We start from the raw sequence: 53,837 nt of genomic DNA, 5'->3' as shown, positions 1-53,837 counted from the left end.
CGGTGATCTTCCGCAACACGCCGCAATGGTTCATCGCGATGGACAAGCCGATCGGCGAGGCCGGCGCGCCGGATGCTGCCGATCCGCAGCCGGTCGCGGGCGGCAACACCGATACGCTGCGCAACCGCGCGCTCAAGGCGATCAAGGAGACCGAATGGGTTCCCGCTGCCGGCGAGAACCGCATCACCGGCATGATCGCCAACCGGCCGGACTGGGTCGTCTCGCGCCAGCGTGCCTGGGGCGTGCCGATCACCGTCTTCGTCGAGAAGCAGACCAAGGCGATCCTTGTCGATGCCAAGGTCAACGCCGCGATCGCCGAGGCCTTCGAGGCGGAAGGAGCCGACGCCTGGTTCACCGATCTCGACGGCGCCCGCTTCCTCAAGCCCTTCGGCTACGATCCGGCGCAGTATGAGCGCGTCACCGACGTGCTCGACGTCTGGTTCGATTCCGGCTCGACCCATGCCTTCACCCTGGAGAAGCGCGCCGATCTGCGCGCCCGTCGCCGCGGCGACGGTGGCAAGGATCGCGTGATGTATCTCGAAGGCTCGGACCAGCATCGCGGCTGGTTCCATTCGAGCCTGCTGGAGAGCTGCGGCACGCGCGGCCGGGCGCCCTACGACATCGTCCTGACCCATGGCTTCTGCCTGGACGAGAAGGGCGAGAAGATGTCGAAGTCGAAGGGCAACGTCACCGCCCCGCAGGACATCATCAAGGACTCGGGCGCCGACATCCTGCGCCTCTGGGTCGCGGCGGCCGACTATTCCGACGACCTGCGCATCGGCAAGGAGATCCTCAAGACCTTCGTCGAGACCTATCGCAAGCTGCGCAACACCATGCGCTGGATGCTCGGCACGCTCGCGCATTTCAGCGAGGATGTCCGCGTCTCCGATCCGCAGACCATGCCGGAGCTGGAGCGGCTGATGCTGCACCGGCTGGCCGAGCTGGGCCCGCAGGTCGAGGAGGCCTATCGCACCTACGACTACAAGAAGGTCGTGTTCCTGCTCTCGCAGTTCATGAACACCGAGCTCTCGGCCTTCTATTTCGACGTGCGCAAGGACGCGCTCTATTGCGATCCGCTGTCGAGCCATGTCCGCAAGAGCGCGCTGACCGTTGTCGACCATCTCTTCCGGTGTCTCACAACCTGGCTCGCGCCGATCCTGGTCTTCACCGCCGAGGAAGCCTGGCTTGACCGCTATCCCGACCAGAAGGCGGGCGAGGGTTCGGTCCATCTCGAGCGCTTCGTCGCGGCACAGGCCGGCTGGCTCGATCCCGAATTGGCCGAACGGTGGTCGAAGATCCGGCGCGTGCGTCGCGTCGTCACCGGCGCGCTCGAGCTTGAGCGCGCGGCCAAGCGCCTCGGCTCTTCGTTGGAGGCTGCGCCGCAGGTCTTCGTCTCCGACAGCGATCTTTACGCGGCCCTGTCGGGCGCCGATCTCGCCGAGATCAGCATCACCTCCGGCATCCGCGTCGAGAGCGGGGAGGGGCCGGTCGAGGCCTTCCGCCTCGCCGATGTGCCGGGCGTCGCGGTCGTGCCGCATCGTGCGGCCGGCATCAAATGCGCCCGCTCCTGGAAGTATTTCGATCCGGCGAAGGCCGACAAGGCTTATCCCCAGGTAACGCCGCGCGATGCCAAGGCGCTCAAGGAGCTGGGAGTGCGCGCCTGATGACGTCCGCTCGCCGCCTTGGCCTTGCTACGGTGCTGATCGTCTTCATCGCCGATCAGCTCCTGAAATGCTGGCTGCTCTATGGCGTCGGGCTGGCCGAGAACGGGCCGTACGATCTCGCCTCCTTCCTGACGATCGTGCTGGCCTGGAATCGCGGCATCTCCTATGGGCTGTTCCAGCAGGGCACCGATCTCGGCCGCTGGTTCCTCGTCGTCATCTCCTTCGTCGCGGCCGTCTGGCTCTGGCGCTGGATGTGGCGCGAGCCGCGGCGTTTTTCCGTGTTCAGCCTGGCGCTGATCATCGGCGGAGCGCTTGGAAACGGGGTCGATCGCGCGGTCTATGGCGCGGTCGTCGACTTCGTGCATTTCCATTGGGGCAGTTTCAGCTGGTATATCTTCAACATCGCCGATGTCGCGATCGTTGTGGGGGTGCTCGGTCTGCTGTATGAGTCCTTCCGCCCGAGCACAGAAAAAACAGTTTAACGACGGTTTCGCCATTGTTTTGCCGTTCGTCTGGGTTTCAGACATGGCGGGATTGTCCGAAGGGAGATTTGACATGGCCGGACGCATTCGCGTGGCTCATCTGCTGATCGCCGGCGGGCTTGTGCTTGCCGCTTCGCCGGCCTTCGCGCAGGACGGCATGCTGTTCAAGAACCTGATGGAAGGCATCATGGGCAAGGGTGACGGCGGCGATATCGATTATCGCGCCCGCGCGCCGCTGGTCGTTCCGCCGAATTCGACGCTGCCGCGTCCGCAGGAGGCGGCCAGCGAGCGCAACGCCGCCTGGCCGAACGATCCGGATGTCCAGCGCCGCAAGGATGAGGCCAACGCACTGCCCTACGTGTCGGCGCTTGGCCTGCAGAACAATCCGATCATGTCGCCGCAGGAGATCCGCCGCGGCCGGACTGCGGCGCGCCAGCCGACGGGGCCGATGGTCTCGGAAGAGCAGAATATGTACAACAACCAGATCAAGCCGATCCGCATCGGCCGCGAGATGGCCGCGCGTCAGAACCAGGTCGATCAGGATACGCTCGCCTATGGCTCCGAGCCGCCGCGCCGCACCCTGACCGAGCCGCCGGTCGGCTATCGCCGTCCGGCTTCGACGGCCGCGATCGGCCCGGGCCAGCGCGGCCCGGTGGAAGACAAGCAGGCTGTCGGTGCGCGTGAATTCTCGACCGGGCGTGGCCCGGTGATGCAGTAGGCGGTACGGCATCGACGAAAGGCGCCCTGGCTCGGGCCTAATCGCCGCGCCCGATTGCCCCTTGCCGAAGCAGGGACGCCTGACCAAGTTGTCCAGAAGGGCGGGCGCGTCGCGCCCGCCCTTTTTTCGATCGAGGAGACGGCACCAGGTGAACATCCATGCGCAAGGGACCGACCTGGCGCAGCCGGTCGAATCGTTCCGGCTGGCCAACGGCCTCGATATCGTGGTGGTGAAGGACCGGCGCGCGCCGGTCGTCACCCACATGGTCTGGTATCGCAACGGCTCGGCCGACGATCCGGCCGGAAAGTCGGGCATCGCGCATTTCCTCGAGCACCTGATGTTCAAGGGCACGGAGCGCTGGCCGGCCGGCGAGTTCTCCAAGATCGTCGCCGGCTTCGGCGGCCAGGAGAACGCCTTCACCTCCTTCGACTACACCGCCTATTTCCAGCGCGTGCCGAAGGAACACCTGCGCGCGATGATGGATTACGAAGCCGACCGGATGACCGGCCTCTCCTTCGACGAGGGCGTGGTCGCGCCCGAGCGCGACGTGGTGCTGGAGGAACGGCGCATGCGCGTTGATTCCGATCCTGCCGCCCAGCTCGGCGAGGAATTCTCCGCGACTTTGTTCTTCCACCACCCTTACGGCACGCCGATCATCGGCTGGGAGCACGAGATCGAGCGCCTGAGCCGGGATGATGCCTTCGCCTATTACCAGCGCTTCTACACGCCGGAGAACGCGATCCTGGTCGTCGCCGGCGATACCGATGCCGCCGAGGTGCGCCGCCTCGCGGAGGAAACCTATGGCAGGATCGCAGCCCGCGGCGCAGCGCCTGTCCGCTCGCGCCCGATCGAGCCCGAGCCCCGCGCCTCGCGCCGCGTCCAGCTCAATGATCCGCGCGTGCAGCAGCCCTCGCTGCGCCGCGGCTGGCTGACCCCGACCTATACGGCCGGTGAGCGCGACGAGGTTCTGGCGCTCGAACTCGCAGCCGAGATCCTCGGCGGCGGCACGACCTCCCGGCTCTACCGCAAGCTCTGCGTCGAAGACGAGTTGGCTGCCGGCGCCAACGCCTATTTCATGGCCTCGATGGTCGACCGTGCCGCCTTCCAGATCTCTGCCAGCCCGCGCCCCGGCGTCGAGATGGCGGCGATGGAGGCCGGGCTCGATGCGGCACTCGCCGCCTTCCTGACTGACGGACCGACCGAGCTGGAACTGGCGCGAGCCCGCACGCGGCTGGTGGCGGAAACGGTCTTCGCGCGCGACAACCAGTCCTCGCTTGCCCGCATCTTCGGCTCGGCGCTGGCGGTGGGCGAGACCGTCGAGGATGTGCTCGCCTGGCCTCAGCGTATCGAGGCCGTCGGCCGCGAGGCGATCGTCGAGGCGGCGCGCCGTTACCTCAAACCTGATCGCAGCGTCACCGGCCTGCTGCTGCCGGCCTGACGCCGCCGTCTTATCGAACGGGCGGAGATCAGGTTCCGCCGACAGGAAGCGACATGAACGCCCCGATTCCGACGCCCAAGCTCAACACGGCCGGCCCCGCCATCGCCGTCCAGACGGTCCGTTCGCCCGGCGGCATCGAGGCCTGGCTGGTCGAGGAGCACAGCCTGCCGCTGATCGCGGTCGATTTCGCCTTCGATGGCGGGGCCAGCCGCGATCCCGAGAACGCCGCCGGCAGCGCCTATCTGATCTCCGGTCTGCTCGACGAGGGCGCCGGCGATCTCGATGCCGAGGCGTTCCAGGGCCGCATGGCCGACCATGCCATCAGCCTCGGCTTCGAAGCGCGCCGCGACGATTTCCACGGTTATCTGCAGACCCTCTCCACGCATCGCGACACGGCCTTCGATCTGCTCGGCCTGGCACTCAACAAGCCGCGCTTCGATGCCGACGCCGTCGGCCGCGTCCGCGCCCAGGTCATCGCCGGGTTGCAGCGTCAGGCGAGGAACCCCGAGGTGATGTGCCGCAACGCGCTCTATGCCGCGGCCTTCCCGGGGCACCCATACAGCCGGCCCGAGAAGGGCGATATCGACAGCGTCTCCAAGCTGGAAGCTCCCGCGCTGAAGGCGTTGAGGCCGACGCTGCTCGATCGTGCCGGGCTTAAGGTCGTCGTCGTCGGGGACATCAGCGCGGCCGAACTCGCCGGGCGGCTCGATGCGCTGTTCGGTGATCTGCCCAGGGGCGAGGCACGGGCTCGCCCGGCGCAACCCCTGCCGATCCAGGGCCTCGGCCAGACCCATGTCATCGATCTCGACGTGCCGCAGACGGTGCTGCGCTTCGTCGCGCCGGGGCTGATGTGGGACGATCCGGATTTCATGACCGCGAGCGTGCTGAATCACATCCTCGGCGGCTCGGCCTTCACCTCGCGCCTCTTCATGGAGGTGCGCGAGAAGCGCGGGCTTGCCTATGGCGTCTCCTCCAGCCTGATGCCGATGCGCGAGAGCGCCATGCTGGTCGGCGGCACCGCCACGCGAAACGACCGCGCGGCGGAATCGATGAAGGTCATCCGCGAGGAAATGCTGAAGCTCGCCGAGAACGGCCCGACCGAGCACGAGGTCGAGGAGGCCAAGCGCTACATCATCGGCTCCTACCCGCTGCGCTTCGACACCTCGCCGAAGATTGCCGGGGAATTGCTGGCGCTGGCGCTGCGTGGCGATACGCCGGATTTCCTCGCTCGCCGCAACGGCCTCTTCGCGGCCGTGACGCTGGCCGATGTCAAGCGCGTCGCGCAGCGCCTGTTCGGCAAGCCCGAGCTGCTCGTCCAGGCGGTTGGCAAGCCCGTCGCACTGGTCTGAAATAGCCTCCTTCTTCTGTCGTTACGGATAGGGTTCATGCCTCAGCAAAGCTTCGATCTCGCGCTCGAATCCAAGGTCGGCAAGGGCGGCATCCCCGATGGCGCCTTCGAGAAGGCTCTGGCCGATCTCAAACCGGCGCTGGCGAAGCTGCAGGCGCAGGCGAAGGACGGTTCCCTGCCGCTCCTCAAGCTGCCAAGCGACACCGCCGATCTCGGCCCGGTGAAGGCCGCAGCCGAGCGATTGAAATCCGGCGGCACCACCGATGTGCTGGTGCTCGGCACCGGCGGCTCCAGCTTGGGCGGCCAGACGCTGGCGCAGCTCACCGGCTATGGCATCGTCGGCCTGTCGCAGTTCACGCCCGGTCCGCATGTCCATTTCATCGACAATCTCGACCCGGCGACCTATGCGGCCCTGCTTGCGAAGCTCCCGCTCAAGACCACCAAATTTGTCGCCATCTCGAAATCGGGCGGCACCGGCGAGACCCTGCTGCAGTCGATCGCGGCGATCGAGGCTTTGCGCGGCGCGCATCTCACCGACCAACAGATCGGCACGCATTTCGAAGGGCTTTCCGAGCCGGCCAAGCCCGGCAAGCTGCATCCCCTGCGTGCCTTGCTTGAACCCTTCGGCACGCCTTTCCTCGAGCATCACACCGATGTCGGCGGGCGCTATTCCGTGCTGACCAATTGCGGCCTGCTGCCGGCCGCTGTGCTCGGCCTCGATATCGAGGCGCTCCGGCTCGGCGCCAGCCGCGCGGTCGCGCCGCTCTTCGCCGGCAAGGATGTCCGCGAGACGCCGGCTGCGGTCGGCGCCGCGCTGCATCTCGCCGCTATGCGTTCGGGCAAGAACATCGCCGTGCTGATGCCCTATGCCGACAAGCTGGCTTTGCTCACGCGCTGGTGGATGCAGCTCTGGGCCGAAAGCCTCGGCAAGGACGGGCAGGGCACGCAGCCCGTCGGCGCGCTCGGCCCGGTCGACCAGCATTCGCAGCAGCAGCTCTATCTCGCCGGCCCCAAGGACAAGTTCTTCACGGTCATCACCACGAGCGTGAAGGGCAAGGGCCCGCAGATCGACGCCGCCCTGGCGGAAAAGATCGGGCAGGCCGATTTCGCCGGCAAGACCATCGGCGACCTCGTCGCGGCGCAGGGCATCGCGATGATCGACACCTTCGCCAAGAACGGTTGCGCGGTGCGTCGCTTCCATGTCGAGCGTATCGACGAGACCAGCCACGGCGAGATGCTGATGCATTTCATGCTGGAGACGATCCTGACCGGCTATGCCATGGGTGTGGACCCGTTCGACCAGCCGGCGGTGGAGGAGGCGAAGCTCCTCGCCAAGCGCTATCTTGCCGAAGGGCGGGCCTGAAAGCGCTTTTCGATAGAGGCGCGTCATGCTCGGGCTTGACCCGAGCATCTCATGACATGAAGGCTCTGGAGCCTCTTTCGGAGAGAGATTCTCGGGTCTGCGCTGCGCTCCGCCCGAGAATGACGAGCCCTGTTTTCCGATGACCGCCAGAGCACCATGACCGTTCGCCGCCTCGATCCCGTCCTGGTCGACCGCATCGCCGCCGGCGAGGTGATCGAGCGGCCGGCCGCCGCCGTGAAGGAACTCGTCGAGAACGCGATCGACGCCGGCGCGCGCGCCATCGCTGTCACCATCCAGGGTGGCGGCCGCGAGTTGATCCGCGTCGTCGACGATGGTGCCGGCATGACGCCCGAGGACCTCGAACTCGCGGTCGACCGTCATGCCACCTCGAAACTGCCCGACAGCGATCTCTTCGCCATCGACACGCTCGGCTTCCGCGGCGAGGCCTTGCCCTCGATCGGCTCGGTCGCGAGGCTCTCGATCGCGACGCGCCAGCGCGATGCCGCGCAGGGCTCCGGCCTCGTGGTCGAGGCGGGCGAGAAGGGCGTCGTTCGTCCCGTCGCCGCGGCGCCGGGCACGCGCATCGAGGTTTCGGATCTTTTCATCTTCACCCCGGCCCGCCTCAAATTCCTGAAGAGCGACCGCGCCGAGGCGCAGGCCGTCTCCGAGATGCTGCGCCGCCTCGCCATCGCCCATCCCGAGGTGCGCTTCTCGCTGGAGGGCGAGCATGTCAGCGCCTTCGACTGGCCGGCCGAGCCGATCGGCGAGGAAGGGTTGCTGCGCCGTCTCGGCCGCGCGCTTGGGCGCGATTTCCCCGACAATGCGCTGAAGATCGAGGCCGAGCGCGAGGGCTTCCGCATCTCCGGCTTTGCCGGTCTGCCGACCTTCCATCGCGGCACCTCTGCCGGCGTGCATCTGGCCGTCAACGGCCGCCCGGTGCGCGACAAGCTGCTGCTCTCGGCGGTACGCGGCGCCTATGCCGATGTCGTGCCCTCGGACCGGCACCCGGTGCTCTTTCTCGATGTCGGCTGCGATCCGCGCTCGGTCGACGTCAACGTCCACCCGGCCAAGAGCGAGGTGCGCTTCCGCGACCCCGCTCTGGTGCGCGGCCTCGTCGTTTCCGGACTGAAGGCGGCGCTCGCCGCCGCCGGCCACCGCGCCACCACGACGGGCGGCGCCCGCACGCTCGATGCCTTCCGCGCCGTGCTCTCGATGGGCGGCGGTGGTAACGCGATCCCGCGCCCGAACTTCCCGCAGGCGCCGGGCTGGAACGCCGCGGCCTCAACCCCGGCGAGCGCGCCGCAATCCGGCTTCGCCGATTTCGTCGCATCCTCCGCCGACGCCCGCGCCCATCTCGCCGAGCCTTCGGCCGATGCGCTCGACCGGCCGCTCGGCGCCGCTCGCGCCCAGGTCCATGAGACCTATATCGTCGCCCAGACCCGCGAGGGCGTCGTCATCGTCGACCAGCACGCCGCCCATGAGCGCCTCGTCTATGAGCGTCTCAAGGCCGAGCGCGCCCGCAACGGCATCGCCCGCCAGCCCCTGCTCCTGCCGGAGGTGGTCGAGCTCGACCCTGTCGATGCCGACCGCCTGATTGCGGCGGGCGGCGAGCTCGAAAGCCTCGGCCTCGTGCTGGAATCCTTCGGCCCTGGCGCGGTGCTGGTGCGCGAGGCACCGAGCCAGCTCGCCGGCGGCAATCTCCAACGCCTCGTCCGCGACGTCGCCGATGCGCTCGCCGAGCACGGTACGGCAGGCTCGCTGGAACGCCGGCTCGACCATGTTCTGGCGACGATGGCTTGCCACAACTCGGTCCGTGCCGGCCGCCGCATGCGCCCCGAGGAGATGGACGCGTTGCTGCGCGAAATGGAGGTCACGCCTAATTCCGGCCAGTGCAACCACGGCAGGCCGACCTATGTCGAACTGAAGCTCACGGATATTGAGCGGCTGTTCGGGCGGCGGTGAGGCGTCGGCGTCTGTTGCCGACCCAAGCTACGGCTCGGCTTCAACCTCACTTCAGCTTCGTCTTCGTTGTCGGGAAATCGCGCCAGAAATGGCCGCTGCCTTTCCGGACGACCACGTCCTGCGGCAGGATCTCGAAGGGCGTCTGGGTCGGCTGGGTACGCAGTTCGTCGAAGCGGGTGGCGAAATCGCTGCGCCTGAGCAAGTCGAACAGCTGCTCGAAGCGGTCGATGACGAAATAGCTCGCCTGGAAATCGTCGATGTAATAGCCGGTGCGCAGCACGCGCTCGAGATTGAAGGCAAGGTGGTGGGCGGAAGGATCGTCCACCACATATTTCGCCTCGCCGAAGGACGAGACGATGCCCGCGCCATAGATGCGGATGCCCTCGGGCTTGCGGATCAACCCGAATTCGATGGTGTACCAGTTGAGGCGGGCGAGGAACTTCACCCCCTTGGTCTCGACCGCGACAAGCCCGATGCGGCCGTACTCGTTCATGTAGTCGGCATAGGCGGGGTTGGTCAGCAGCGGCACGTGGCCGAAGGCATCATGGAAGACGTCGGGCTCCTCCAGGTAGTCGAGTTGCTCGCGGCTGCGGATGAAGGTGCCGGCCGGAAACTGGCGGTTGGCCAGCATCTGGAAGAAGGGGCGCGACGGGATCAGCCCCGGAACCGCCACGACCTCCCAGCCGGTGAGCCGCCGCAGCCGCTCGTTCATGCGCGCGAAATCCGGCACGCCTTCGGGGCCGATGCCGAGCGCTGCAAGGCCGTCGAGATATTCCTGGCAGACATGGCCCTTCAGGGTCCGCTGCTGGCGCTCGAACAATACACGCCAGATGGCGTGGTCCTCGGCGGTGTAGCGCTCCCAGCCCTGGTCGATGATGCAGTCCTCGACGGTCTGCGCGTTCAGAAGAGCATGTCCGGACATCGTTTTCGCTCCTGAGAGCTGGCCCCGGCTCCAGCTGCGAGGCTCCGTATCGCCACAACGCCCGACATAGGCTCGCAGATCCGGCAGTGCCGCAATTGAAGCTAGAATACGCCCTTGGCGTCCGGGCGCGAAGCGCGCCTCCGGCCAGCCGCGGCGTTGGCGCGTTCTTCGAAAACAAAGTTGCCGCGCCTCTTGAAGCATGGCCCGGGTCGGCCCGCCCGCGGTCAGACGCAGAATTGTCTGCCGGTTTGGCCTGCCGCTTCGAGTGCCTATTCCTTGGCCCGCAGCATCACCACCTGCGTCTCGCCATAACTCCGCCGTTCCAGCTCTTCGAAGCCTTCGGGCAGGCTGATCTCGGCATCTGCGGCCTCTTCCAGAACGATCAATGCATCCGGCGCCAGCCAGCCGCCCTCGCGGGCCGAGATTAGCGCCTTCTCGCCCAGCCCCTTGCGATAGGGCGGATCGCAGAAGACGAGGCCGAAGGGGGCCATGCCGGTGATCGGGCCGAGCTTGGTCGCGTCGCGGCGGAAGATGCGGCTGAAGCCAGCAAGCCCCAACGCCATCTGGTTCTCGCGGATAATGCCGCGTGCCTCGGTACCGTCATCGACGAGCAGCGCGAAACCCGCGCCGCGCGACAAGGCCTCGAAGCCGAGCGCGCCCGTGCCGGCGAAGAGATCGAGCACGCGCGCGCTCTCGACCGTCTCGCCATAGGCATGGGCGAGCACGTTGAACAGAGATTCGCGCAGACGGTCCGAGGTCGGCCGGATGCTGCCGATCCCCGGTTTCGGGCCGGCCAATGGCCGGCCGCGCAGGCGTCCACCGACGATCCGCATCGCTTAGCCGCGGCTACCGCCACCGGGACGGGGGCCTCTGCCGCCGCCGCCGGGGCGTGGGCCTTTGCCACCACCCGGCCGGCCGCCCGGCTTGCCGCCGAACGGGCGTCCGCCGCCTGCCGGCCGCTCCGAGGAGCGGCCCCCGAAGCTCTTGCCACCCGGCTTGTCACCGAAGCTGCGGCCACGCGGCCGGTCTTCGGCTGAACGCTCGCGGAAGGCACGGGCAGGGCGCTCAGTGCCGTCGCGTGGAGCACGGTCGGGACGTTCGCCACGGGGAGCGCGATCCTCCCAAGGGCGATCGCCGCCGCGGTCGCGACCGTCGTCCTCGCGGCGCGGGCGCCGTGCCGGCCTGTCGTCGCCACCAGAGCGCTCGAAGGAACGCGGTGCGCGCGCCTCGTCGCCACCGCGCTCCTGGGCACCGCGTTCCTGGCGCGGCTTGCGGTCGGGGCGGCGCTTGCTCTCGCGTTCGGGAGCGGCGCGCTCTTCCGAAACGGGCGCGCGGACGCGCTCGACCAGCACGCGCCGGCCCTTCGGGTCGGCGATCGGCGTGTCGCGGCGGCGTTTGACGTCGCCGGTGGCCTCGCGCTCCTGCCGCTCCAGCTTCGGATCGGCACCACGGCGTGGCGGAGCCTTGCGCTCGCGCTGCGGCTCGGTTTCGGCATCGCGCCAGACGGTGCGGGTCCAGGGCTTGTCGCCGCGCAGCGGCGCGCGGGCGGGCTCGTCGTCCCGGCCGGCTTCGTCGCGGCGGCGCCGCGGGCGATCGTCGCCGGCCGGAGCCGGGCGCGGTGCGGTGGGCAGGGCATCGCGGCGCGGCGATTCGAAATCGGCGCCGGCCTTGGCTGTAAGCTCGCTGCCGAGCTGGTCCTGCAGCACGCGCGAGCGGATTTCGTCGGCCTCGCCCTCTTCGAGCTCGCCGAGCTGGAACGGCCCGAAGGAGATGCGGATCAGCCGGTTCACCGTCAGCCCGAGATGCTCGAGCACGGTCTTGACCTCGCGGTTCTTGCCCTCGCGCAGGTCGACCGTCAGCCAGGTGTTGAAGCCTTGCTGGCGTTCGAAGCGGGCGATCACCGGCCCATACTGGATGCCGTCGATGGTGACACCGTCCTTGACCGTGTCGAGCACGTCCTGCGTCACCTCGCCGAAGGCGCGCACGCGGTAGCGCCGGAGCCAGCCGGTCTCCGGCAGCTCCAGAACCCGCGCCAGCCCGCCATCATTGGTCAGCAGCAGCAGGCCTTCGGTGTTGATGTCGAGCCGGCCGATGGTCAGCACGCGCGGCAGGTCTTCCGGCAGCACGTCGAAGACGGTCGGGCGGCCTTCCGGGTCGAAATTGGTCGTCACGACGCCGCGGGGCTTGTGATAGAGCCACAGCCGCGTGCGCTCGCGGGCCGGCAAGGGCTCGCCGTCGATCAGCACGATATCGGTCGGCTTGACGTCGAGGGCCGGGCTGTCCAGCACCGTGCCGTTCACGCTGACGCGGCCTTCCGCGATCATCGCCTCGCTGTCGCGGCGCGAGGCGATGCCGGCACGCGCCATCACCTTGGCGATCCGCTCCGGCTCCTCCGCTGTGATCAGCTTGCGCTCGGGCGCTTCCTCGCGCGGACGGCGCGGACGATCATCCTGTCCCTCGAAACGCGGTGCACGCGGGCGCGAAAAGCGCTTTTCGCCATCGCGGCCCTCGCCACGTGGCGGCCGGTCACCCTGCGGCCGGTCACGGCCGGCGAAGGGGCGCTCACCGGATCGTGCCGGACGCTGCGGGCGCTCATCGCTGGTCCGCTCGCGGAAGCCGCGACCTTCGCCTTCGGTCCTGGAGCGGACCGGGCGGTCGCCATCGAAGCGGCGCGGACGCGGAGCCTCGCCCTCGGCGCCGGCAGGGCGCTCGAAGCGGCGGGCGGGGCGCTCGTCACCAGCCGAATGGCCGCGGAAGGGCTTGCGTTCACCATCGCGGGCCGGGCGGTCATCGCCGGCCGGGCGGCTGCGGAAAGGCTTGCGTTCGCCGTCGCGCGCAGGTCCGCGACCCTCGCCGCCGGGGCGGCCACCAAAGCTCTTGCCGCCGAAGCCTTTGCCACCGGCGCCGGGTCCACGGCCGCCGGTGCCGCCGCCCTTGCGTGGACCGCGGCCTCTGTTGTTGTCGTCGTCTTTCATGGTTGCTCCTGAGCCGGCCGAGCACAACCGCTTTGCGGGAAAGGCCTGGCTCGCTTATTCGCTATAACCGGCGCTTGTAGCAGAGGCTTTCCTTCGCTGCGAGCGTCAAAGCTGGGGTTTTCGATGTCGCTGCCGCAACACTCATCCACCGTCGACGCCATGGCGCTCGCCTTCGACGAGGCGAAGGCGGCTGCCTTGCGCGGCGAGGTGCCGGTCGGCGCGGTGGTGCTGCGCGACGGTGTGGTGCTCGGCCAGGCCGGCAACCGCACGCTGGAGCTGAAGGACCCGACCGCCCATGCCGAGATGCTCGCGCTCAGGCTCGCCTGCGAGGCGATCGGCAGCGAGCGCCTGATCGGCTGCGATCTCTACGTCACGCTCGAGCCCTGCCCGATGTGCGCGGCGGCGATCTCGTTCTCCCGGATCAGGCGGCTCTATTTCGGCGCGGGCGATCCGAAGGGCGGCGCGGTCGAGAACGGCGTCAGGCTCTATGAGAGCCCGACCTGCCACCATGCGCCCGAAGTCTATGGCGGCTTGCGCGAGACGGAAGCTGCGGCGCTACTCAAGGACTTCTTTCGCGAGCGGCGCTGACGCTTACGTATCCGACGAGGCGATGCCGAATTTCGCTGAGAGCTGCGCGCGGTCCATGCAGGAGACGTCATAGGTCACCTGCCGGCCCTTGAATTCCGGGCGTTTGCCGAATTCCTTGGTCATCGTGCGAGCGATGTCGTCGATCCGCGCCTCGCAGGCCTGCGCCGTGGTGAAGCCCATTTCGCTGACGCGGCTGGTGGCGCAATGCGCCTCGCCGGCGACGCAGGCCAGGATGACCATGGTGAAGGCATCCATGTGAGGCGCTCCCGTTGCTGGCGGTCGAGGCTGCGCCCGTATGGTTAGCGCCCGGTTAAGGCCGTCAGCCGAGGCTGCGCCAGCAGAGATAGGTTCCGAGCGCCAGGAGGCCGGCGAAGAAGCAGATCTTGAAGGTCGCCGGCGAGATGCGGCTGCGGATGAACTGGCCGCCGCCCATACCGATCAATGCCGGCACGAGCGCGAGCAGCGACTGCCAGGCGACGGTGCCGTTCAGCGCCCCGGCACCGATCAGGCCGAAGGAGAGCGCCAGCGTCGAGACGATGAAGGAGATGCCGAGTGCCTGCACCAGCTCGTCCTTGTCGAAGCCGAGCGCCTGCAGATAGGGCACGGCCGGCAGGACGAAGACGCCGGTGGCCGCCGTGACCACGCCTGTGGTGAAGCCGATGACGGGGCCGAGCCAGCCTTCCCAGCGGGGTGGCACGCGCAGCTTCGCCGCCTTCAGGCCGACGAGCGCATAGAGCACCAGCGCCAGGCCCAGCCAAAGCGTGGCGCTGCCGTCCTTCTGCTGTTGCAGAAGCCCGGCGCCGGCCCAGGTGCCCAGGCAGATCGTCGCGAGCATCGGCCAGAGCCGGCGCAAGGTTGAGAGCAGCTTGGGGCCGGTCGCGATCTGCCAGCCATTGGTGACCAGATTGGGCACGACCAGCAATGCTGCGGCCTGCGCCGGCGCCATCACCACGCCGAGAATGCCGACCGCGATGGTCGGCAATCCCAGCCCGATAACGCCCTTGACGAAGCCGGCGAACACGAAGGTCGCGGTGACGAAGATGAGGAGAGCTGTGTTGTCCATGCCCTGCTTGTGGCATTGCCGTGGGCGGCTGTCGCGGCCCGATGCTACGGCCGGCGCCGTAGCGTTCCCGCTTGCGGCGATGGCGGGATGGCGCATCATGCGGTGATGAGCACACAAGGTCCCTATCTCGCGGAGATCGCCCATCTGATGGGCGATCCGGCCCGCGCCAACATGCTGCACGCGCTGATGGACGGGCGCGCGCTGACGGCAAAGGAGCTCGCCTGGATCGCCGGTATCGCGCCGCAGACCGCGAGCGGCCACCTCGCCAAGCTGATGCAAGGCGGCCTGATCCATGTCGCAGCGCAGGGGCGCCATCGCTATTACCGGCTCGCCGGGCCTGAAGTGGCGACGGCGCTCGAAGGGCTGATGGTGCTGGCCAATCTTGACGGCACGAGTCGGCGCCTGCCGTCCCGTGTCGGCGCCGAACTGAGCCAGGCCCGCACCTGCTATGACCATTTCGCCGGCCGGCTCGGCATCGGCATCCATGATGCGCTGATGGCTGGCGGCCATCTCGCCGCAAGCGAAGGCGGTTATGCACTGACCGCCTCAGGCAAGGCGATCTTCAGGGCACTAGGTCTTGATCCTGACGCCACCGCCAGGATCCGCCGCGCCGCCTTGCGCCCCTGCCTCGACTGGAGCGAGCGCCGGCCGCACCTGGCCGGCCATCTCGCCGCCGCTCTGGCCTGCCGCTGCTTCGAGATGGATTGGGTCCGCCGCCGCAAGGACAGCCGCGCCGTCATCCTGACGGATGAGGGGCGAGGGGTGTTGGAGGCCGCGTTGCCCGGCTTCCGCTGCGATGCGCCGGAGCCGGTCAGCCCTGCGCTTCGAGAGCGCGAGCCAGCGCTCGCTTGACTTCGTCCTTGATCGGCTCTGCCGCCGCGAGGATCGCCTTCGCCTTGAAGAAATCGAGCCCCCCGATGCGGTCGGCTCCCGCACGGATCAGGATGTCCGGCGGCTCCTGCTCGATCAAGCGCTGGACCAGCGTGCGGGTCAGAATCTGCGAGGCGCCGACGAGCGCCTCCATCGCGCCGGGAATGCGGGCTTCGCCGGGCTCGGCCATGGGAGCGCTGACATCGACCGCGACCACGATGCGGCCGGGCGCCAGCAACTCCCGATAGGGCAGGGGATCGATGGCCCCGCCGTCGATCAGCACGCGCCCGCCGAGTGCGACCGGCCGTACCAGCCCGGGGATGGCGAGCGAAGCGGCGACCGCCGGCGTCAGCGGTCCATTATGCAGCGCGACCACGGTGTGGCGGTGATAGTCCGCCGCGATTGCCGTGAATGGGATCGACAATTCCTCGAACCGATCCGGCACCGCCTCTGGCCAGAACAGGTCGAGCAGCCTTTCGCCATCGATCAATACGGGATTACCGAGCCCGCGCACGAGATCGGCGAGCTTGCCGACGCGGCAATCGAGCAGGCGCGCGATCACCCGCGCCCGGTCGCGGAAGGTCGACAGCACATGCTCCCGCAACTCCCGGCCGGAAAGCCCGGCGGTATAGGCCGCGCCGATGATGGCGCCGATCGAGCAGCCGGATATTCGCGCGGGCCTGAGGCCGAGTTCGTCGAAGGCCTCGAGTACGGCGATATGGCTCAGGCCCCGCGCTCCACCGGCCCCGAGCACGAGCGCGATCTCGGTCGCGCTTCCGCTTGGCGGCGCTTCGGAGGGGCGGGAACGTGGCATGCCGATTGTTCCCGTGGATCGGCTCAGGCTGAAGCCTGCGCCAGGAACGGCTTCAGCGCCGCGAGCGTTGCCTGCGGATTCTCCTCCGGCAGGAAATGGCCACTATCGATCGCCTGCCCTTCGGCCTGTGGCGCGAAAGTCTGGTGCCAGACGTCCAGCGGGCTTGCGCCCTTGGCCGGGATACCGGCCTCGCCCCAGAGGACGAGCGTCGGACAGAGGATGCGCTTGCCCGCCGCGAGATCGGCCTTGTCGTGTTCGATATCGGTGGTGGCGCCGGCGCGATAATCCTCGCAGGCCGCGTGGGTTCGCGAGGGATCGCTGAAGGATTCCGCATAGGACTGCATCGCCAGCGGGTCGAACAGGTCGAGATTCTTCGCCCGGCTCCAGCTCGCGATCGTGCGGTCGAGCCAGCCGACCGGATCGGCTTTCAGCAGGTTCTCAGGGGTCGGCTCGGGCTGGGCCAGGAAGGTCCAGTGATAGACCTGCATGGCGCGCGCCGCGTTCATGCCTTCCCACATCGAGACGGTCGGCAGGATGTCGAGCAGGACGAGCCGCTCGACGCGGCCGGGATGGTCGAGCGCGAGGCGATAAGCGACGCGCGCCCCGCGGTCATGGCCGATCACGCCGAAGCGGATATGGCCGAGCGCCTGCATCACCGCGACGATGTCCTCGCCCATGCCGCGCTTGGTATAGGTCTCCCGGCCGCCATCGCCATGCGGCGCGGCCGACCAGCCATAGCCGCGCAGATCGGGGCAAACGACGGTGTGGGTCTTTGCCAGTTCCGGTGCCAGCCGGTGCCATTCGGCATGGGTCTGCGGAAAGCCGTGGATCAGCACCAGCGGCGGGCCTTCGCCGCCGACGCGCGCGAAGATCTTGCCGACCGGCCCGTCGATCCAGTGCGCCTTGAAGCCGGGGAAGAGACTGTCGATGTTCGCCATGCCTGAGAGCATAGCCCCGGCCGCGGCGTCCTGTCAGCCTTGCTCGCGCTTCACCGCCTGCCAGCCGATATCGCGGCGGTAGAAGCCGCCGGGCCAGTCGATCTTGTCGACGGCCTCATAGGCCCGCTTCTGCGCCTCGCCGACGCTCTTGCCGAGCGCGACCACGTTCAGCACGCGCCCGCCATTGGCGACGAGATCGCCGTTCGAGAGCTTCGTGCCGGCATGGAAGACGAGCACCTCGTCCAGCGCCTCCGCCTTCTCGACATCGCGGATGACGCTGCCGGTCTCCGGCTTGGCCGGATAGCCCTTGGCCGCGAGCACGACGGTCAGCGCCGCCTCGTCGCGCCAGCGCAGGTCGACCTGGTCGAGCACGCCGTCGCAGGCGGCCAGCAGTGCCGGCACGATGTCGCTCTTGAGGCGCGGCATCAGCACCTCGCATTCGGGGTCGCCGAAGCGGGTGTTGTATTCGATCAGCTTCGGTCCCTGCGCCGTGATCATCAGCCCGGCGAAGAGCACCCCCTGGAACGGCGTGCCGCGCTTGGCCATGCCGGCGAGCGTCGGCCGGATGATCTCGGCCATGACACGCTCGGTCAGCGCGGGCGTCATCACCGGGGCCGGCGAATAGGCGCCCATGCCACCGGTATTCGGGCCGGTATCGCCGTCGCCGACGCGTTTGTGATCCTGCGCCGAGGCGAGAGCCAGCGCATGCTTGCCGTCGCAGAGCGCGAAGAAGCTCGCTTCCTCGCCGATCATCCATTCCTCGACCACGACCTCGGCCCCGGCTGCGCCGAAGCTGCCGGAGAACATCATGTCGATGGCCTCGTTCGCCTCGTCCAGGGTCTCAGCCATGATCACGCCCTTGCCGGCGGCGAGCCCGTCGGCCTTGATCACGATCGGTGCGCCCTGGGCCGCGACATAGGCCTTGGCGGAAGCCGCATCGCCGAAGCGGCCGAAGCCGGCGGTCGGGATATTGAACTCGGCGCAGAGCTCCTTGGTGAAGCCCTTCGATCCCTCGAGCTGGGCGGCCGCCTTGGACGGTCCGAAGACCTTGATGCCGCCCGCCCTGAGATCATCGGCGATGCCGGCGACGAGCGGTCCCTCCGGCCCGACGACGACGAGGCCGACCCCCTGCAACCGGCAGAACGCCACGACGGCGGCGTGATCGGCGATATCGATCACGACATTCTCGCCGCAATGGGCCGTGCCGGGATTGCCGGGCGCGATGAACAGCGTGTCGCAGAGCGGCGAGGCCGAAATCGCCCAGGCGAGCGCGTGCTCGCGGCCGCCTGAACCGATCAGAAGAATTTTCATCACGCTCTCCGCTCCGTCACGGGCGCAATAGCGGCACCTAGCGCCATGGGCAACGCTTCTGCTGTCTCTTTCATCCCGCTATGGTCCGGCCATGACCAGCGAATCGCAGCAGACGACCGGCAATGCGCCGGAATGGAGCGTCTCGGACCTCTCCGGTGCGCTGAAGCGAACGATCGAGGATAATTTCGGTTTCGTGCGCGTGCGCGGCGAGATTTCCGGCTATCGCGGCCCGGTCGCTTCCGGCCATGTCTATTTCTCGCTGAAGGACACCAACGCCAAGATCGACGCGGTGATCTGGAAGGGCGTCTTCGGCCGCCTGAAGACGCGCCCGCAGGAAGGGCTGGAGGTTATCGCCACCGGCAAGATCACCACCTTCGCCGGCAAGTCGAGCTACCAGATCGTCGTCGATTCGCTGGAGCTGGCCGGCGCCGGTGCGCTGATGGCGCTGCTGGAGGAGCGTCGCAAGCGGCTCGCCGCCGAAGGGCTCTTCGCCGAGGAGCGCAAGCAGCTCATCCCCTATCTGCCGTCCGTCATCGGCGTCGTGACCTCACCGACCGGCGCCGTCATCCGCGACATCCTGCACCGGCTGGAGGACCGTTTCCCGCGCCATGTCCTGGTCTGGCCGGTGCGCGTGCAGGGCGAGACCAGCGCGGCCGAGGTCGCCAACGCCATCGCCGGCTTCAATGCGCTGCCGGCAGGCGGGCGCATTCCGCGGCCGGATGTCATCATCGTCGCGCGTGGCGGCGGCTCGCTTGAAGACCTGATGAGCTTCAACGAGGAGATCGTGGTCCGTGCCGCCGCGGATTCGGCGATTCCATTGGTCTCCGCCGTCGGCCACGAGACCGACTGGACGCTGATCGACCACGCCGCAGACCTGCGCGCACCGACGCCGACGGGCGCGGCCGAGAAGGTCGTGCCGGTGCGGGCGGAACTGATGGGCTTCGTCGCCGATCTCGCGCGCCGCCATTCCGGCGCGATGCTGCGCCTGTCGGACCGCCGCCGCAGCGATTTGCGGGCGCTCGCCCGCGCCCTGCCGGGGCCGGAAGCGGTCTTGTCGGGCCCGCGCCAGCGGCTCGATCTCGCCGCGACGCGGCTGGCGCCTGCGCTGGCCCGCAATGCGCGCACGCATGAGCAGCAATTGCAGGCTCTCGCGCGCCGGCTGGAGGCGCGCTCGCCCCGCGTCGCCCTTGCCCGCCTGCGCGCCGAACTCGCCGGTTTCGGGCGCGTGCTCGCCGCAGCCCGCGGCAACGCCATCGCCGGCGAGCGCACCCGGATCGCCAATGCCCGCGATCGCCTCACCACGCTGGAAACGCGGGCCCGCAACGCTTTCGGCCAGAGCCTGATCCAGCGCCGCGAACGCGGAACCGCTGTGGCTGAGCGTGCTGAGCGCGCTTTCGGCCAGGCGCTGCACCGGCGTGCCGACCGCCTGGCCTCGCTCTGGGCGCTGATCCGCTCGCTCGGGCCGGAAGCGGTGCTGTCCCGCGGCTATGCCCTGATCCGCGACGAGGCCGGGGCGCTGGTCCGCAGCGTCGAGGCAGCCCAGCCGGGCAGGGCGCTTTCGGTCCAACTGGCCGATGGCAGCTTCGGCGTCACCGTTGCGGGCGGCGAGGCCGGAGGAGCGAAACCGCCGGCGCCGCGCCCGGTTCGCAAGGGACCGGCATCGGGAACGCAGGGTGACCTGTTCTAGAACCTGTTGATTGTCCGCGGAAACACGCCGTCATCCCGGGCTTGACCCGGGATCCATTCCGGAGCGCTTCCGATCGAGGTTCAGGCATGGATCCCGGATCTCCGCTTCGCTGCGTCCGGGATGACACGCGTTTTCGTGAAGAGCGCCCGTTCTACTTTAAGGCGCGCTCAGGAAGGCCTTGACCCGTTTCAGCGCGTCCTCGCGCGCCGCCATATTGGTGCCGACAGTGACCTTGCCGGTGCTGCTGGCGGAATAGGCGATGTTCTCGCGCTCCTTCACCTCGAGGCGCGGATGGTCAAAATCATGCAGGGCGCCGGGATAAAGCACGAGGCCGACCTGCTCGCCGCGCGCTTGTGCGGCCTTGGCCAGATGTCCGCAGGGTGCGGCCGGCGTCCAGTCGTCGGCATCGCCCATCAGGATCAGCAGCGGGATGCGGGCTGAGAAGCTCGGCGATTCCGACTGGCTCCGGCAGGCAGGATAGAAGGCGGCGGCGCGCTTGAAGTCCGGCTTGCCGTCGATGGGAGCCCGCTCCTTGCGGATCGCCGTCAGCACGGTCAGGCCACCACTCGACCAGCCGAGCAGGGCAATCGCGTCGGGTTTGATGTTGTCGCGCTGCTGCAGCCAGATCCGGGCGGCCATCGCATCGGCGACGCGCTCGCGCCCGGCCCTGACCGTCAGGTCCTTCACCCCGCATTGCGAGCCGAGCCCGCGCGAGCCGAAGCTGTCCGGCATCAGCACGGCGAAGCCGATGCCGGCCAGCCGCTCGCCCCAATCGGCATGTCGCATCGAGAGCTGGCCTTGCGCGCGCCACAAGCCGCCGCAACCATGCAGGGCGATCACTGCCGGGAAAGGCCCCTGGCCGGCCGGCAGATAGAGGATGCCCGTCAGTGTTCCCTGCTCGGCCGGAATCGCGACGCGCTCATAGCCACTGGCACGGGCGGCCGGAGCTGCGAGCAGCACAAGGGTCATCAGGCACGCCGCGAGGCGCTGGAGACTGGACATCGCCGACCAGAAGGTTATCACAAACCCCAGAGTATCCCGGCTTTCCGCTTCCCGATCAATGATTTGATGCAATTTTGATGAATATCAGCGAGCGCCTTCCGCCTCATGGCCCCGAAGCCGTGGTCGACTACGGTCCGGGCGAGTTCCGCGTCGTCAAGCCCGGCGCCTTCGTGCGCTGCGCCGTGACGGGCGCGCCGATCCGCCTCGACGATCTCCGCTACTGGTCGATCGAATGGCAGGAAGCCTATGCCTCGTCGGAAGCCGCGTTGCTCAGGCTGCGCCGCGCCGGCCGGGCCTGACGAGCGGCGAGGCTCTCAGCCTGCCTTTGCGAGGGCTGCAAGCAGACCGGTGATCGCAACCGGCTCCGCGAAGACCAGCGAGACCGGTACCACGATCAGCGCCCCGCGCGCATCCTCGGGCCAGAGCGGTGCGAGCTTGGTCCAGTCCTTCTCCGTCGTCGCGATCAGGGCTGAGTGCTCCTGAGCGGCAGCAATCGTGACCGCAACATCGGCCTGCCCATAGGCGTGGTGGTCGCCATGAACCTGTTCGGCGGCGATGGTCGCTCCCGCCTCCCGCAGCGTCGCCGCGAATTTCTCCGGCCGGCCGATCCCTGACAGGGCGACGACCTTCTGTCCGCGCAACTGCTCGACGGCGGTGCCCGCTGGCTTGAGCGCGGCGTGCAGAACCGGCTTCTGCTGTGCTCGCGCGGCAGCGGTGACGCGGTCGCCTGGATCGCCCGAACCGATCATGATGACAGCATCCGTCTCGCTCAACTGCTCGGCAAGCGGTGCGCGCAGAGGCCCGGCCGGGAGGCAAAGCCCGTTGCCCATGCCGCTCGATCCGTCGACCACCGCAAGCTTGAGATGCTTGACCAGCGACGGATTCTGCAATCCGTCATCCATCACGACGATGCTGGCGCCGAGCCCGCGTGCGAGCCGCCCGCCGGCCACCCGGTCGCGCGCGATGACGGTGCGGGCATGGCGCGCCATCAGCAGCGGCTCGTCGCCGACATCCGCCGCGCGATGCCGGTCGGGATCGACCTCGACCGGCCCTGCAAGCCGTCCGCCATAGCCGCGCATCAGCACGAAGGGCTTTTCGCCCCGCTCGTCCAGCAGGCGGGCGATGGCGATCGCGGTCGGCGTCTTGCCTGCGCCGCCGGCGATGAAATTGCCGACGCAGATGATGGGTAGGCCGACTTCGGCTCCGGGCTGCTGCATCCGTCGCAAGGTGATCCGGCCGTAGATGAGGCCGAGCGGCTGGAGCAGCCGGGCGAGTAGCGTGGGTTTCTCCCGCCACCAGAAGCGCGGGGCGCGCCGCAGCATCAGGGCGCGCTCTCGCGCTGGCCAATCGCCACCCGCATCAGCAAGGGCTCGATCGCATGCAGCGTGCGGTTCAGCGCGCCGCCGAGTTCGGTCGCGGTCTGCGCGGCGGCACGCGCCGCCTGCCGGGCCTCGGCCGGGTTGTTCAGCCAGCGATGCACCGCACCGGCCAGCGCCTGTGCATCGGCGGCCTCGCGCGAGCCGCCGTCGCGGTCGAAGGCCGCGAAGATCTCGGCGTTATTGTGGACATAGGGCCCGTGCAGCAGGGCACAGCCGAGCTTGGCCGGCTCGATCGGGTTATGCCCGCCGATGCCCTCGACCAGCGAGCCGCCGAGGAAGGCGACCTGCGAGAGCCGGTAGAACAGCCCGAGTTCATTGACGGTGTCGGCGACATAGAGGTCGATGGTCCGTTCCGGGCTTCCCCCGGTCGCCCGGCGCGAGACGGCGACGTCATTCGCCTCTGCCAACGCCTCGATCTCCGGGCCGCGCTGGGGGTGGCGCGGCGCGATGATGGTGAGCAGCTTCGGCAGGTAAGGCTTGATCGCGAGATGGGCGGCCAGCACCAGTTCGTCCTCGCCGGGATGCGTGCTCGCGGCGATCCAGACCGGGCGGCCTGTCGTCTGGCCGTCGAGAATGGCGAGCGTATCGGAATCGGCGGGCGGGGCGGGCACGTCGAATTTCAGGTTGCCGGCGACGCTGACGCGCGGTGCGCCGAGCTGGGCCAGCCGCTCGGCATCGCCCTGCGACTGCGCCAGGCAGGCCTCGAAGCAGGAGAGCAGGAAGCGCGAGGTCTTCGGCATCTTGTACCAGCGGGCGAAGGAGCGCTCCGACATCCGGCCGTTGACCATCACCACCGGGATGGCGCGGCGCTGCGCCTCGATCAGCAGGTTCGGCCAGATCTCGGATTCGCAGATCATGCAGAGATCCGGGCGCCAATGATCCATGAAGCGGCGCATGTAGCGCGGCACGTCGAGCGGGATGTATTGATGGATCACGCCGCCCGGCAGTCGCGCCGCCATCAACCTGGCGGAGGTCACGGTGCCCGAGGTCACCAGCACCGCGAAGCCGCGCTTCTGCAGTTTGGCGATCAAGGGCAGCAGGGTCACGGTCTCGCCGACGCTGGCGCCATGCAGCCAGACCAAGGGCTTGTTCGGCCGCTTGACGCTCGCGTGGCCGCGCCGTTCCGCGTGCCGCGCAGGGTCTTCCTTGCCGCGGCGCCGGCGCCAGAGCAGGAGCCCGGTCGCCGCCGGCTCCAGCAGCGCCGTCGCGTAGCGATAGGTCCTGAGGATCGCGCCCTTGCCGCTCATGCCGCTGCCCCGGCAGCAAGCTGCTTCTCGCGCAGGCCGGCGCCCGGATCACGGCTGCCGACGATCGCGTAGCCGCGGGCATGGACATCGTCGAGGCTCGCCTGGACGGCGAGGCGTGCGGCTTCCTGCGTGGCCTCGTCGGCATCGCGCGCGACCAGGATCGGCTCGCCGACGACGATGGCGCAGCGCCCGAAGGGCAGGCCGATCGAGGCGCGGTCCCAGCTGTTGAAGTCGATGCGCCGGCTGGTCACCACGGCGACGGCCCGGATCGGCCGGCCGGAGGCGCGTGCCAATGCGATGATGCCGGGGCCGACGATGCGGGCGCGCTTGGGCACATCGGCCGTCAGCACCATGGTGTCGCCCGTTGCGAGGCGCCTGACCATGGCGAGGAAGGCGGCGGCGCCGCCCTTCTCGCGGATCTTCTTGCCGAGTGCGCCGGAACCGCGGATCGCGCCGATGCCGAGCTCGCGCAGCGCCACCGCATTGAAGCCGCCGTCGCCATGGCGCGAAACCAGCGAGCAGGCCGGCATCCAGTCCGGCCGGGCGAAGGGGATCATGAGGTGCTGGCCGTGCCACATTGCAAAGATGAGTGGCAAATCCGGCCGGACATGGTCGTAGATGTCGGCGGGTTCGAAGACGATCCGGTTCGTGCGTTGGACGAGGCGCAGATAGCCGGCCAGCAGCCGGCCGAGCGTTTCCTGCGCCACGCGCGTCTTGAGGATCGAAAAACCCATGGATTCTGTCGTCAGGTCCTGTCGCTCAGAGCCCGTCCCGGCTCAGCTCTTGGCGGTCTCGGGGTCGAGCAGCCGGTGGAGATGGACGATGAAATAGCGCGTCTGCGCCTGGTCGACGGTCTGTTGCGCCTTGGCCTTCCAGGCCGTGTGGGCGCTGGCATAATTCGGGAAGACGCCGACGATGTCGAGCTTGGCCAGGTCCTTGAAGGTGATGCCTTCGAGCGAGGCGAGCTCGCCGCCGAGGACGAGGTGAAGGAGTTGCTTCTGTTCCGGTTCCGCGCTCATCGAACTCTCCTGCAAGGGCCGTGGCGCCCCCATAAGCCATCCCGGTCGTCCAAGCGAGCGGACCGCGCCGGAAGCGTTGAAAAAAATCGTCAGGCCGGCTGCGTCCGTCCGTCGCGCAGGCGCTCGATCGCGGTCTGCAGGGGCGAGGCGAGCTTGCCGTTGCTCGCAACGAGCATGCCATGGACAGGGACTTCGCGATTGTAGATGACGGGCCCGGCCTCGCCGTCGCTCAGCCGGCCGCCGGCCTCGCTCAGCACGAGATCGGCCGCCGCCAGATCCCAATCGCGGGCATCGGGCGAGATCAGCCCGGCATCGATCGTGCCATCGGCAATGCGCGTCAGGCGCAGCGCCAGCGATGGAATCCGGGCAACGGCCTGGAAGCTTTCGAACTGGGCAAGCGCATCGAGCATCGGCTTGGGGCCGGCGATGCGCGCGCCGGTCAGGCTTTGCGCGGATGAGGCGTGGATGGTTTCGCCGTTGAGCGTCGCGCCGCCACCGGCGAGCGCACGATAGGTCGCCTGGCAGGCCGGCGCATGGACGATGCCGAGGATCGGCGCGCCCTGGTCGAGCAGCGCGACGCAGACAGCCCAGTCCGGCGAGCCCTGCATGAAGGCGCGCGTACCGTCGATCGGATCGACGACCCAGACATAGCGATGAGAGAGCCGTTGGGCGTCGTCGACCGTCTCCTCGGAGAGCCACGCCGCTTCCGGCAGCAATTCCGAAAGCCGGATGCGCAGGAAGGTGTCGACGCCGATATCGGCTTCGGTGACGGGCGAGCCGCCGCTTTTCGCCCAGGTCCGCGCCACGGCCGTCGCGCCGGGCCGGAACAGATCGAGGGCGATCGTGCCGGCTTCCAGGCAGCTTTCGCCGACGGCTTTCAGCAGTTCGGCCGCGATCGGTAGCGTGGTGGCGTTCATGACTTTCCTATCGGCCGCGATAGTCGCTGTTTCAAGCCGAAAATGCGGCCACGGATCGAAAGATTCCGTCAAGCATCCGGCAGGAAACCCCCAGTTTAGGGCCGGATCAGGGCGAAAACACCTTCCTTTAACCCAACCCCTTAAGCGCTCGGACACGGCTGGCGGCCATCCTCACAGGGCAAGCACGAGAGCCCCGGCATCGACAGAGGGCTCCGTTGCAGCAGGGATTAGAGAGAGGCGTTATAACCGATGGCCAGCGTCACGCCGGCCGCCGGAGAGAGCGGTTTTGTGCCTGCTCTCTCCGGCGGTCCGACCACCACAGCGATCGTTTCCCGCAATCCGATGCCGGCCCGGCCGGTCGCCCCGGCGATCGAGCGCGTCGGCCCCGTGCGGATCCTGCGCGGCGGCGCCAACTGGCGCGGCGTCGCGTTGCGTCTGGCCAATCCGGCCGGTGACGACGAACGCTTCGAACTGGCCCTGACCGCCGGCGACGGCCGCTCCATCGTGGTCGCTTCAGCCGATCCGGAGGATGCGGTCGCTCTCTGGCGTGATTTCGGCCGGACCAGCGGCTTGCCGCTGCTGCTCGAAGCCGCCGATGGCACGGTGACCGAGCCTTATCCGCAGCTTGGCCGGCTTGCGCTGGGCGCGATTCGTATCCGCCGCCGCCACGGCCTGCTCAATGGTCGCCGTCCGCGTTTCCTCACGCGTCGCAAGACGGGCCGCCTCGCCGAACTGCCGGTGATCGTCAATGGCGACCGGATGACCGACTGACCGTCAGAACCAGCCGCGGCTCGCGGCATCGAGAGCGAGCCCGGCCGCCAGAAGCAGGCCGGCATCCCGGTTCGACCGGAATATCCTGAGGGCTTCGGGTGCGCTCGCACCGTTGATGCGCGTCACCTGCCGGCCGAGATGAAGGGCGAAGGCGGCGAAGCCGAGCCAGGCGGCGGGGCCGCCGCCAACCAGCCAGATCGCGGTGCCCGTCAGCAGCACCGCCAGCGCGAAGCACAGCGCCACCGCCTCGCGCGTGTGATCACCGAAATAGCGGGCGCTCGACCGGATGCCGGCGATGACGTCATCCTCGAGATCCTGCATGGCGTAGATCGTGTCGTAGCCGACGGTCCAGGCGATCGCGGCCGCGTAGATCAGGTAGGCCGGCGGGTCGAGCCGGCCGAAGACCGCGCTCCAGCCCATCAGCCCGCCCCATGAGAAGGCGAGGCCAAGCACGAACTGCGGCATGTTGGTGATCCGCTTCATGAACGGATAGATCGCGACGATCGCCAGCGAGGCGATGCCGAGGATGATCGTGAAGCGGTTGAACTGCATGAGCACGACGAGGCCCGCGAGTGCCTGCGCGATCATGAACAGCGCGGCCGCCTTTGCCGTGACCTGGCCGGACGGAAGCGGCCGCCCGCGGGTGCGTGCCACCTCGGCGTCGAGCTTGCGATCGATGATGTCGTTGAAGGTGCAGCCCGCGCCGCGCATCAGGACCGCGCCGACGAAGAAGAGCAGGCAGTGCCAGGGATTGGGATAGGGCTGGCCGGCGGCGATGGCGGCAAGCCCGGCCGCCCACCAGCAGGGCATGAGCAGCAGCCACCATCCGATCGGCCGCTCGATGCGGGCGAGCTTGAGGAATGGCCTGATGGCAAGGGGCGCTCGGGTGTCGACCCAATGCCCGGTCAGCGCGTCGGGCAGGGGCGAGTCACGCCCGGGCATGGTTCCGAGGGGAGCCGGGTCGGGCATGGCGCCGGAGGGCGCCGGTCAGAGCGCGCCCTGCGGGACACGCATCCCGCCGCCGGCGCCGCTGGTGATGGAATCGGCGCCGCCGAAGGGGCTGGCGCTCTGCGCCTGCTGCCGGGCGCGGCGCTGCATGGCGGCCTGCTGCTTCACGGCGTTGCAGGCCTGAGCGCGGAAGCCGGAAACCTTCTTGTTGTCGGTCTGCATGCCTTCGATGAAGGATGCCGGAATCTGGCACCAGTCCTGGTTGGCCGTGGCGAACTTGATCGCGGCGTCGCCATTATTGGCGAGGCGGCCGAAGGCGCTGCAGGCTTCCTGCGGCGTCATCTTCTTCTTGGCCTTCTGGGAGGCCGTGAGCTTGGCGACGATCGACTGGCGCTCGCCGAGCAGCTTCTGGATCTGCTCGCAGCCGGAGACCTGCGCGCTTGCGGGTGCAGCCGACAGGAGCGGAGCCACGGCAAGGCCGAGCACCGCGATAACGCCTGAAGCCATCCAACGCCGCATGGTGTCCTTACTCCGGATTGCCGGCCCGCCCGGCCGATCGTTAAATACGTCCTTAACAGCAGGCGCTGTTAACGCCAACGACTCTTGCGAGTCTATGGTGGCCTTATGGGAAGCGCTGCCTGTTACAAGGTGATTGTGGCGTTTTTCACGTCGCTCTCGACATTACCACCGATTTCCGGAGCCGCTCGCGCCCATGCCCGTTCCCGATTTCGCCCGGCACCGGCTTTTCATCGACAATGCCTTCGCACCGGCGGCGATTCTGCCGCTCGATCGCGAGCAGGCGAATTATCTCCTCAACGTCCTGCGATTGCGGGTCGATGGCACGGTGCTCGTCTTCAACGGGCGCGACGGCGAATGGCTGGCGCGCCTCGTGCCGGAAGGGCGCAAGCAGGCGAGCCTCGAACTGGTCAGACAGACGAGGCCGCAGCCGCCCGCCGCCGACCTGCATTATCTGTTCGCGCCGCTGAAGCATGCGCGCCTGGACTACATGGCGCAGAAGGCGGTCGAGATGGGGGCGGGCCTGCTCCAGCCCGTCCTGACCCGCCGCACGCAGGTTTCGCGGCTCAATCTCGATCGCCTGCGCGCCAACGCCGTCGAGGCGGCCGAGCAATGCGGTATCCTGAGCCTGCCCGGGATCGAGCCGGAGCGTCCGCTCGAAGCGGCGCTCTCAAGCCTAGCGCCGGAGCGATTGCTGATCTTCTGCGACGAGGGCATGGCTCAGGCGAGCCCGGTTGCGGCGCTGGCGGCGCATGGACCCGCGCCGCTCGCCGTCCTGATCGGCCCCGAAGGCGGCTTCGACGAAGCCGAGCGGCAATTGATCCGGGCGCGGCCCAACACGCTGCCGATCTCGCTCGGCCCGCGCATCCTGAGGGCGGACACGGCCGCGGTGGCTGCGCTTGCGCTGGTGCAGGCGGTGCTCGGCGACTGGCCGAGAGCCTGATCGGGAGCGTGCCAAGACCTGCCGCCAGCGCCGGGCGCCTTTGCGCGAATGCACGGTTCCGGTCGTTGTCGAGCGCCCGGCGCTCGCCTATGTCTGTCCATCCTCTGCCGGCTTTGACCGCGCCTTCGGCGCGGGGCTGGCTGTTTGCCCATCTGCCGGAGCGCCCATGGCTCGCGACGTGTCCGATTCGACCCCGATCGGTTCCAAGGCCGAACTGATTGCGTGGATCGCCGCCGGCGAGAAGCCGGCCTCCTCCTTCCGGATCGGCACCGAGCACGAGAAATTCCCGTTCTACCGGAGCGATCTCGCGCCCGTCCCCTATGAAGGCCGCGCCGGCGCCGGCGGCATCCGGGCTCTTCTGGAAGGCATGCAGCAGCGGCTCGGTTGGGAGCCGATCGTCGACGCCGGCCATATCATCGGGCTGGCCGGGCCGGATGGCGGCGGGGCGATCTCGCTGGAGCCGGGCGGGCAGTTCGAATTGTCGGGTGCGCCGCTGGCGACATTGCATGAGACGGAGGCCGAGCTTCAGGCCCATCTCGCCGACGTCAAGGCCGTGGCCGCTCCGCACGATATCGGCTTCGCCGCCCTTGGCGCGTCCCCGCTCTGGACCCGTGCGCAGACCCCGGTGATGCCGAAGGGGCGCTACAAGATCATGGCGAACTACATGCCGAAGGTCGGCACGATGGGCCTCGACATGATGTTCCGGACCTGCACGGTGCAGGTCAATCTCGACTTCGGCAGCGAGGCGGACATGGTCCGCAAGCTCCGGGTCTCGCTGGCCCTCCAGCCGCTTTCCACCGCTCTCTTCGCATCGTCGCCCTTCCTCGACGGCAAGCTCAACGGCTTCCAGTCGATGCGTTCCGAGATTTGGCGCGATACCGACAATGCCCGCTCGGGCATGCTCGCCTTCGCCTTCGACGAGGGCATGTCCTATGAGGGCTATGTCGACTGGGCTCTCGACGTGCCCCTGTATTTCGTCAAGCGCGACGATACCTATCACGACGTCGCCGGCGCCTCCTTCCGTGACCTGCTGGCCGGCCGGCTGCCGCAGCTGCCGGGCGAGAAGGCGACCATGTCCGACTGGGCCAACCACCTCTCGACGCTGTTTCCCGAGGTCCGGCTGAAGCGCTTTCTGGAGATGCGCGGCGCCGATGCCGGCCCGGCAGACATGTTGACCGCGATGCCGGCCTTCTGGGTCGGCCTGCTCTATGATGCGACCTCGCTCGATGCGGCCTGGGACCTCGTCAAGGGGTGGAGCGCGGAGGAACGGCAGGCTTTGCGCGATGCAGTCCCGCGCGAAGGGCTGGCTGCGAGCATCGGCGGGCGCAAGCTCATCGAGATCGCTGCCGAGGTCGTGGAGCTGTCGCGCGCAGGCCTGGCCCGCCGGGCGCTCAAGAATGCCGCCGGTCAGGACGAGACCCGCTTCCTTGCGCCGCTGCACGGGATTCTGGAGCGCCGCCGAAACCTGGCGCAGGCTCTGGAAGAGCGTTACCGCAATGCTTGGCACAGCAAGGTCGAGCCCGTGCTGACCGAGATGGCCCTCTGACACCTGACCAGATTTTCCGCTCGAAAACTGCCGTTTCGAGCGGATTTTGCCTCGGAAATTAACGAGTTGGATGAAGGTCGCCACTAACCTAGCGGCATGGGGCGGATCAAGGCCAGCTTTCTCGAGTTTGCTCGCGACGCGCGCGGCGCGACCGTGATCGAGTATGGCCTTATCGCGGGCCTCGTCTCGATCACGATCATCACGTCGGCCACCTTCTACGGGAACCAGATCAGTTCGTTCCTGCTGGCAGCGGCCGACGCGATCAAGGTGCCCTGAGACTCTACTCGGCCGCCGTCTTGAAGCTCGCCAGGTTGTCGAGGCTCTGGATGATGTGCTCGGCCAGCGCGTTCGACAGCACCGACGGATCGAAGCGGGTCCGCAGCAGGCCGATCTTGCATGAGGGCAAGGTCGCGAAACCTTCGGACGGTCCGAGGATGCGCATGCCCGGCCTCACCGCGCTCTCCGGCAGGACCGAGATCGCCAGTCCGGCCAGGACGGCGGCGCCGACCGCGGTGGAATTCCAGCTCGCATAGAGCACGCGGAAGCGGCGCCCCTTCGATTCCAGCGCATCGACTGCAGCCTGGCGCCAGTTGCAGGTCGGCCGCCCCAGCGCCAGCGGCAGCGGATCCTCCTCATGCACGCTGTGACGTGCCGAGGTGACCCAGAGCAGCGGCTCGATGCGGATGATCTCGCCCTGGCTGCGACTTTCGACATGGGTGATGATCGCGAGGTCGATATCACCGGTCGCGATCCGCTCCGCCAGCATCGGCGTCGGCTCGCAGACCACCGTGACCTCGGCCCGCGGATTGGAATGGGCGAAGCGCGCCAGGATTTCCGGCAGGTAACGGTCGGCATAGTCGTCGGGCACCCCGAGGCGGATGCGGCCCTTCAGGTCGGCATCGGCGAAGGAGGCGACGCATTCGAGATTGAGGCGCACGATCCGGCGGGCATAGTCGAGCAGTCGCTCGCCATCCTCGGTCAGCTTGGCATGGCGGCCGTCGCGCCCGAACAGGGGACGCCCGACCCGCTCCTCCAGCCGCTTCATCTGCATGGAAACGGCCGATTGCGTCTTGAAGACGATCTCGGCGGCGCGGGTGAAGGAGCCGGTATCGGCGATGGCGACGAAGGTCTTGAGCTGATCGGCGTCGAGCACATGGGCCATTGGCGATCCCCGTCCACTGTCCATCAATATCAGTGTTGCGAGACATCATAACCATTCGTTTGGCTGATGACCAGAGCTTCGCTAGGGTCTGGGTGCTCTCCGAAGTTCCCTGTCAATGGCGCGTCCGGGCAGGGGGAGAAACTCAGATCAACGTTCCGCACCGCCAAGGAGGCTGTCATGCTGCTCATGACCATCACCGCGAAGTCGCTCTCGACCGTTTCGGCCGGCGTCACGCGTGTTGCCACCATCGGGTTTGCCGGGGCTGTTCAACTCGTGCGTGCGCTCGCCCATCGCCGTGAGGTGATGCGTCTTTCGGCTGAGCTCGACGAGCGTGGACTCAAGGATATCGGCCTCGTCCGCTCGGATATCGATGGCGCGCTGGCGGCATCCTGGCTGGACGATCCGTCCGCCGTGCTGGCGGAGCGCTCGCGCACGTCGTCGGATCTCGCCGCCGCACGGCGCGAGCATGCCCTGCGCCATGCCGGCTCGACGCCGATGCTGGCAAAGAAGGCCGATATTGCGGTTGCACGCTGCGCCTGACCCCTTGGCGTCAGCGTTCCTGCGGGCGGGAGCTTCGTGCTTCCGCCCTTTTTTATGTCTTCAGCAGATGAAGAGCTGAAGCCGCCTCAGCGACGGCCCTGTCCGCCGCCGAGCATGGCGTCGAGGATCGATTTCAGCGCGTTCTGATGGTCGTCCTGGATCTGGCGGCCATGCTCGAACATCTGGTTGAGCGCATCGAGACCGATCGAGCCGGGGCCGGAGGCTGAGGACGAAGGCGGGGCATCCTCGGGCTCGGGTTCCGGCGCGGGCGCACGTCGTGGCGCGCTGCGCGGAGCGGGCGCCGGTTCGGAATCGGGCTGCGGTGCCATGCCGCCGAACATGCCGCCAAGGATCTGGCCGAGCGCGCCACCGAACGGGTCGGATGGGGCGGCTTGCGGACTGGGCTGCGGCTGCTGGCCGCCGGCCTGTCCGAACATGCCCTTGAGGATCGCCTCGAACGGATTTCCGGGCATCTGCGGCTGCTGCGGCGCTGGCTGCATGCCCGGCATCTGGCCGCGCATCATCTCGGCGAACTGGCCGAGAATGCCACCCAGGCCCTCGTTGCTCGACGTCTTGGACAGGCCGCCCATCAGCATCGCGGCGATGACCGGCAGCATCTGCTTGAGGATCGCCTGCGAGACACCGCTGGTCGCGGCCGCCTGCGCAGCGATGGCCTGGCTGACCTCGCGCGAGCCGAAGAGCTGGCTCAGCACGTCGTTGCCGGCATTCTGGGCGCCGGCCGGGATGCCGTAGCCGCCGGCCTCGAAGAAGCGGGCATAGGGCGAGGCCGTCATCATCTGGGCGAGCGAGCCGAAGGCATAAGGATCTCGCGTCTGCCGCTGCAGCCCCATCGAGAAGGCTGGCAGCAGGGCGTCGAGCGCGGCCTGCGTCTGCTGCAGGCTCAAGCCATATTGCTGGGCGAGGTTCGGCAGCGCCTGCCCGCTCTGGGCCGATTGCATGATATCGAACAGGTTCATCATCGACGCTTCTCCCCGGCCGGCCTTTTGATCTCCAGCCTAGGGCGACGATAGCAGGGTGTCCTTGCCTGGCAAATCGATTGCGGCACGGCGCTCCGCGGCCTTGCGCTCCAGCCTTGTGATCCCGCGAAAGGCGAAGACCAGCGCCAGGACGCCGAAGGCCACGGCCCCCAGTGCGGAGCCCGCGAGCGCGCCCTTCGGCCCGGCGAGATGCGCGCCGAGGAACGCGAGCGGCATCGTGCCCAGGGTGGCACGGCCCCAGCTGAACAGCGTCGACAGGAACGGCATGCCGAGATTGTTGAAGGCGGCGTTGGCGACGAAGAGCATGCCGACGAAAATCCACATCGGCCCGGCGATCAGGCAGAAGAACAGCACGAGCTCTGCCGTCAGCCCCGTCGCGTGGAAGGCGGAGACGATCGCGCCGCGGAAGGCGAAGAGCAGCGCCCAGGAGACGAGCACGGAGGCGCCAGCGAAGATCGCCGCATCGCTCAGGCCCCGGCGCATCCGGTCGAAGCGCCCGGCGCCCCAGTTCTGGCCGAGGATCGGCCCGACCGCGCCCGACAGCGCGAACAGCACGCCGAAGGCGACCGGGACGAGCCGGTCCATGATCGCGAGCGCTGCGACAGCCGCATCGCCGAATCGGGCGACGACGCTGGCGAAGACCGCGTTGGCGATCGGGTTCGAGAGATTGGTCAGGATCGCCGGCCCAGCGATGGCGAAGGTCCGGGCGCCGTCCTGCCGGATGAACGAGAGGCGCGGCCGCTCGATCATGCCGTGCACGACAACGCAGCCGTGGAACCCGATGGCGCAGATGATGATCCGCGCCAGCACGATCGCGATCGCGGCGCCGTCCGGCCCGAGCCCGAAGCCGAAGATCAATAGCGGGTCGAGCCCCGCCGTGACGATGCCGCCGCCGAGCGTCACGAACATCGCCCGCCTGGCGTCGCCGATCGCCCGCAGGATGCCGGAAAGGCCCATGCCGATCGCCATCAGGACGTTCGACGGCAGCACGATATGGAGGAAGGAGAGGGCGACCGCATGCGACTGGTCGCGCGCGCCCAGCAAGCTGAGCAGCCAGGGCAGCAGCGGCAGCGCCGCGAGCGAGATGACGAGCGCCACCAGCGCCGAGAGGGCCATGGTCGAGCCCGCGATGCGCCGTGCAGCCGGTCGATCGCCCGCGCCGATGCTGCGCGAGGTCAGTGCCGTGACGGCGATCATCAGGCCGACATTCACCGAAACCATCAGATAGAGCACGATGGTGGCGAAGCCGACGCCCGCCGTCGCTTCCGGCCGTCCAAGCCAGGAGACATAGAGCAGCGAGAGCAGGTCGACGACGAAGACTGCCATCAGGCCGACCGAGCTCGTCGCGGTCATCACCGCGACATGGCGCATCAACGGACCTTCGAGGAAGACGGCCTGTGGCCGGGCCGAAGCCTGGCTCATCGTTCCGGTTCCCCAACGCCGCCGACGGCGACTTCGGCACCACCATCCTCGATGACCTGCCGCGTTTCAGGCGTAAGCGGCTTCGACTTGGCCTTGGGCGGGACGAGCGGCTCGGGCGAGACGCGCGGCACGCGGTTGATCGCGGCGGCGAGCCCCTCGTGGAACTGGATCTCCATGCGCTGCGCGTCGCGGTCGCGGACATGGTCGATCACCAGATCGGCCTCGTCGCGGGTCAGGCCCATGGTTTCCAGCGTGACGCGGCCGAAGCCGAGCGCCGATTCGAAGGTCTCGCGCATCTGGAAATCGACATTCGCCTTCATCAGCTCGATCGCGTGGATGCGGTCATAGGCCCGCACATGCAGCCGCACGCTCGGGAACTCGGCCTTGACCATCTCGACGATCCGCAGTGCCGCCTGCTTGTCGTCGACGCAGATGCAGATGACGCGAGCCTTGCCGGCGCCCGCCGCGCGCAGCACGTCGAGGCGGGTGCCGTCGCCGTAATAGATCTTGAAACCGAACTGCGCCGCCGAACGGATGCGCTCCACATCGGAATCGATCACCGTAACGTCGATATGCTGCAGCAGTAGCGCCTGCGTCACGATCTGGCCGAAGCGGCCGAAGCCGATCACCATCACCGGGCTGTCGCCGACGCCGTCATAGTCTTCATCCATCGTCGCAGGGGCGATGCGGGCCAGCAGCACGGCATCGATCAGCTTGGCGACGACGGGGCCGAGCAGCATGCTGATCGCGGCCAGCGCCGTGATCATCGCCGATTGCTGAGCGGTCAGCAGTCCGTTTGCGAGGCCGAGCGGCAGGAGCACGAAGGCGAATTCACCGGCCGGCGAGAGCAGGGCGCCGGCCCGGATCGCCTCGAGCCAGGACGAGCAGGACAGCCGCAGGATCGAGGTCACGACCGCGATCTTGAACAGCACTAGCAGCGGCGCCGCGAGCGCCAGCAGCATCCAGTTGTCGGCGACGAGCTTGAGGTCGAGCGACATGCCGACCGCCATGAAGAACAGGCCGAGCAGGACACCGCGGAAGGGCTCGATATCGGCTTCCAGCTCATGCCGGAAATGCGAGTCGGCCAGCATCACGCCCGCAAGGAAGGCGCCCATCGCCATCGAGAGCCCGACATGCTCCATCAGCAGCGCCGATCCGAGGACGATCAGCAGCGCGGCAGCCGTCATCACGTCCTTCGCGCCGGTATGGGCGAGGATGCGGAAGAACGGGTTCATCACGTAGCGTCCGGCCAGCACGATCAGGACGAGGGCGACGAGCGCGATGCCGAGGCTCGCCAGCGCCATCATCGGGCTGCCGGTCTCGTGACCGCTCGTGGTGGCGAGCAGCGGCAGCAGCGCCAGCACCGGCGCGATCGCCATGTCCTGGAACAGCAGGATCGAGAAGGTGCGCCGGCCATAGGTTTCGTTGCCGTCGCCGCGCTCCTCCAGCAATTGCAGCGCGATCGAGGTCGCGGAAAGCGCGAGCGCCACGCCGACGGCGACCGCTCCCGCAGCGGACAGGCCGAAATACCAGCCGGCGAGGCCGATGCCGCCGGCGCTGAGCGCCATCTGCGCCAGGCCGGAGCCGAGGATGTCCTTGCGCATCGAGTAGAGTCGCGAAGGCTGCAGTTCGAGGCCGACGAGGAAGAGCAGCAGCACGACGCCGATCTCGGCGGTGCCGCGGATCGCGTCGGGATCCTTGATCACGCCGAGGATCGAGGGGCCGATGACGATGCCGGCCGCGAGATAGCCGAGCACCGCCGACTGGCCGAGCTTGCGGAAGAGCGGGACGGCGATCACCGCCCCGGCGCAGAAGGTCAGGATCGGCGGGAGATAGCTGGCATGCGAGGCGACGTCGGCCATGCGGGACTCGGGGCTTTGGGAACGGGCTTGGCGGTCCGGCGCGGCGCTCGGCGTGGCGGGCCGCCACCGTATCTAGGGGTTTGCGGGCGATCCTGCGAGAGGCAATCGGCACATGACCGCCCGACCTGCGCCGCTTCGCTTCCTTGACATCGCGCCGATCGCGCCGAAAGAAGACGCGGACCGATTGGAGTTTCCTCTGCGCGTGACAAAGCCGCCGCTCGACATCCTGCTCTGCGCCCCGCGCGGCTTCTGCGCCGGGGTCGTGCGCGCCATCGACGCCGTCGAGAAGGCGCTCGCGCTGCATGGCGCGCCGGTCTATGTCCGCCACGAGATCGTTCATAACAAATACGTCGTCGAATCCCTGAAGCGGAAAGGCGCCGTCTTCGTTGCCGAACTCGACGAGGTGCCCGACGAAACGCGGCCGGTGATCTTCTCGGCCCATGGCGTCGCCAAGGCGGTGCCGGCGGCGGCGAAGGCGCGCAACCTCTTCGCCATCGACGCGACCTGTCCGCTCGTCACCAAGGTCCATCGCGAGGCCGAGGTCCATCACAAGCGCGGCCGCCATATCCTGCTCGTCGGCCATGCCGGCCACCCGGAAGTGATCGGCACGATGGGCCAGCTCCCCGAGGGCGCGATCACCCTGATCGAAACGCTGGAGGACGTCGCGACGCTTCAGGCGCCGGAAGGCCAGCCGCTTGCCTATGTCACCCAGACCACGCTTTCGGTCGACGACACCCGCGGCATCGTCGAGGCCTTGCAGGCTCGCTTTCCGGAGCTGATCGCCCCGCACAAGGAAGACATCTGCTACGCCACGACCAACCGCCAGGAGGCGGTGAAGCGCGTCGCGCCGCAGGTCGACGGGCTGATCGTCGTCGGTTCGCCCAATTCCTCGAATTCGCAGCGTCTGCGCGAGGTCGCCGAGCGTGCCGGCTGTCCGGTGGCGCGGCTCGTCCTGCGCACCGACGAGATCGACTGGTCGGTGTTCGGCCAAATCCGCAGCCTCGGCATCACCGCCGGCGCGAGCGCGCCCGAGGTGCTGGTCGAGGAGATCATCGACGCCTTCGCCGCGCGCTACGAGGTTCGTGTCGAGACCGTCTCGACCGCCGACGAGAACGTCTTCTTCCCGCTGCCGCGCGAATTGCGCGGCGAGGCGACGCCGGACGCGGCGGAATAATCTCAGCAAAAAGAGTACGATCGTGGCCGTCTATACCGAAGTGCCCGATGACGAGATGGCCGCCTTCGTGGCGCGCTACGGCATCGGCGAACTCCTCTCCGCCAAGGGCATCGCCGAGGGCGTCGAGAACTCGAACTACCTGATCCGCACCACGCAAGGGTCCTTCATCCTCACCCTCTACGAGAAGCGGGTGAACCCGGACGATCTGCCGTTCTTCCTCGGTCTGATCCAGCACCTCGCCTCGCGCGGGGTGATCTGCCCGCAGCCGGTCAGCGACAGCCGCGGCGAGATGCTCGGCCGCCTCGCCGGGCGCCCGGCCGCGATCGTCACCTTCCTCGACGGTCTTTCGGTGCGCCGGCCGACGGCCGCCCATTGCCAGGAGCTCGGCCGCGGCCTCGCTTTGCTGCATCAGGCCGGGGCCGATTTCCCGATGGAGCGGGTGAATGCGCTCTCGGTTCCGGGTTGGCGCCCGCTGGCCGAGCAGGCCGGCACTGACGCCGACAAGGTCTCGCCGGGCCTTGCACGTCGCGTCGCGGCCGAGATCGCCGTGCATGAGGCGGGCTGGCCGCAAGACCTGCCGCGTGGCGTCATCCATGCCGATCTCTTCCCCAACAACGTCTTCTTCCTCGGCGACAGGCTCTCGGGCCTGATCGACTTCTATTTCGCCTGCACCGACGCCTATGCCTATGACCTCGCGATCTGCCTGAACTCCTGGTGCTTTGAGGCCGATGGCTCGTTCAACCTGACCAAGGGCCAGGCCATGCTGGCCGGCTACGAGAGCGTGCGGGTGCTGAACGAGGCGGAGGTCGAGGCACTGCCGCAGCTCTGCCGGGGCAGTGCCTTACGCTTCCTGCTGACGCGATTGGTCGATTGGCTGAACGTGCCGGCCGGCGCGCTGGTCAAGCCGCATGATCCGCTCGAATACGACCGCAAGCTCGCCTTCCACCAGCGCGTCGCCGATGCCCGCGAATACGGGCTGAAGCGGTGAGTGCTGATACGGTCGAAGTCTGGACGGATGGCGCCTGCTCGGGCAATCCGGGTCCCGGCGGCTGGGGCGCGATCCTGACCTTCAACGGCGTCGAGAAGGAGCTTTCGGGCGGCGAGGCCCAGACCACCAATAACCGGATGGAGCTGATGGCGGCGATCGCGGCGCTGGAGGCGCTAAAGCGCCCCGTCACGGTCGCGCTGCACACCGACAGCCAGTATCTGCGTCAGGGCATCACCGGCTGGATTCACGGCTGGAAGAAGAACGGCTGGAAGACGGCCGACCGCAAGCCGGTCAAGAACGCCGAGCTCTGGCAGCGCCTCGAGGCGGCGCTCGGCCGCCACAAGATCGAGTGGAAATGGGTCAAGGGCCATGCCGGCGACGCGATGAACGAGCGCGCCGACGCGCTGGCGCGGGCCGGCATGGCGCCGTTCAAGAGCGGCGGTCGTTGAGCCTCAGCCCAGCGGCTGGCGATAGACGATGAAGCCCGACTTGTCGGCGACCTTGTCGTAGAGCGCCTGCCCCTGCAGGTTGGATTCATGTGTTTGCCAGTAGACGCGGTAGCAGTTCTTCGCCCGCGCCATCTGGTTCACGGCCCCGATCAGCTTGCGGCCGACGCCGGTGCCGCGCGATTCCGGCACGGTGAACAGGTCCTGCAGATAGCAGATCGGCTTCTCGCTCCAGGTCGTGCGGTGGATGACCCAATTGACCATTCCGAGCGCCTTGTCGCCCTCGAAGGCGAGGAAGCCGCCCATCGGCTCCTGGCCACCGGTCAGGCGCCCGAAGGTGATCGCGTCGATCTCCGGCGGCAGCGTCGCCTTGTAGAAGGTCAGGTAGCCATGCCAGAGCGGCGTCCATGCCTCCCGGTCGGTCGCGGCAAGCGGGCGAATGGTGATCTCGGCCATCGGTGTTCTCCTCCGATCCGGAAGCTAGCCGGGGCTTCGCGGCTTGTCTCATGACAAGCGCAGATCGGATCGATCAGTTGATCTGGTCTGATGCCAGGAAACGCTCGACAGCGCTGGCGCTCAAAGCCTGAGCGGGATCTTCCCTCCAAAGATCGAGAATGATGGCCGCCAAGCGGGCTCTCGCCCGCTTCTGCTGCTGGCCGCCGACAGTGTTGACGCTGTTCACCGCCATCCAAGCTGCATCGAAAGCGCCAGCCAATTTTGCCAACTCCGCAGGTTCGACAACGAAGCCTCGAAACGGCATGTCCTCTCCCCATACGCCAGAGAAGTGGAACAACTTAAGAGGCAACGCACGTCTCGCAATGTCAAAAGCTAGGTCCGCTTACGACCCGTTGCGGACATTTCTTCGGCGTGACACGGTAGCGCATGGTTACGCACTTCCGAGCTGATCTCGACCGGCTATCGTCGTTGGCCCGGCGTGAGTTTTCTCACGCTCACATGTCGGACACGAAGTGGAGAAAGCTGTTTTCGGCGATGGAAGATGCTGGTGTCGGACTCGATCAGATGATCGTGAAATTCATCGATGTGTCCGAGCCGAAGGTCATGGATTTCCCCTCGACTAACTCACTTCATCCACCCATACCGTGGGTAGACAGCCAATTCGGCCCTATTGAACTCCGCGCCATCGAGTGGCTGGATATTCCAGCCGTTGCCCTATTCCCGCGGCCAAACAATGTCCCGGCCCGCGAAATTGCTCAGGACATCGCGGCGGCGGAAGCTGTCCTTCGGCATCTCAACTGCAATTTCGTAGCCTTGCCCACCGGACTAAGGGTTGTCGGCTATAGCCGATAAGGTCCGCTTGCGACCCTTTGCAGACATTTACCCTATCCGGCCAGCCAAGAAAAAGCCCGCGCAGCGGACTGCGCGGGCTCCAAATGTCTTTCCGTGCCCTCAGGCTCAGAGCTTCTCGAGCATCGCCGCGGCGCCGGAGGCTTCCGCCTTGCCGGCGGCTTCCTCGACGCTGAGTTCCTTCACCACGCCGTCCTCGACCAGCATCGAATAGCGCTGCGAGCGGGTGCCGAGACCGAAGCCCGAGCCGTCCATCGAGAGGCCGATCTCCTTGGCGAAATCGGCATTGCCGTCCGAGAGGAACTCGATCACGCCGGTGCCGCCGGTCGCCTTCGACCAGGCGTCCATGACGAAGACGTCGTTGGTGCTGGTCACCATGATGGCGTCGACGCCCTTCGCCTTGATCTCGGCCGCCTTCTCCAGATAGCCCGGCAGATGATTGCGGTGGCAGGTCGGGGTGAAGGCGCCGGGAACGGCGAACAGCACCACCTTCTTGCCGGCGAACAGGTCGTCGGTCGTGCGCGCGGCAGGGCCGTCGGCGGTCATGACGCGGAACGTCGCCTGTGGAAGCTTGTCACCCACCTTGATGGTCATGAGCCTGTCTCTCCGTGAAGCCTGCGGCCAACCGGGCCGCCCGGCTTGACGGATTAGGGCTTGCCGGCGGGGATGTCGAGTTCCAGCCGCGTCTCGATCGGCCGCGGCGTGCCGCGCACGGTGAAGATCAGCGGGGTCGGACCAGCCGCGCCCTTCGGCCGCTCGTCGATCCGGATCTGGGCGACGACCGTCCCGTCCGCCTGCGCCGTCAGGCGGGATTTGCCGAAGGACCACATGCCCGATCCCTCGACGAAAACGTCCTCGATGCGGCCTTCCGGCGGCGGTTGCAGCACGAGCCGCAGGCCCGGATCGACCACGCTGTCATCGGGCCCGGCCTCGATGATCGCGATCTTCTCCTTGTGGGTTCCGGGCTTGGCCGGCACCGGCACGCGCGCCTCGTAGCTTTCGAGGCGGGGCGAGGTCACCATCGTCACGCCGGGCTCGAGCCACAGGCTCGCCTCGCCCTTGGCGGGAATGCAGATTTTCTCGCAGACGGCATAGTCGAGCTTGAGCACGACCAGCACCGGCCGCGTCGGATCGACGGGCTGGACCGAGATCGGGATCACGACCTCGCCGGCATAGCCGATGGAGTAGCCTGCCGAATCCTGGAAGCGCTCCGGCACCGGCCAGCGCACGTCGAGCCCGCCGATATTGGTCGAGCCCGACCAGTCGAAAGCCGGCGGCACGCCGAACTGCCCGGGGCTGCGCCAATAGGTCTTGTAGCCCGGCGACATCGCGATCTCGACGCCGACACGCTGCTTGCCGGTCGCGGTGGTCGGGCCGGCGATCAGGCGCAGCTTCGCGTGCTCGCTCGCCGACCAGGGCGAGGTGGCGGCCTCGGTCATCGCCTCCTGGGCGCGAGCAGCGGAGCCGAGCGCCAGGGGCAGCAGGGCGAGCAGGGGAAGAATGCGGTTCACGGGTCCAGCCTTTACCGATTGCGACCCTGAAAAGCGAACAAAACCTGTCATCCTCCGCCGGTCCGTGCCCATGTGACACGTCCCGAACCTTGCGCAGGATTGGGGCACAATCGCGATAGTGCGACCGCGGACCGTCGCGATGGCACACGCGCACGCGAACGTGATCCGGGCGGCAACGCTACGGCCTGTGCGCCCTTCGACAGGGCGCGGCTGCAAGCCAAGCCTTGCCGACCCTCCCCGACAGCCTCTAGCATGCTCCCCATGAAGATCGGCTCACAATCGCGCACCGCTGGCCGCAGCTATCTCGACGGGCAATGCCTGATCGCGATGCCGGGCATGGCCGATACGCGCTTCAGCCGCAGCGTCGTCTATGTCTGCGCCCATTCCGAGGACGGGGCGATGGGCATCATCGTCAACAAACCGGCGGGCGACACGAAGTTCACCGAGTTGCTCGTCCAGCTCGACGTGATTCCCTCCGAGGAGCTGATCCGGCTGCCGAGTCGGGCCGAGCGGATGCAGGTGCTGCGTGGCGGCCCGGTCGAGACCAAGCGCGGCTTCGTCCTGCACAGCGCCGATTTCTTTCTGGAATCGGCGACCCTGCCGATCGACGAAGGCATCTGCCTGACGGCGACGCTGGACATCCTGCGCGCCATCGCCAATGGCGACGGGCCGGAGAATGCGGTGCTGGCGCTGGGCTATGCCGGCTGGGCCGCCGGCCAGCTCGAAGCCGAGATTCAGTCCAATGGCTGGCTGCATTGCGCCGCCGATCCCGAACTGCTCTTCGACGAGGGCGTCGAGACCAAGTACAGCCGGGCGCTGAACAAGATCGGCATCGACCCGGCGTTCCTGTCGCGCGAGGCCGGGCACGCCTGAGTTCCGGCGGGCCGTCATTCTCGGGCGGAGCGAAGCAAAGACCCGAGAATCTCAGGCAGGGTAGGCGCTTTTCCGTCCCGAGCTGCTCGGGTCAAGCCCGAGCATGACGCCTTGATCAAGCCGCTTCGGTCGCCGCCGCAGCCGCGGCACCCATCAGCCGGCGTGCTTCCGCCGCCGTCATCGGCTGGCCGAAGATGTAGCCCTGCGCATACTGGCAGCCGAGCTGGTAGAGCTCGATCGCATCCGACTCGCTCTCCGCGCCCTCGGCGACGACATCCATGTGGAGATCGGCGGCGAGCTGCACGATCGAGCGCAGGATCACCGGCGGGCGGCCGTTGCCCATCTGGCGCACGAAGCTCTGGTCGATCTTGATGGTGTCGAACGGGAAGCGCTGCAGATAGGACAGAGAGGAATAGCCCGTGCCGAAATCGTCGAGCGAGAGGCCGGCGCCGAGATCACGGATACGCTGAAGCATCTGCGCGGCATATTCCGGGTTCTCCATGACGAGGCTCTCGGTGATCTCCAGCTTCAGCGTGCCCGGCAGCACGCGCCGCCGGCCGAGCACGGTCTTCACGTCATGCAGCAGGTCATGGCGCAGCAATTGCCGGCTGGAGACGTTGACGCTGGCGAAGATCGGCGGATCGACCTCCAGCGCTGCCTGCCAGGCTTCGAGTTCGCGCGCGGTCTTGTCCATGACATAGACGCCGAGATCGACGATCAGCCCGGTTTCCTCGGCGATGGCGAGGAAGTCCTGCGGCATCAATCGGCCTTCGCGCGGATGGTCCCAGCGCACCAGCGCCTCGAACCCGGCGATGGTGCGGTCCTCCAGCCGGACGATCGGCTGGTACACGACCTGGATCTCACCGCGCTCGATCGCCCGGCGCAGGTCGCTTTCCAGCGCGAGCCGGTCGTTGCGGTCGGTCCGCATCGCCGGCACGAAGACCTCGATCTTGTTGCCGCCCTGACGCTTGGCATGAGCCATGGCGAGCTCGGCGTTCTTCAGCGCGTCTTCCTTGCGCGAGGCCGGCGCCGGATCGAACAGCGCAAGCCCGATCGAGGGCGTCAGCACGATCTCGCGCTCGGCATAGGTGATCGGCGTCGAGACGGCGCGGCGCACCAGCTCGGCCAAGGCCAGGATGCGCTCGGGGTCGCGCTCCGAGACGAGGATCATGGCGAAGGTGTCGCCGCCGATGCGGGCAAGCGTGTCCTGCGCGCGCAGCAGGCGGCCGAGGCGGCGCGCCAGCGTCAGCAGGATCGAATCGCCGGCCGAGAAGCCGACCGACTCGTTCACCTGCTTGAAACGGTCGACATCGATGACCAGCACGGTCGGGCGGATATTGTCGTCGGCACGGGTGAAGCCGAAGATCGCCCCCAGCCGGTCCTGGAACAGCTTGCGATTGGGCAAGCCGGTCAGATTGTCATGGACGGCGTCGTGCAGCAGCCGCTCCTGCGCGGTGCGCTGCTCGGTGACATCCGTGAGCGTCCCGATGACGCGGATGACCTCGCCGTCCGAGCCGATCACCGGGCGCGCCTTGACGTTGACCCAGTGATAGGCGCCGCTGGCGGCGCGCAGGCGCAGGTCGAGATTGAGCTTGCCGCGGCGCTGCTCCAGCACGGCATCGAGCGTGACGCGATAGCGGTCGCGGTCGGCGACGTGCATGTGCTCCAGCCAGCGCGCGGCCGAGCCTTCGAGCGAGCCCTTGGGCAGGCCGAGCAACGCCTCGATCTGCGGGGAGACGAAGACCTTGTCGGAGCTGACATCCCAGTCGAAGACGAGGTCGCCGGAGCCGGAGAGGGCAAGCGCCCGGCGCTCCGTATCCGAGACCAGACCCTGCGAGATCGCGCCGCCGGCAAAGGCATGCTGGATCACGGTGAAACCGATCAGCAGCACGATCAGGACGAGGCCGCCCAACAAGGCGGGGGCGACGAGATCACGCTGGAACTGCCCGGTCACGGTGAAGCTCGCGGCGGTGACCCAGACTGCGAGCAGGAACCAGGTCGGGATCAGCATCACCGCCCGCTCGTAGCCATGCGTCGCCAGATGCACGACGAGGATGAAGCCGATCGCCGCCACGGCCGCGATCGAGATGCGCGCGATGCCGGACGCCATCGGCGCGTCGAAGACGGCCAGGCCGATCAGCCCGGCAAGGCCGAGAATCCAGATCGCCGTGACATGGCCGTAGCGCACATGCCAGCGGGACAGGTTGAGATAGGCGAAGAGGAAGACGAGCAGCGTCGCCGCCAGCACCACCTCCGCGCCGGCGCGGTAGATTCGTTCGATCGCCGGCGTCAGCGGAAACAGGCGCTGGAAGAAGCCGAAATCGAGGCCGGCATAGGCCAGGACCGCCCAGGCCAGCGCTGCTGCGGCCGGAAAGATCACCGCGCCCTTGACCACGAAGATGATGGTGAGGAACAGCGCGAGCAGGCCGGCGATGCCGATGATGATGCCCTTGTAGAGCGTCAGCCCGTTGGTCTTCTGCCGATAGGCCTCGGCCTCGTAGAGATAGAGCTGCGGCAGGTTCGGCGATTTCAGCTCGGCGACGAACGTCACGGTCGTGCCGGGGTCGAGCGTGATCAGGAAGACATCGGCATCGGGGCTGGGCTCGCGGTCGGGTGAGAGGCCCTGGCTCGCGGTCACCGCCTCGATGCGCTTGTCGCCGAGATCGGGCCAGACCACGCCGGAGCCGATCAGCCGATGGAACGGCGCGACCAGCAGGCGGTCGATCTGCTCGTCGGAATCATTCGTCAGCGCGAAGACGATCCAGTCCGGGCGGGCGCCGGCCTCGCGGGCTTTGACGGCGATGCGCCGGACGATGCCGTCCGGCCCCGGCGCGGTGGAGATCTGGATGACGTCGCCGTCGGACTTGTTGCGCTCGACGACATGGGTGAGGTCGATCACGGGGGCATCGACGGGAACGCGGACCGCCTCGACGGCCTGGGCCGGCAGGGCAGCGGCGCAGAACCACAGGACAAGGCCGGCCAGCATGAGGCCGGCCCGGAAGACGCGCTCGGAAATGGACAAGCTGTGCTCGGTTCTCAGGCGGGAAGCGATCATTCGAAATTTAACGAAAAGCCCTATCGGCCGCTCATGGCAAGGGCAAGGCGGAGCTGGCCTGTGGTCAACCGTCGCGGTCACGGTCTGCTTCCGGGCGGCACGTCGCTGGCCAGCACGCCGTAAAGCAGGTGATCGGCCCAGTTTCCGTTGATCTTGAGATAGGCGCGCGCCAGCCCTTCATGCCGGAAACCGACCCGTTCGAGCAGGCGCCGCGACGGCTCGTTGTTCGGCAGGCAGGCCGCCTCGACCCGGTGCAGGGCGAGATCGGAGAAGGCGAAGCGCACGGCGCCGCGCACGGCCTCCGTCATATGGCCCTTGCCGGCATGGCGCCGCCCCATCCAGTAGCCGAGCGTGCAGGCCTGCGCGACGCCCCGGCGGACCAACCCGAGGGTCAGCCCGCCGAGCAGGGTCTCCGTATGCGTCTCGAAGATGAAGAGCGAATAGGCCTCGTCGGTCGAGATTTCGCGGGCTGCCCGCTTGGCGCGTAGCCGGAAGGAGGTGCGGGTGAGGTCGTCCTCGTTCCAGGTCGGTTCCCACGGCGCCAGGAATTCCCGGCTTTCCATGCGCAGCGCGCTCCAGGCCGCATGGTCGCCGGCTTGCGGTGCGCGCAGATAGAGATTCGGCGTCCGGATCAGCGGGCGGCTCGGCGGCTCGCTCGGGAAACGGAAGAGCGCCATTGCGGTTCAGTCCGCAGCCCGGGCCGCGTGGCGCAGGCGCTTGGCCGGCGGCAGTCCCTGAGTCGGGCCGACCGCCGCGATCGTCGGCTGGTGGCCCAACAGCGAGCGGCCGGCGGCGCGCACATCCTCGAGCGTCACGGCATCGAGCCGGGCCGCGAGCTCCTCGCGCGGGATCGCCCGGCCGAAGAGCAGAACCTGCCGCGCCATCTGCTCGAGCTTGCCGCCGGGGCTCTCGAGCGAAGCCAGCAGCCCGACCTTCATCTGGGCGCGGGCACGCGCGACTTCGGCCTCGCTGACGTCTTCCGCCGCCTGACGAAGGCAGCCGAGGGCGACCTCGATCAGTTCGCCCGCATCCTCCGGAGCGGTCCCGGCGCCGATGCCGAAGACGCCGCAATCGGAGAAGGGCCAGTGGAAAGCGTCGATCGCATAGGCGAGGCCGCGCTGCTCGCGCACCTCCTGGAACAGGCGCGACGACAAGCCACCGCCGAGCACCGAGGCGAAGATCTGGAGCGGGTAATGCGTGCCGCCGGTAAAGGGCAGGCCGGGCAGGCCGAGCACGAGATGGACCTGTTCCTCGTCGCTGCCGATGCGCGCTTCGCCGCCGCGGTACTCGCCGGCTTCGCGCGTGAGAGGCGCGGCCGGCGGTGCCGGAAGATTCGACAGATGCTGGCTGGCGAGCGCGACGAGCTCGTCATGATCGACGGCGCCCGACGCGGCGAGCACCATGTTGCCGGCATGATAGTTGCGCGCGAGATAGGCGCGGATCGCGCCGGGCGTGAAGCCCTTGACCGTCTTGGCGGTGCCGAGGATCGGCCGGCCGATCGGCTGGTCCGGGAAGGCGGCCTGCAGGAAGCGATCGTAGACGAGATCGTCGGGCGTATCCTGGACGGCCGAGATCTCCTGCAGGATCACGCCCTTCTCGCGCTTCAATTCCTCCTCGGTCAGCGATGGCGAGGTGATGATGTCGGCGAGAATATCGACGGCCAGGCCCAGGTCGGAGCCGAGCACGCGAGCGGTGTAGCAGGTATATTCGACCGAGGTCGCGGCATTGAGATCGCCGCCGACGCTCTCGATCTCCTCGGCGATCGCGAGCGCGCTGCGGCGCGCCGTGCCCTTGAACGCCATGTGCTCGAGCAGATGGGCAAGCCCATGCTCATCAGGCATTTCATCGCGCGAGCCCGCACCGATCCAGATGCCCAGCGAGACGGTCGCGGCATGGTCCATACGCTGTGAGACGACGCGCAGGCCGGAGGGCAGGGCAGTCAGCGCGACATCGGGATCGTGAGGTCCTTCCGGTCGCGCGGGGGCGGCGAGTTCGGTGGTCTCGTTAGGAACAGCCGCGCTCACGCTGCCGCTCCGCGCACGGCCCGCGCATGCTCGCGCACGAAGGCCTCGATCGTGCCGAGATCGTTGGGCAGCAGCGTCATCCGTTCCTTGCGCTCCATCAGGTCGGCAAGATGGGCCGGAAGCGCCGGCTCGATGCCGCTCGCCGCCTTCACCGCCGCCGGGAACTTGGCGGGATGGGCCGTGCCGAGCACGATCATCGGTGTCGCCGAATCGCGCTTCAGCGCCTGCCGCGCAGCGGCGACACCGATCGCAGTATGCGGATCGAGCAGGTAGCCGGCCTCGCTCCAGCTCTTCTTGATCTCGCCCGCGATCTCATCCTCGCTCTGCGAGGCCGCGTCGAACTCGCTGCGGATGCGCTGGAGCGCCTCGCCGGCGATCTCGAAGCGGCCGGATTGCTGCAGCGATTGCATCAGCCGGCGCACGGCAGCGCCGTCGCGGCCATGCGCCTCGAACAGCAGCCGCTCGAAATTCGAGGAGATCTGGATGTCCATCGAGGGCGAGGTGGTCGCATGGACGCCGCGCATCTCGTAGGCGCCGGTTTCGAGCGTGCGCACCAGGATGTCGTTGCTGTTGGTCGCGATGCCCAGCCGCTCGATCGGCAGGCCCATCTGCTTGGCGACCCAGCCGGCGAGGATATCGCCGAAATTGCCGGTCGGGACGGTGAAGGAGACCTTCCGGTCCGGCCCGCCCAGCGAGACGGCCGCCGTGAAGTAATAGACCACCTGCGCTGCGATGCGCGCCCAGTTGATCGAATTGACGCCGGACAGGCCGATCTCGTCGCGGAAGGCGTGATGGTTGAACATCGCCTTCACGAGATTCTGGCAGTCGTCGAAGGTGCCCTCGACAGCGATGGCATGGACGTTCGGGGCATCGACGGTGGTCATCTGCCGGCGCTGCACGTCCGAGACGCGGCCTTCCGGATAGAGGATGAAGACGTCGACGCTCTTCAGCCCCTTGAAGGCGTCGATGGCGGCGCCGCCGGTATCGCCCGAGGTCGCGCCGACGATGGTGGCGCGCTGGCCGCGCTGGCCGAGCACATGGTCCATCAGGCGCCCGAGCAACTGCATCGCCACGTCCTTGAAGGCGAGCGTCGGGCCGTGGAACAGCTCCAGCACGAAGAGATTGTCGCCGATCTGGGTCAGCGGGCAGACGGCCGGATGGCGGAAGCCGGCATAGGCCTCGCGGATCATGCCCGAAAGCGCCCCGCTCTCGATGTCGCCATCGCTCAGCGCGCCGAGCACGCGCTCGGCGACGCTCGTATAGGGCTTGCCGGCGAAGCCGGCGATCTCCGCGGCGGAGAGGGTCGGCCAGCTCTGTGGCAGATAAAGCCCGCCGTCACGGGCGAGCCCGGTCAGCAATGCGTCGGAAAAGCTGAGCGCCGGGGCTTCGCCCCGGGTGGAAACATGCAGCACGGTCTTGGCCTCGATGATCTCAGCCTGATGCTATAGGCCGGTCCGGCGCATTCGGCAAAAGGGTTGCGCGCTCAGCTTGCCGCCGCGCCCTTGCGGGCCTGCCAGACGAAGGCAGCGAACACCCCGAGCAGCGTCAGCGCCAGCCCGAACCAGGTCAGCGCATATTGCAGGTGGTTGTCCGGAATGCGGCCGATCAGCTCGCGTACATCGACGCCGGCCGGCGGCGTCATGCCGTCGCCCTCGCGCGCCGCTTCCAGGTAGAACGGCGCCGGCGGCTGGCCGAGGGAGGCTGCGATCGCGGCGGGGTCGCGCGTGTAGAATTCGCGGATCGCCGGCAGGTCCTGCGGGGTGAAGCTGTTGCGCGCCTCCGGAGCCCGCAGGAAACCATTGATCGTATCGGGCCCGCTGGCCGGGCCGATCTGGCCGAGCCGGCCCTCCGGCACGAAGCCGCGATTGACCAGGATGACGCCGCCATCCTCCAGCTTGAACGCCTGGAAGATCCAGCGCCCGAAGCCGGAGAGCTGCCGGCTGCCGGGCGGGCCGGCGGCGATGGTGGTGCGTACGCCGGCGATCCCGTCGATATAGCTGCCCCTGGCGACGACATGGGTCAGGTCGAGCGCAGCAGGATCGAGCTTCGCCCAGTCGGCGCTCGGAGGCATGGGGGCGGGGGCTCCGGCTGCCTGCTGCTGGAGGCGGTCGATATAGGCGTGCTTCTCATCCATCCGCTCGAGCTGCCAGGCGCCGAGCGCGCACAGGACGACGGTGCCGACGATGGTCAGCAGCGTCAGCAGGAACAGCCGGGGCTTGCGCGGGGCGGGTGTCGACGTGGCGGTCACGGCTCTCGCCTGCCTTCCTCGGCCTTGTGAGCATATTGCAGGGCGACGGCGAGCCCCTTCATGGGCCGGAGCAGGCCGAGGCACAGGATGATGGCCAGCGGCAGCCACATCATCAGGTGCAGCCAGATCGGCGGCTCATAGGCGATCTCGACATAGAGCGCCGCGCCGAGCACGACGAAGCCGGCGATCAGCATGATGAATACGGCCGGGCCATCGGCCGAATCGGCGAACTTGTAGTCGAGCCCACAGGCATTGCAGCTTGGCTTGAGCTTGAGGAAGCCGTCGAACAGCGCGCCCTCGCCGCAGCGCGGGCAGCGCCCCGCCAGGCCCGTCGCATAGGGAGAGGGGAGGGTGGGTTCAGAATTGGCCATCGCAGCCTCCCAGAGCATCGGCCTGAAACGTGAAACGCGGTTTTCGGGAAAGCCGATGCACAATCACAGGACAGAAACAGGAAAGGCGGCCTCGCGGCCGCCTCTCGTCAGACGTTGACCGCGAGAGCGCGGTGGAGCGCAAGGTCAGTGCGCGGCGGCAGCGTGCGCGCCGGCGCCCCAGACGTAGATCGCGGCGAACAGGAACAGCCAGACCACGTCGACGAAGTGCCAGTACCAGGCGGCGAACTCGAAGCCGAGATGCTGCTCCGGCTTGAAGTGGCCGAGATAGGCCCGGTACAGACAGATCGCCAGGAAGATCGTGCCGATGAAGACGTGGAAGCCGTGGAAGCCGGTCGCCATGAAGAAGGTGGCGCCGTAGATATTGCCGCTGAAGGCGAAGGTGGCGTGCGAATACTCGTAGAGCTGGCAGATCGTGAACAGGATACCCAGGATCACGGTGAGCCACAGCCCCTGCTTCAGGCCTGAGCGGTCATTGTTGATCAGCGCGTAATGCGCCCAGGTCACCGTCGTGCCCGAGGTCAGCAGGATCAGCGTGTTGAGCAGCGGCAGGTGCCAGGGGTCGAAGGTCTCGATGCCCTTGGGCGGCCAGTGCCCGCCGGTGAAGTCGTAGCGGAGATAGTTGATCTCCTCGCCGACGAAGAGGCTCGCGTCGAAATAGGCCCAGAACCAGGCGACGAAGAACATCACCTCGGAGGCGATGAACATGATCATGCCATAGCGGTGATGGATCTGGACGACGCGGGTGTGGTGGCCTTCCTTTTCGGCCTCGCGCACCACGTCCATCCACCAGGCGAGCATGGTGTAGAGCACGCCGAGCAGACCGGCGCCGAAGACGAGCGGGCCGATATGCATGCCGCCGACCGGCAGCGCCTTCATCCACATCACCGCGCCGATCGCCATGATCGTCGCGCTGGCGGCGCCGACGAGCGGCCACGGGCTCGGATCGACGAGGTGGTAGTCGTGGTGCTTCGTATGGGCCCCGGCCATCGTATTCAGTCTCCGCGTACGGCTTTTTGTCCGCGCTTCTGCTCTAGCGCGTTCTACAGTTTCGGATTGCCCGCGTCACCCTTGACGGAGCCGGCCTTGTCCTCCGCGACGGGCTGGCCCGACTTGGAGGCAAAATAGGTATAGGACAGCGTGATGGCGTGGACCCCGTCGAGCTCGCGATTATCAGCGATTTCGGGGTCGATATAGAACACCACCGGCGCCTCGAAGCTCTCACCGGGCTTCAGCGTATGCTCGGTGAAGCAGAAGCACTGGATCTTGACGAAATAGGCCGCGCCCTTTTCGGGAGCGATATTGTAGGTCGCGATGCCGGTGACCGTGCGGTCCGAGCGATTCGTCATCTTGTAGAACACGGTCTGGGTCGCGCCGACCTGGACCTTGATCTCCGGGCTCTCGGCCTCGAATTTCCAGCCCAGCCCCGGCGCGACATTGGCGTCGAAGCGCACTGACATGGTCCGGTCGAGGATCCTGCCGGCGCCGGCCGTTCCGGTCATCGGCGTGCCGCCGAAGCCGGTGACCTTGCAGAACAGGTCGTAGAGCGGCACCGCGGCGAAGGACGCGCCGAGCATGCCGAAGGCGATGCCGGTGCAGATCAGTGCGGTGCGCGCCGGATTGCCCTTGCGCGGCTGGAGAACGGGATCGGTCATCACAGCGGCCGGTTCAGGACGGCGGGGCCGATTTTCACCAGCGTCACCGCGAAGAAGAAGATCACGAGTCCGCCGAGCACCAGCGCCAGCGCGATGGAGCGGCGGCGGCGGCGCGCCATGTCCTCGGGCGAGAACGCGGCGGGAGCGGAGTGCTGAGGACGCTGGTCGCTCATCCCAGCACCTTCGGCAGGGCCCACATCAGGCCGAAGCCGTTTTCGACGATCAGCACGGCGAACAGCAGGAACAGATAGAGGATCGAGAAGCCGAACAGCGACCAGCAGGCCTTGGTCGCGGCCGGGCCTTCGCTCCGCAGCCAGACCTGGATCGACAATGCGATCATGACGAGCCCGGTCGAAACCGAGACGGCGAGATAAAGCAGTCCGCCGAAGCCCATCAGCGCGGGCAGGACGGCAACCGGCGCCATGATCAGCGAATAGAGCACGATCTGCCGGCGGGTCGCGGCCGGGCCGGCGACGTTGGGCATCATCGGAATGCCGGCGCGCGCGTAGTCGCCGGACTTCACCAGCGCCAGCGCCCAGAAATGCGGTGGCGTCCACAGGAAGATGATCGCGAACAGGACGAGCGAGTGCCAGCCGAAATTGCCGGTCACGACGGCTTCGCCGATCATCGGCGGGAAGGCGCCGGCAGCACCGCCGATCACGATGTTCTGCGGCGTCCAGCGCTTCAGCCACATCGAGTAGACGACGGCGTAGAAGAAGATGGTGAAGGCGAGCATCGCTGCGGCGAGCGCATTGGTGACGAGGCCGAGCACCAGAACCGAGCCGACCGACAGCGTCAGCCCGAAGGCCAGCGCCTCGGAGGGCAGGACGCGGCCCGAGGGGATCGGCCGCTTGGCGGTGCGGCTCATCAGCGCGTCGATATCGGCGTCGTACCACATGTTGAGGCAGCCCGACGCGCCGGCGCCGACCGCGATCGCCAGCAAGGCAGCGAGGCCGAGCACGGGATGCACCGAGCCCGGCGCGGTGGCCATGCCGGTCAGCGCGGTCACGATGACCAGTGACATCACGCGCGGCTTCAGCAGCGCGAAAAAGTCACGCGCTTCGCCGGTGGAGGCTGTCAGGCTCTCGGTGCGGGTTTCGAACGCAGCAGACATCAGTCGAATCGTCTTCGTACTCTTGTGAACGGCGCCCGTGGGCGCTGGGTCTATGCGGCGGTGGTTGCCGCCCGTCTCCGGAACGCCGCGGGGGGCGCTCGGGGGAAGGGCGGCGGCGGGCCGGAAAGCCCGCCGCCTTGGATATCAGTGGTCCGAGCCGGTGATACGCGGCAGCGTCTCGAACTGGTGGAACGGCGGCGGCGAGGGCAGCGTCCATTCCAGCGTCGTCGCGCCTTCGCCCCAGGGATTGTCACCGGCAAGCTGCTTCTTCGCGAAGGCGACGATGATGCCGTAGAAGAACACCAGCAGGCCGAACGCGAAGATGTAGGAGCCGATCGACGACACAAAATGCCAGTGCGCGAAGGCGTCCGGATAGTCCACATAATGACGCGGCATGCCGGCGAGCCCGAGGAAGTGCTGCGGGAAGAACAGCACGTTGGCGCCGACGAAGGCGATCCAGAAGTGCAGGCGGCCGATCCAGTCGGGGATCACATAGCCGCTCATCTTCGGGAACCAGTAGTAGAAGCCCGCGAAGATGCCGAACACGGCGCCGAGCGACAGCACGTAGTGGAAATGCGCGACGACGTAGTAGGTCGCATGCAGCGAGCGGTCGACGCCGGCATTGGCCAGCACGACGCCG

General features: G+C 67.8%; 56 protein-coding genes (2 of these 56 running past the window's edge). 21 read left to right on the top strand and 35 right to left on the bottom strand.

Annotation, left to right across the window (positions count from 1 at the left end; all coding sequences use genetic code 11):
* The 7 genes from ileS to mutL form a co-directional block, all read left to right on the top strand.
* A protein-coding gene (gene ileS / locus BLQ70_RS04385; RefSeq protein ID WP_091856173.1) for an isoleucine--tRNA ligase crosses the window boundary here: on the top strand, positions 1–1,664 show its 3' portion. The gene continues 1,351 nt to the left of window position 1, outside the view; 1,664 of the gene's 3,015 nt are visible here — the last part of the coding sequence; the start codon falls outside the window, past its left edge; it ends in the stop codon at positions 1,662–1,664.
* On the top strand, positions 1,664–2,146 hold the full coding sequence (lspA, locus tag BLQ70_RS04380) for a signal peptidase II (RefSeq protein WP_091855929.1): 483 nt from the start codon (positions 1,664–1,666) through the stop codon (positions 2,144–2,146). Before ileS ends, lspA begins: the two co-directional genes overlap by 1 nt.
* A gap of 73 nt (positions 2,147–2,219) precedes the next feature.
* The gene (locus tag BLQ70_RS04375) at positions 2,220–2,864 is read left to right on the top strand and encodes a hypothetical protein (protein WP_061964961.1); all 645 of its coding nucleotides are present in this window, start codon (positions 2,220–2,222) and stop codon (positions 2,862–2,864) included.
* 148 nt (positions 2,865–3,012) lie between these two features.
* Positions 3,013–4,302: a M16 family metallopeptidase gene (locus BLQ70_RS04370; RefSeq protein ID WP_244511893.1), complete on the top strand. Its 1,290-nt coding sequence runs from the start codon at positions 3,013–3,015 to the stop codon at positions 4,300–4,302.
* Positions 4,303–4,355: 53 nt separating this feature from the next.
* A complete protein-coding gene (locus BLQ70_RS04365) occupies positions 4,356–5,651 on the top strand; it encodes a M16 family metallopeptidase (protein ID WP_091855928.1) in 1,296 nt (431 codons plus the stop codon).
* A gap of 36 nt (positions 5,652–5,687) precedes the next feature.
* On the top strand, positions 5,688–7,013 hold the full coding sequence (locus BLQ70_RS04360) for a glucose-6-phosphate isomerase (RefSeq protein WP_091855927.1): 1,326 nt from the start codon (positions 5,688–5,690) through the stop codon (positions 7,011–7,013).
* Between the two features lie 156 nt (positions 7,014–7,169).
* On the top strand, positions 7,170–8,975 hold the full coding sequence (gene mutL / locus BLQ70_RS04355; protein ID WP_091855926.1) for a DNA mismatch repair endonuclease MutL: 1,806 nt from the start codon (positions 7,170–7,172) through the stop codon (positions 8,973–8,975).
* Between the two features lie 46 nt (positions 8,976–9,021).
* On the opposite strand, the gene phhA is transcribed toward mutL, so the two are convergent.
* The 3 genes from phhA to BLQ70_RS04340 all read right to left on the bottom strand — a co-directional run bounded on the left by phhA (position 9,022) and on the right by BLQ70_RS04340 (position 12,872).
* A complete protein-coding gene (gene phhA, locus BLQ70_RS04350; RefSeq protein WP_091855925.1) occupies positions 9,022–9,897 on the bottom strand; it encodes a phenylalanine 4-monooxygenase in 876 nt (291 codons plus the stop codon).
* A 269-nt stretch (positions 9,898–10,166) separates the two neighbouring features.
* Positions 10,167–10,730 (bottom strand): 16S rRNA (guanine(966)-N(2))-methyltransferase RsmD, encoded by a 564-nt coding sequence (rsmD, locus tag BLQ70_RS04345; protein WP_091855924.1) that lies wholly within the window; start codon positions 10,728–10,730, stop codon positions 10,167–10,169.
* Positions 10,731–10,733: 3 nt separating this feature from the next.
* Positions 10,734–12,872, bottom strand: coding sequence for a pseudouridine synthase (locus tag BLQ70_RS04340; RefSeq protein WP_091855923.1), 2,139 nt, complete (start codon positions 12,870–12,872; stop codon positions 10,734–10,736).
* A 123-nt stretch (positions 12,873–12,995) separates the two neighbouring features.
* Between BLQ70_RS04340 and BLQ70_RS04335 the strand changes: the two genes are divergently transcribed.
* The gene (locus tag BLQ70_RS04335) at positions 12,996–13,460 is read left to right on the top strand and encodes a nucleoside deaminase (protein WP_091855922.1); all 465 of its coding nucleotides are present in this window, start codon (positions 12,996–12,998) and stop codon (positions 13,458–13,460) included.
* Positions 13,461–13,463: 3 nt separating this feature from the next.
* Here the strand turns inward: BLQ70_RS04335 and BLQ70_RS04330 are convergent, their stop codons facing one another.
* Positions 13,464–13,715, bottom strand: coding sequence for a hypothetical protein (locus BLQ70_RS04330; protein WP_091855921.1), 252 nt, complete (start codon positions 13,713–13,715; stop codon positions 13,464–13,466).
* Between the two features lie 64 nt (positions 13,716–13,779).
* On the bottom strand, positions 13,780–14,523 hold the full coding sequence (locus BLQ70_RS04325) for a sulfite exporter TauE/SafE family protein (protein WP_091855920.1): 744 nt from the start codon (positions 14,521–14,523) through the stop codon (positions 13,780–13,782).
* 87 nt (positions 14,524–14,610) lie between these two features.
* Here BLQ70_RS04325 and BLQ70_RS04320 point away from each other — a divergent pair, with 87 nt between their 5' ends.
* Positions 14,611–15,375, top strand: a complete 765-nt coding sequence (locus BLQ70_RS04320; protein WP_244511892.1) for an ArsR/SmtB family transcription factor — start codon at positions 14,611–14,613, stop codon at positions 15,373–15,375.
* Here BLQ70_RS04320 and BLQ70_RS04315 read toward each other — a convergent pair.
* The 3 genes from BLQ70_RS04315 to purD are packed head-to-tail and all read right to left on the bottom strand — an operon-like array spanning position 15,335 to position 18,456.
* Positions 15,335–16,207, bottom strand: coding sequence for a patatin-like phospholipase family protein (locus BLQ70_RS04315; RefSeq protein WP_091855919.1), 873 nt, complete (start codon positions 16,205–16,207; stop codon positions 15,335–15,337). The genes BLQ70_RS04320 and BLQ70_RS04315 overlap by 41 nt on opposite strands.
* Before the next feature lie 23 nt (positions 16,208–16,230).
* On the bottom strand, positions 16,231–17,145 hold the full coding sequence (locus tag BLQ70_RS04310) for an alpha/beta fold hydrolase (protein WP_091856170.1): 915 nt from the start codon (positions 17,143–17,145) through the stop codon (positions 16,231–16,233).
* Positions 17,146–17,178: 33 nt separating this feature from the next.
* Positions 17,179–18,456: a phosphoribosylamine--glycine ligase gene (gene purD, locus BLQ70_RS04305; RefSeq protein WP_091855918.1), complete on the bottom strand. Its 1,278-nt coding sequence runs from the start codon at positions 18,454–18,456 to the stop codon at positions 17,179–17,181.
* Positions 18,457–18,547: 91 nt separating this feature from the next.
* Here purD and xseA point away from each other — a divergent pair, with 91 nt between their 5' ends.
* Positions 18,548–20,143 carry an exodeoxyribonuclease VII large subunit gene (gene xseA / locus BLQ70_RS04300; protein WP_091855917.1) on the top strand — a complete coding sequence of 532 codons (1,596 nt, stop codon included), beginning with the start codon at positions 18,548–18,550 and terminating at the stop codon, positions 20,141–20,143.
* A gap of 156 nt (positions 20,144–20,299) precedes the next feature.
* Here xseA and BLQ70_RS04295 read toward each other — a convergent pair whose 3' ends face one another.
* Positions 20,300–21,112, bottom strand: a complete 813-nt coding sequence (locus BLQ70_RS04295) for a dienelactone hydrolase family protein (protein WP_244511891.1) — start codon at positions 21,110–21,112, stop codon at positions 20,300–20,302.
* Between the two features lie 110 nt (positions 21,113–21,222).
* Between BLQ70_RS04295 and BLQ70_RS04290 the strand changes: the two genes are divergently transcribed.
* The gene (locus BLQ70_RS04290) at positions 21,223–21,444 is read left to right on the top strand and encodes a DUF2093 domain-containing protein (protein ID WP_061964934.1); all 222 of its coding nucleotides are present in this window, start codon (positions 21,223–21,225) and stop codon (positions 21,442–21,444) included.
* Positions 21,445–21,459: 15 nt separating this feature from the next.
* Here the strand turns inward: BLQ70_RS04290 and lpxK are convergent, their stop codons facing one another.
* The 5 genes from lpxK to BLQ70_RS04265 all read right to left on the bottom strand — a co-directional run bounded on the left by lpxK (position 21,460) and on the right by BLQ70_RS04265 (position 25,707).
* A complete protein-coding gene (gene lpxK / locus BLQ70_RS04285) occupies positions 21,460–22,467 on the bottom strand; it encodes a tetraacyldisaccharide 4'-kinase (RefSeq protein WP_091855915.1) in 1,008 nt (335 codons plus the stop codon).
* On the bottom strand, positions 22,467–23,771 hold the full coding sequence (locus tag BLQ70_RS04280) for a 3-deoxy-D-manno-octulosonic acid transferase (protein ID WP_091855914.1): 1,305 nt from the start codon (positions 23,769–23,771) through the stop codon (positions 22,467–22,469). Before BLQ70_RS04280 ends, lpxK begins: the two co-directional genes overlap by 1 nt.
* Positions 23,768–24,505, bottom strand: coding sequence for a lysophospholipid acyltransferase family protein (locus BLQ70_RS04275; RefSeq protein ID WP_091855913.1), 738 nt, complete (start codon positions 24,503–24,505; stop codon positions 23,768–23,770). Before BLQ70_RS04275 ends, BLQ70_RS04280 begins: the two co-directional genes overlap by 4 nt.
* Positions 24,506–24,547: 42 nt before the next feature.
* Positions 24,548–24,790, bottom strand: a complete 243-nt coding sequence (locus tag BLQ70_RS04270; RefSeq protein ID WP_082617077.1) for a DUF4170 domain-containing protein — start codon at positions 24,788–24,790, stop codon at positions 24,548–24,550.
* A gap of 89 nt (positions 24,791–24,879) precedes the next feature.
* Positions 24,880–25,707 (bottom strand): 3'(2'),5'-bisphosphate nucleotidase CysQ, encoded by an 828-nt coding sequence (locus BLQ70_RS04265; protein ID WP_091855912.1) that lies wholly within the window; start codon positions 25,705–25,707, stop codon positions 24,880–24,882.
* Positions 25,708–25,956: 249 nt separating this feature from the next.
* On the opposite strand from BLQ70_RS04265, the gene BLQ70_RS04260 reads away from it, so the two are divergent.
* Positions 25,957–26,478: a DUF6101 family protein gene (locus tag BLQ70_RS04260; protein ID WP_091855911.1), complete on the top strand. Its 522-nt coding sequence runs from the start codon at positions 25,957–25,959 to the stop codon at positions 26,476–26,478.
* A gap of 3 nt (positions 26,479–26,481) precedes the next feature.
* Here the strand turns inward: BLQ70_RS04260 and ubiA are convergent, their stop codons facing one another.
* Together ubiA and BLQ70_RS04250 are read right to left on the bottom strand one after the other, a co-directional pair.
* Positions 26,482–27,447, bottom strand: a complete 966-nt coding sequence (gene ubiA, locus BLQ70_RS04255; RefSeq protein WP_061964920.1) for a 4-hydroxybenzoate octaprenyltransferase — start codon at positions 27,445–27,447, stop codon at positions 26,482–26,484.
* Between the two features lie 18 nt (positions 27,448–27,465).
* A complete protein-coding gene (locus BLQ70_RS04250; RefSeq protein WP_061964918.1) occupies positions 27,466–27,933 on the bottom strand; it encodes a hypothetical protein in 468 nt (155 codons plus the stop codon).
* 205 nt (positions 27,934–28,138) lie between these two features.
* Between BLQ70_RS04250 and BLQ70_RS04245 the strand changes: the two genes are divergently transcribed.
* From BLQ70_RS04245 to BLQ70_RS04235, 3 genes are all read left to right on the top strand, one after another.
* On the top strand, positions 28,139–28,885 hold the full coding sequence (locus tag BLQ70_RS04245; RefSeq protein ID WP_091855910.1) for a 16S rRNA (uracil(1498)-N(3))-methyltransferase: 747 nt from the start codon (positions 28,139–28,141) through the stop codon (positions 28,883–28,885).
* A gap of 166 nt (positions 28,886–29,051) precedes the next feature.
* On the top strand, positions 29,052–30,431 hold the full coding sequence (locus BLQ70_RS04240) for a glutamate--cysteine ligase (RefSeq protein ID WP_091855909.1): 1,380 nt from the start codon (positions 29,052–29,054) through the stop codon (positions 30,429–30,431).
* A 96-nt stretch (positions 30,432–30,527) separates the two neighbouring features.
* Positions 30,528–30,707 (top strand): Flp family type IVb pilin, encoded by a 180-nt coding sequence (locus BLQ70_RS04235; protein ID WP_061964912.1) that lies wholly within the window; start codon positions 30,528–30,530, stop codon positions 30,705–30,707.
* A gap of 4 nt (positions 30,708–30,711) precedes the next feature.
* Here the strand turns inward: BLQ70_RS04235 and BLQ70_RS04230 are convergent, their stop codons facing one another.
* Positions 30,712–31,593 carry a LysR substrate-binding domain-containing protein gene (locus BLQ70_RS04230; RefSeq protein ID WP_061964910.1) on the bottom strand — a complete coding sequence of 294 codons (882 nt, stop codon included), beginning with the start codon at positions 31,591–31,593 and terminating at the stop codon, positions 30,712–30,714.
* A gap of 177 nt (positions 31,594–31,770) precedes the next feature.
* On the opposite strand from BLQ70_RS04230, the gene BLQ70_RS04225 reads away from it, so the two are divergent.
* Positions 31,771–32,133, top strand: coding sequence for a DUF1127 domain-containing protein (locus tag BLQ70_RS04225; RefSeq protein WP_061964908.1), 363 nt, complete (start codon positions 31,771–31,773; stop codon positions 32,131–32,133).
* 86 nt (positions 32,134–32,219) lie between these two features.
* Here BLQ70_RS04225 and BLQ70_RS04220 read toward each other — a convergent pair whose 3' ends face one another.
* From BLQ70_RS04220 to BLQ70_RS04210, 3 genes are read right to left on the bottom strand one after another with little or no spacing between them, the layout of a single operon-like run.
* A complete protein-coding gene (locus BLQ70_RS04220) occupies positions 32,220–33,113 on the bottom strand; it encodes a DUF937 domain-containing protein (RefSeq protein ID WP_091855908.1) in 894 nt (297 codons plus the stop codon).
* A 36-nt stretch (positions 33,114–33,149) separates the two neighbouring features.
* A complete protein-coding gene (locus tag BLQ70_RS04215) occupies positions 33,150–34,553 on the bottom strand; it encodes an MATE family efflux transporter (protein ID WP_091855907.1) in 1,404 nt (467 codons plus the stop codon).
* Complete coding sequence (locus BLQ70_RS04210; protein WP_091855906.1) at positions 34,550–36,415, bottom strand: monovalent cation:proton antiporter-2 (CPA2) family protein; 1,866 nt, start codon at positions 36,413–36,415, stop codon at positions 34,550–34,552. Before BLQ70_RS04210 ends, BLQ70_RS04215 begins: the two co-directional genes overlap by 4 nt.
* Positions 36,416–36,617: 202 nt before the next feature.
* Between BLQ70_RS04210 and ispH the strand changes: the two genes are divergently transcribed.
* From ispH to rnhA, 3 genes are read left to right on the top strand one after another with little or no spacing between them, the layout of a single operon-like run.
* Complete coding sequence (ispH, locus tag BLQ70_RS04205) at positions 36,618–37,589, top strand: 4-hydroxy-3-methylbut-2-enyl diphosphate reductase (RefSeq protein ID WP_142114923.1); 972 nt, start codon at positions 36,618–36,620, stop codon at positions 37,587–37,589.
* A 22-nt stretch (positions 37,590–37,611) separates the two neighbouring features.
* Entirely contained in the window at positions 37,612–38,577 is a 966-nt protein-coding gene (locus BLQ70_RS04200; protein WP_091855904.1) for a homoserine kinase, read from the top strand.
* On the top strand, positions 38,574–39,026 hold the full coding sequence (rnhA, locus tag BLQ70_RS04195) for a ribonuclease HI (protein ID WP_142114924.1): 453 nt from the start codon (positions 38,574–38,576) through the stop codon (positions 39,024–39,026). Before BLQ70_RS04200 ends, rnhA begins: the two co-directional genes overlap by 4 nt.
* Positions 39,027–39,029: 3 nt before the next feature.
* On the opposite strand, the gene BLQ70_RS04190 is transcribed toward rnhA, so the two are convergent.
* On the bottom strand, positions 39,030–39,479 hold the full coding sequence (locus tag BLQ70_RS04190; RefSeq protein WP_091855902.1) for a GNAT family N-acetyltransferase: 450 nt from the start codon (positions 39,477–39,479) through the stop codon (positions 39,030–39,032).
* A 73-nt stretch (positions 39,480–39,552) separates the two neighbouring features.
* Positions 39,553–39,783: a hypothetical protein gene (locus BLQ70_RS04185; RefSeq protein WP_091855901.1), complete on the bottom strand. Its 231-nt coding sequence runs from the start codon at positions 39,781–39,783 to the stop codon at positions 39,553–39,555.
* Between the two features lie 122 nt (positions 39,784–39,905).
* On the opposite strand from BLQ70_RS04185, the gene BLQ70_RS04180 reads away from it, so the two are divergent.
* The gene (locus BLQ70_RS04180; protein WP_091855900.1) at positions 39,906–40,331 is read left to right on the top strand and encodes a DUF6678 family protein; all 426 of its coding nucleotides are present in this window, start codon (positions 39,906–39,908) and stop codon (positions 40,329–40,331) included.
* A 105-nt stretch (positions 40,332–40,436) separates the two neighbouring features.
* Here the strand turns inward: BLQ70_RS04180 and BLQ70_RS04175 are convergent, their stop codons facing one another.
* Positions 40,437–40,922: a peroxiredoxin gene (locus BLQ70_RS04175; protein WP_091855899.1), complete on the bottom strand. Its 486-nt coding sequence runs from the start codon at positions 40,920–40,922 to the stop codon at positions 40,437–40,439.
* A gap of 53 nt (positions 40,923–40,975) precedes the next feature.
* Positions 40,976–41,839, bottom strand: coding sequence for a protein-disulfide reductase DsbD domain-containing protein (locus BLQ70_RS04170; protein ID WP_170843303.1), 864 nt, complete (start codon positions 41,837–41,839; stop codon positions 40,976–40,978).
* 252 nt (positions 41,840–42,091) lie between these two features.
* Here BLQ70_RS04170 and BLQ70_RS04165 point away from each other — a divergent pair, with 252 nt between their 5' ends.
* Positions 42,092–42,712 carry a YqgE/AlgH family protein gene (locus BLQ70_RS04165; protein ID WP_061964880.1) on the top strand — a complete coding sequence of 207 codons (621 nt, stop codon included), beginning with the start codon at positions 42,092–42,094 and terminating at the stop codon, positions 42,710–42,712.
* A 115-nt stretch (positions 42,713–42,827) separates the two neighbouring features.
* Here the strand turns inward: BLQ70_RS04165 and BLQ70_RS04160 are convergent, their stop codons facing one another.
* From BLQ70_RS04160 to ctaD, 11 genes are all read right to left on the bottom strand, one after another.
* Positions 42,828–45,698 (bottom strand): EAL domain-containing protein, encoded by a 2,871-nt coding sequence (locus BLQ70_RS04160; protein WP_091856169.1) that lies wholly within the window; start codon positions 45,696–45,698, stop codon positions 42,828–42,830.
* A gap of 146 nt (positions 45,699–45,844) precedes the next feature.
* Positions 45,845–46,444, bottom strand: a complete 600-nt coding sequence (locus BLQ70_RS04155; protein ID WP_091855897.1) for a GNAT family N-acetyltransferase — start codon at positions 46,442–46,444, stop codon at positions 45,845–45,847.
* A gap of 6 nt (positions 46,445–46,450) precedes the next feature.
* Entirely contained in the window at positions 46,451–47,710 is a 1,260-nt protein-coding gene (locus tag BLQ70_RS04150) for a M16 family metallopeptidase (protein WP_244511918.1), read from the bottom strand.
* A 77-nt stretch (positions 47,711–47,787) separates the two neighbouring features.
* Complete coding sequence (thrC, locus tag BLQ70_RS04145) at positions 47,788–49,203, bottom strand: threonine synthase (RefSeq protein ID WP_091855895.1); 1,416 nt, start codon at positions 49,201–49,203, stop codon at positions 47,788–47,790.
* A gap of 71 nt (positions 49,204–49,274) precedes the next feature.
* Entirely contained in the window at positions 49,275–50,039 is a 765-nt protein-coding gene (locus BLQ70_RS04140) for an SURF1 family protein (RefSeq protein WP_091855894.1), read from the bottom strand.
* Entirely contained in the window at positions 50,036–50,410 is a 375-nt protein-coding gene (locus BLQ70_RS04135; protein ID WP_061965606.1) for a DUF983 domain-containing protein, read from the bottom strand. Before BLQ70_RS04135 ends, BLQ70_RS04140 begins: the two co-directional genes overlap by 4 nt.
* A 144-nt stretch (positions 50,411–50,554) precedes the next feature.
* On the bottom strand, positions 50,555–51,418 hold the full coding sequence (locus BLQ70_RS04130) for a cytochrome c oxidase subunit 3 (protein WP_061964870.1): 864 nt from the start codon (positions 51,416–51,418) through the stop codon (positions 50,555–50,557).
* A 53-nt stretch (positions 51,419–51,471) separates the two neighbouring features.
* Positions 51,472–52,083, bottom strand: a complete 612-nt coding sequence (locus BLQ70_RS04125; protein WP_061964868.1) for a cytochrome c oxidase assembly protein — start codon at positions 52,081–52,083, stop codon at positions 51,472–51,474.
* Positions 52,083–52,256, bottom strand: coding sequence for a hypothetical protein (locus BLQ70_RS25545; RefSeq protein WP_170843302.1), 174 nt, complete (start codon positions 52,254–52,256; stop codon positions 52,083–52,085). The genes BLQ70_RS04125 and BLQ70_RS25545 overlap by 1 nt, the downstream gene beginning before the upstream one ends.
* Positions 52,253–53,197, bottom strand: coding sequence for a heme o synthase (locus tag BLQ70_RS04120; RefSeq protein ID WP_061964866.1), 945 nt, complete (start codon positions 53,195–53,197; stop codon positions 52,253–52,255). Before BLQ70_RS04120 ends, BLQ70_RS25545 begins: the two co-directional genes overlap by 4 nt.
* Before the next feature lie 144 nt (positions 53,198–53,341).
* On the bottom strand, positions 53,342–53,837 hold the 3' end of the coding sequence (ctaD, locus tag BLQ70_RS04115) for a cytochrome c oxidase subunit I (RefSeq protein WP_091855893.1). It continues 1,127 nt past the right edge of the window; the window shows 496 of its 1,623 coding nt (coding positions 1,128–1,623); the start codon falls outside the window, past its right edge — the gene reads right to left on this strand; the stop codon is at positions 53,342–53,344.

The organism is Allobosea robiniae, assembly GCF_900102525.1.
In the GTDB taxonomy this organism is placed as follows: Bacteria; Pseudomonadota; Alphaproteobacteria; order Rhizobiales; family Beijerinckiaceae; genus Allobosea; species Allobosea robiniae.
This window is presented reverse-complemented; position numbering and strand designations above follow the sequence as displayed.

What these genes read in the sequence shown, in the direction of transcription:
- lspA (WP_091855929.1), top strand. Translation starts at nt 1,664, where the DNA reads ATGACGTCCGCTCGCCGCCTTGGCCTTGCTACGGTGCTGATCGTCTTC.
- BLQ70_RS04375 (WP_061964961.1), top strand. Translation starts at nt 2,220, where the DNA reads ATGGCCGGACGCATTCGCGTGGCTCATCTGCTGATCGCCGGCGGGCTT.
- BLQ70_RS04365 (WP_091855928.1), top strand. Translation starts at nt 4,356, where the DNA reads ATGAACGCCCCGATTCCGACGCCCAAGCTCAACACGGCCGGCCCCGCC.
- BLQ70_RS04360 (WP_091855927.1), top strand. Translation starts at nt 5,688, where the DNA reads ATGCCTCAGCAAAGCTTCGATCTCGCGCTCGAATCCAAGGTCGGCAAG.
- mutL (WP_091855926.1), top strand. Translation starts at nt 7,170, where the DNA reads ATGACCGTTCGCCGCCTCGATCCCGTCCTGGTCGACCGCATCGCCGCC.
- phhA (WP_091855925.1), bottom strand. Translation starts at nt 9,897, where the DNA reads ATGTCCGGACATGCTCTTCTGAACGCGCAGACCGTCGAGGACTGCATC.
- rsmD (WP_091855924.1), bottom strand. Translation starts at nt 10,730, where the DNA reads ATGCGGATCGTCGGTGGACGCCTGCGCGGCCGGCCATTGGCCGGCCCG.
- BLQ70_RS04340 (WP_091855923.1), bottom strand. Translation starts at nt 12,872, where the DNA reads ATGAAAGACGACGACAACAACAGAGGCCGCGGTCCACGCAAGGGCGGC.
- BLQ70_RS04335 (WP_091855922.1), top strand. Translation starts at nt 12,996, where the DNA reads ATGTCGCTGCCGCAACACTCATCCACCGTCGACGCCATGGCGCTCGCC.
- BLQ70_RS04330 (WP_091855921.1), bottom strand. Translation starts at nt 13,715, where the DNA reads ATGGATGCCTTCACCATGGTCATCCTGGCCTGCGTCGCCGGCGAGGCG.
- BLQ70_RS04325 (WP_091855920.1), bottom strand. Translation starts at nt 14,523, where the DNA reads ATGGACAACACAGCTCTCCTCATCTTCGTCACCGCGACCTTCGTGTTC.
- BLQ70_RS04320 (WP_244511892.1), top strand. Translation starts at nt 14,611, where the DNA reads ATGGCGCATCATGCGGTGATGAGCACACAAGGTCCCTATCTCGCGGAG.
- BLQ70_RS04315 (WP_091855919.1), bottom strand. Translation starts at nt 16,207, where the DNA reads ATGCCACGTTCCCGCCCCTCCGAAGCGCCGCCAAGCGGAAGCGCGACC.
- BLQ70_RS04310 (WP_091856170.1), bottom strand. Translation starts at nt 17,145, where the DNA reads ATGGCGAACATCGACAGTCTCTTCCCCGGCTTCAAGGCGCACTGGATC.
- purD (WP_091855918.1), bottom strand. Translation starts at nt 18,456, where the DNA reads ATGAAAATTCTTCTGATCGGTTCAGGCGGCCGCGAGCACGCGCTCGCC.
- xseA (WP_091855917.1), top strand. Translation starts at nt 18,548, where the DNA reads ATGACCAGCGAATCGCAGCAGACGACCGGCAATGCGCCGGAATGGAGC.
- BLQ70_RS04295 (WP_244511891.1), bottom strand. Translation starts at nt 21,112, where the DNA reads ATGACCCTTGTGCTGCTCGCAGCTCCGGCCGCCCGTGCCAGTGGCTAT.
- BLQ70_RS04290 (WP_061964934.1), top strand. Translation starts at nt 21,223, where the DNA reads ATGAATATCAGCGAGCGCCTTCCGCCTCATGGCCCCGAAGCCGTGGTC.
- lpxK (WP_091855915.1), bottom strand. Translation starts at nt 22,467, where the DNA reads ATGCTGCGGCGCGCCCCGCGCTTCTGGTGGCGGGAGAAACCCACGCTA.
- BLQ70_RS04280 (WP_091855914.1), bottom strand. Translation starts at nt 23,771, where the DNA reads ATGAGCGGCAAGGGCGCGATCCTCAGGACCTATCGCTACGCGACGGCG.
- BLQ70_RS04275 (WP_091855913.1), bottom strand. Translation starts at nt 24,505, where the DNA reads ATGGGTTTTTCGATCCTCAAGACGCGCGTGGCGCAGGAAACGCTCGGC.
- BLQ70_RS04270 (WP_082617077.1), bottom strand. Translation starts at nt 24,790, where the DNA reads ATGAGCGCGGAACCGGAACAGAAGCAACTCCTTCACCTCGTCCTCGGC.
- BLQ70_RS04265 (WP_091855912.1), bottom strand. Translation starts at nt 25,707, where the DNA reads ATGAACGCCACCACGCTACCGATCGCGGCCGAACTGCTGAAAGCCGTC.
- BLQ70_RS04260 (WP_091855911.1), top strand. Translation starts at nt 25,957, where the DNA reads ATGGCCAGCGTCACGCCGGCCGCCGGAGAGAGCGGTTTTGTGCCTGCT.
- ubiA (WP_061964920.1), bottom strand. Translation starts at nt 27,447, where the DNA reads ATGCCCGACCCGGCTCCCCTCGGAACCATGCCCGGGCGTGACTCGCCC.
- BLQ70_RS04250 (WP_061964918.1), bottom strand. Translation starts at nt 27,933, where the DNA reads ATGGCTTCAGGCGTTATCGCGGTGCTCGGCCTTGCCGTGGCTCCGCTC.
- BLQ70_RS04245 (WP_091855910.1), top strand. Translation starts at nt 28,139, where the DNA reads ATGCCCGTTCCCGATTTCGCCCGGCACCGGCTTTTCATCGACAATGCC.
- BLQ70_RS04240 (WP_091855909.1), top strand. Translation starts at nt 29,052, where the DNA reads ATGGCTCGCGACGTGTCCGATTCGACCCCGATCGGTTCCAAGGCCGAA.
- BLQ70_RS04235 (WP_061964912.1), top strand. Translation starts at nt 30,528, where the DNA reads ATGGGGCGGATCAAGGCCAGCTTTCTCGAGTTTGCTCGCGACGCGCGC.
- BLQ70_RS04230 (WP_061964910.1), bottom strand. Translation starts at nt 31,593, where the DNA reads ATGGCCCATGTGCTCGACGCCGATCAGCTCAAGACCTTCGTCGCCATC.
- BLQ70_RS04225 (WP_061964908.1), top strand. Translation starts at nt 31,771, where the DNA reads ATGCTGCTCATGACCATCACCGCGAAGTCGCTCTCGACCGTTTCGGCC.
- BLQ70_RS04220 (WP_091855908.1), bottom strand. Translation starts at nt 33,113, where the DNA reads ATGATGAACCTGTTCGATATCATGCAATCGGCCCAGAGCGGGCAGGCG.
- BLQ70_RS04215 (WP_091855907.1), bottom strand. Translation starts at nt 34,553, where the DNA reads ATGAGCCAGGCTTCGGCCCGGCCACAGGCCGTCTTCCTCGAAGGTCCG.
- BLQ70_RS04210 (WP_091855906.1), bottom strand. Translation starts at nt 36,415, where the DNA reads ATGGCCGACGTCGCCTCGCATGCCAGCTATCTCCCGCCGATCCTGACC.
- BLQ70_RS04190 (WP_091855902.1), bottom strand. Translation starts at nt 39,479, where the DNA reads ATGGCCGAGATCACCATTCGCCCGCTTGCCGCGACCGACCGGGAGGCA.
- BLQ70_RS04185 (WP_091855901.1), bottom strand. Translation starts at nt 39,783, where the DNA reads ATGCCGTTTCGAGGCTTCGTTGTCGAACCTGCGGAGTTGGCAAAATTG.
- BLQ70_RS04180 (WP_091855900.1), top strand. Translation starts at nt 39,906, where the DNA reads ATGGTTACGCACTTCCGAGCTGATCTCGACCGGCTATCGTCGTTGGCC.
- BLQ70_RS04175 (WP_091855899.1), bottom strand. Translation starts at nt 40,922, where the DNA reads ATGACCATCAAGGTGGGTGACAAGCTTCCACAGGCGACGTTCCGCGTC.
- BLQ70_RS04165 (WP_061964880.1), top strand. Translation starts at nt 42,092, where the DNA reads ATGCTCCCCATGAAGATCGGCTCACAATCGCGCACCGCTGGCCGCAGC.
- BLQ70_RS04160 (WP_091856169.1), bottom strand. Translation starts at nt 45,698, where the DNA reads ATGCTGGCCGGCCTTGTCCTGTGGTTCTGCGCCGCTGCCCTGCCGGCC.
- BLQ70_RS04155 (WP_091855897.1), bottom strand. Translation starts at nt 46,444, where the DNA reads ATGGCGCTCTTCCGTTTCCCGAGCGAGCCGCCGAGCCGCCCGCTGATC.
- BLQ70_RS04135 (WP_061965606.1), bottom strand. Translation starts at nt 50,410, where the DNA reads ATGGCCAATTCTGAACCCACCCTCCCCTCTCCCTATGCGACGGGCCTG.
- BLQ70_RS04130 (WP_061964870.1), bottom strand. Translation starts at nt 51,418, where the DNA reads ATGGCCGGGGCCCATACGAAGCACCACGACTACCACCTCGTCGATCCG.
- BLQ70_RS04125 (WP_061964868.1), bottom strand. Translation starts at nt 52,083, where the DNA reads ATGACCGATCCCGTTCTCCAGCCGCGCAAGGGCAATCCGGCGCGCACC.
- BLQ70_RS25545 (WP_170843302.1), bottom strand. Translation starts at nt 52,256, where the DNA reads ATGAGCGACCAGCGTCCTCAGCACTCCGCTCCCGCCGCGTTCTCGCCC.
- BLQ70_RS04120 (WP_061964866.1), bottom strand. Translation starts at nt 53,197, where the DNA reads ATGTCTGCTGCGTTCGAAACCCGCACCGAGAGCCTGACAGCCTCCACC.